A 43,118-nucleotide genomic window follows, 5' to 3' on the forward strand; every position below is an offset into this window, starting at 1 on the left:
GGTCTGTGAAGGGACCCTTCACGGACTCTGAGTCTGTGAAGGGTCCCTTCACAGACCCGAAAACGGTCCGGCGCACGCCACGAGGTGGTCGCACACACACCTCCGCATCGCCCACTGCCGGGCCCCCGACCAACTTTGCCGACACCCTGGACGCTGAGGCTGTGAAGGGTCCCTTCACAGCCTCTCCTGCCGAACAGGCGTAACGGGTCAGTAGATGTTGGACGGACGGACCATGCCCTCGGCGAGGTCACCGAATCCCGGTGCGTGGATCGAACCGGGGTTGACCACGATCTCCTCCACGATCGCGGTCTCCGTGGTGATCAGCAGTGCCGCGATCGAAGCCGCGCTTTCCAAGGCCGAGCGGGTCACCTTCAGCGGATCGATCACGCCCGCGGCGAACAGATCGCGGTACTCGCCGGTCAGTGCGTCGAAGCCCTGGCCGTCGCCGAGACCGGCCACGTGGTCTTTGACCTCGTCCCCGGGGAAGCCTGCGTTGGCCGCGATCCAGTGCAGGGGCTCGCCCAGCGCCCGCCGCACGATGTCCCGCCCGAGGGCCGCGTCGCCGGACAGGTCGAGTTCGACCTGCCGGGCCGCTTGTGCCAGTGCCGAGCCGCCGCCGGCGACCACGCCCTCCTCCAATGCCGCTCGCGCTGCGGCCAGTGAGTCTTCGACGCGCAGCAGTCGTTCCTTGAGCTCCACGCTCGTCGCCGCGCCCACCCGCACCACGGCGACCCGGCCGGTCAGCCGGGCGATCCGCAGCCGCAGGTTGTCCTGATCGTGTTCGATCCGGGCGCGCTCCAGCTGCTTCTCCAGCTGGCCGATCCGCGCACGAACGGCGCTTTCGTCCCCGCACCCGCCGAGGATGGTCGTCGAGTCCTCGGTGATGGTGATGGCCCGGCAGCGGCCCAGATCCCGTTCGGTGACCTCGGCGAGAGTCACGCCGGAGTCCTCGCTGACCACCCGGCCGCCCAGCGCCGCGGCGAGGTCCTCCAGCTCGGCGATCCGCCGGTGCCCGAAGCCGGGCGCACGGACCACCGCGGCGTGGAAGGTGCCGTGCACGTTGCCGCTGACGATCAGCTGCAACGCCGGGCCGTCGACGTTCTCCGCGAGCACGACCAGCGGCCGGTCCGCCCGCCGGGCCGCCTCCACGGTCGGCATCAGGTCCTGCACCAGGCTGATCTTCTTGTTGGTCAGCAGCAGCACCGGATCGGCGAAGGACACCTCCATCCGGTCGGAGTCGGTGACCATGTACGGCGAGGTGTAGCCGTGGTCGAACTCGATCCCGTCGGCCAGCCCGACCTCCAGCCCCGGCCGGTCGGACTCCTCGATCTCCACAACCCCAGCCCGGCCCACCGCGGAAAGCGCCTGCGCGATCACCCGGCCGATCCGCTCGTCGTCCCCGGCCGCCAGCGTCGCGATGCGCTCCAGCTCGGTCTCTCCGGACACCTCGACGGCGGACTTGCGCAGGTGCTCCACGACCGCTTCGACGGTCTCCTCGATCCCCCGGCGCACGCGCATCGGGTTCGCGCCCTCGCCGAGCGCGGCCAGGCCCTCCCGCACCATCGCCTGCGCGAGCACAGTGGCGGTGGTGGTTCCGTCGCCGGCCGCGCCGTTGGTCTTCATCGCGACTTCCTTGACCAGCTGGGCGCCCATGTTCGCGAACGGCTCCGCGAGCTGGATCTCCCGGGCGATGGTCACCCCGTCGTTGGTGATCGTCGGCGGGCCGGTCAGCTTCTCCAGTACCGCGTTGCGCCCCTTCGGGCCCAAGGTCACCTTTACCGCATCGGCCAGGGTGTCGACCCCGAGTTCGAGACGGCGCCGCGCGTCGACACCGAACTGCAGCTGTTTCGCCATGGTGTTCCCGGTCCTTTCGTTGCGGTTTCAGGGAATCAGGATCGCGCGGCCGCGGACCCGGCCGGCGTGGAGATCGTCGAGCGCCCGCTGGAACGAGCCCAGCGGGTAGCGCGCGGTGCGCAGTCGCACCCGGCCCTGCGCGGCGAGCACCATCAAGTCCTGCAGATCGGTGTACGAGCCGACGAGGTTGCCGACGAAGTTGATCTCGGTGGAGATGACGTCGATCGTCGGGATGTCGATGTTCTCGCCGTAGCCGACGACGTAGTAATTGCCCGCGCGGCGCAGCATCCGCACGCCCTCGGCGGTCGCGCCGCCCTCGCCGACGAAGTCCACCACCGCTTCCGCGCCGTGCCCGCCGGTCAGATCCAGCACAGCGTCCACATGGGACCCATCGGCGACGATCGTGACGTCGGCACCGATCTCTTCGGCCAGGGTCAGCGCCGCCGGGTTCCGGTCGAGCACGACAAGCGTCGCCGCGCTCATCGCCTTCAGGCATTGGATGCCGATGTGCCCGAGCCCGCCCGCGCCGATGATCACGCAGACATCCCCGGGCCGCAGCAGTCTCGCCGCCTTCGCCGCCGCGTGCTGGGCGGTGAGCCCGGCGTCGGCGAGCGCGGCCACGTCGGCGGGTTCGAGGCTGTCGGCCAGTTTCACGCACGACCGCGCCGAGGTGCGGAGGTATTCCGCGTACCCACCGTGCGTGTCGATCCCCGGGAAATCCGAACTCTCGCAGTGCACGTCGTCGCCGCGACGGCACGCCCGGCACAGCCCGCAGGTGATCAGCGGGTGGAGGATCACCTTGTCCCCCACCGAGACGTTGGTGACCGCGTCGCCGACGGCGTGCACCCACCCCGCGTTCTCGTGGCCGATCGTATAAGGCAGGACGACGCCGGACTTCTCCGCCCACTGCCCTTCGAGGATGTGCAAGTCGGTACGGCACACCCCGGCCGCGCCGACTTTGACCACCACGTCGAACGGCCCCTGCAGCTTCGGTTCGTCGACGTCGCGCAGTTCGAGATTCCGGTGGTACCCGGTGACCTGGACGGCTTTCACGATCGGCTCCTGGTGTTGACGACGACCGGCGCGGCCCCTGCGGGATCCGCGTACCGGGTGGCGAGCAGCCCGCGGCAGAAATGCGCGTTGCCCTCGATGGAAATGCGCGTCGCGGCGGCCAGCCGCAGCCACAGCGCGGTGTCCGGCGTCCCGGCGGGACGGCCGATGTGGTCCACCAGGACCCGCGCGTGCGAGCCGGTGGGCAGCCCGATCGCCTCCCGGCGCCGCAGCAATGCGCTCTTCAACCGCCCCTCCGGCAGGTCGAACAGCTCCAGCATCGGCAGTTCTTCCAGCGTCCACACGCCGCCTGCCAGCATTGCGCGGCAACACCGTTCCACCGCGGCGAGATGTGCTTTCCGCTGGAACGTCCGGCGGAGTTCGTCAAGATTCTGTTCGGCTTCGACGCCGAACGTGCCGAGGTATCCGGCACCGGCCGCGACGCCGCCGTTGATCTTCGCCGAGTCGTGGTGGTCGTCCAGCAGCACCTGGATCCGGCCCACGTCCGGCAACTCCGCCAGCACCTCGTACGCGTCGGAGACCATGAGGTACGCGAAGTTCGGCGCGCAGAACGAAGTCGGCAGGCGCAGGTGAACCTCCACGCCCTCGTCGTCGATCGTCACCGAACGTACGAAGCCGAGTTCGGTCACCGGCTGGTCCAGCTCGGGATCGAACACGGTCGCCAAGGCCGAGAAGACCTGGGCTTCCCACGACAGGGCGGCGGCGGTCATCGGGCCCCCGCGTCTGCTTCGGCGGGCAGCTGCAGCGTCCGGGGCACTTCGAGGTCGTAGAGCGCGGCGGCGTTCAGACCGAGGATTTTCTTCTTCTGCGCCACCGTGATCTCCGGATACTCCGGCAGGTCCGCGGGGATCCGGAAATCGACGAACCGCTCCACCAGCCATTGCGGCGTCCACAGTGCATAGTCGCTGCCGAAGAGGATCTTGTCCTCCCCCAGCCAATACAGCAGCTCCCCGATGATCTGGGCGAAGTACCGCGGACGGGCGTGGATGAACGGCATCGCGACGGCCAGCCCACCGTACACATTGGACTCCTGGGTGGCGATCCAGCAGAAGTCCTCCAGGCGCGGCAGCCCGACGTGCTCGACGATGAAGTTCAGGTCGAGATAGTCGGTGGCGACGTGGTCGATGTCGGCCACGTCGAACGCGTCGCGGTCCAGCGGCCGGATGGTCGGTCCTTTGTGCACGTGGATGTTCTTGATGCCCAGCTCAAGACACGCTTCGAGATAGCGCCGCGACCACGGGTCGTCGAGCCGGTAGCCGCGGGAGTCGCCGTGCCATTCCGCGGTGTAGAGCTTCACGCCCTTGAGCCCCATCTGCTCGGCATCGCGGCGAAGCTGTTCCAGCCCCTCCTCGCGATCGCGCGGATCGTAGGCGTGGTTGTAGGTGAGCTTGCCGGGATGCTGGCGCACCAGGTCGAGACACTCGCCGGTCTGCCCGAAGCAGCGGTGGTAGAAGTCCCGCAGCAGAGTGGCCTGGAAGATCGCGTGGTCGACGTGGCCGTCACCGAACACGTCCTTCATGAACCGTTCGGGGCCGTAGTAGGTATAGGTGTCGTAGTCCCAGATCACCTCGTCCGGGCTGAGGTTGCGGTGGTAGTCGTAGAAGCAGTCGATGAACTGCTTGCCGTGCACGTTCTTGTGGTTCGACTCCCGCGCGTCCCAGATGTGGACATGCCCGTCGACGACGTAGTACTGCTCGCCATCCTTTTCGTACATCGGAGATCCTCGCCCTTCGGTCGTGGTGGGGGTACGCGGTGGCGGGCGCCCGGCCCGCCACCGCGGGAATCAGCTCTGGGCAGGCAGGTCGAAGCCGATGTACTCGGCGGCGTCCTCCGGGTTGGCGAACAGCAGGGTGCGCTCGTCGAGGTGCACCATGCGGCCGTAGTGGGTGGAGCTGATCTCCTCGAAGATCGAGCCGTCGAAATCCTGGCCGAGCGCGTCGGTCAGCTCGGCGTAGTCGAATTCGAGCAGCCGCGTGCCGTCCACCCGGATCATCGACGGGTACTCGACGAGCCCGACCCCGTCCTTCGCACCCATCACGTCGGCCACCACCCGGCCGATGGGGGTGTTCATCAGGGTGACCCCGCACTTGTTCGACGACCCCACCTGCGAACCGAACTCCATGGCAGCACTCACTTCTCCCACCCTTCCGGAAGGCCGAGCCCGATCTCGTCGAGCAACTGGGCGAACTTCTCCTTGCTCGCGGCGAGCGAGTCGGCGAACGTGCGCGCCTGTTCCGCGGGCTGCGACCAGATCGGCTGCAGCGCCCGTGCGGCGTCCAGGCAGCGCGGCACCCAGGTCGCCAGCCATTCGCCGAACAACGCACGGTTGGCCTCGCCGTGGTCGGCGTCGCGGGCGAGCAGGTGGAACAGCGACCGGGTGTAGGCGAGATCGCGGTGGTAGTCGTGCTCGCCGGTGCCGACGATGGTCGGGGTGATGTAATCGCCGTTGCGCGCCGAGATCTGCATGATCAACTCGGACCGGAAAAGCTGCCCGACCAGCTGCTCGAACACCACATTGGCGCCGAAGAGCAGCTCCGCCCAGTCGCCGGTCGCGGTCAGCTGCTCGACGACCTTCCGCGTCGGCTGCCATTCCCCGGCCGACTGCCAGACCTCCTTGTGCACGTCGCCGTCGAAGATATCCAGCGAATCCGAGAGGTCCAGGTTGTACAGCGCGAGATCCTGCGCGAACCGCATCTTGTGCGCGGCGTTCACGGCCACCGCGTTGTTGACCATGTTCGTCGGGCCGGACCGCTGGATCGAGGTGAACACGTGCAGTGCCATGCCGTTCTCGGCGTGCATCCACGCGCCGAGGTTGCGCGCGATGAACTTCTGCCACGCCGGATTCCAGCCCTGATACGCGCCGGCGCGCTTGGCGTTGTCCAGGCACAGCGAGACCTGGCGCACCACCGCGGAATTGTTGCGGTAGAGCGTCTGTTCCCATTCCTCGTTGGGATCGAGAAACGCGTGCCAATTCGAGGATTTCGCCCGCGTCCACTCGTGCGGGTAGCCGCCCGGGCCGTCGCCGAAGCCGTAGACCCAGCCCTGGGTCAGGTGCCGATCGGGATCGGGCTGCACGTCGACGGTCACGTCCTCGTACACCGTCGCGCGGAGCTTGGCCGGTTTGAAGTAGCTGTAGCTGCGGCTTTTCGAGCTGGGGAACTCCAGCGCCCCGGCCTCGGAGTCGGTGAACTCCACCTTCGGGAAGCTGCGTGTCCCGGTTGGACTGTTCGCCACGTCTGTCTCCTTTACCCGCTCAGTCGCCGACTGCGGTCGTGAACTTGTCGTAGAACACCTGGTCGTCCGGAACGCCTTGCCGTGCCGCGAGAGCGAGCGCGGCGTCCACCATCGGCGGCGGCCCGCACAGATACACCTCGCTGCCATGCAGCTCGGGTTCGCGGGCCTCGACGACGTCGGTGACCAGTCCCGGTTCGGCCACCACCCCGAGGTCGCCGCTGCCGTCCGCCGATTCCGACAGCGCGACGGCGAACCTGAAGTCCGCCAGTCCTTCCCCGAGCGCGCGGATCTCGTCCAGATAGAACAGATCCGCCACCGTGCGCGCGCCGTAGTAGAAGCGGATCCGCCGGGAGTCACCGGTTTCGGCGAGATGCCGGAGCAGGGCGAGCACAGGCGCCATGCCCGCGCCGCCCGCCATCAGCACCAGCGGCAGCACATGCCCCTTCTTGAGCGTGAAATTGCCGTACGGACCGCGCAGCTGCAGGGAATCCCCTGCCACGAGGCCGTCCTCCAGCAGCGCCGAGAACCGCCCGCCCGGGTACTTCTTGATCAGGAACTCGATATGACCGGTCGTGGACGGAGTGCTCGCCATCGAGAAGGAGCGGCACTGCTCGGTGCCGGGAATGGTCAGCTCGGCGTACTGCCCGGCCTTGAACTCCAGCGGCACCGAAGGCCGGAGCGTGAGGCCGGCGATGTCGTGGGTGTGCGCCACGATCTCGACGACCTCGGTGGTGATCTCCTGCAGCGGCGCGGAGTTGAGCAACTCGTCCTCGTCGAAGTTGAGCAGCTCGATCGTGCAGTCGCTGAACGCGTGCGCCCGGCACAGCAGCACGTAGCCCTCCTCGACCTCCGCGTCGTTGCACGCGAACGTCGAATAGCGCTCCATCTGGAGGTCGCCTTCGAGCACATAGGACTTGCAGGCCGAGCACTGGCCCTCGCGGCAGCCGTGCATGAGGTGGATGCCCTGGCCGAAGGCGGCGTCCAGGATCTTCTCGTCCTCGGTGACCTCCAGCTCGATCCCGACCGGCTCGAAACGGATGCAGTGCTTGTCGCCCATGGGTTTCTCCCGATTTCTCGAACGGGGTCCCGCGGCCGGCGCGGTCGCGGGACCCGGCCTCAGGCGACGGGGATGTTCGGGTTCGCGCGGTAGGCCGCGGCCCACTGTTCGCGTTCGGCGTCGGTCATCTTGTTGAGTGCCACGTTCGGGCTGGTGAACGGGATTCCCTTGAGATCGTCGAGGGTCCAGAGCTTTTTCGGGTCGTCGAGATCCAGGTGCGGCTGCGGGATCAGGGTCCGGCCGTCGTCGCGGACGTAGCCGAGGTCCGCGACGATGTCGGCGAGATCGCGGTCGTGGTGCAGGGTCTCCCATTCCCGCTGCCCGGTCAGCCGGCCCATGTTCGGCGTCTCCCGGCCCTGGTATTCCGGCCGGAAGGCGACCTTGTCGGTCCACGCGCAGGTCTCCGAGCAGTAAGTGCGCCACTGGTCGTCGACCTTGTCCACCACCAGGTCCTGGCGCACCAGGCAGGGCACCATGCAGGTCCAGCAGCGGTGCGGGTACTCATAGCCGACGTCCTCGAACGCGATCGGCTTGTTCCGGCCCGGGTAGCGCATCCGGTTGTAGGCTTCCCACCATTTGCCGAACTGCGCGTACCAGCCGGGGTACTTGTCCTCGAACCACTCGAAGTCGGCGTCGGTCATGCCGTCGATCCGCCAGTAGTTCACCGGCCAGCCGGTGGCGAAGAACTGGGCGACGCGGTGCACGTAGAACTTGTTCGTGATCCGGTTCCACGCCTCCTCGACCAGGTCGTGCGGAATGACCAGGCCGTACTTTTCCAACGGCAGCAGATAACTGCGGTAGTAGTCGTCGTAGATCCAGCGGCGCCACATCTCGGCGTAGGACTCGCGGTCCTTGCGGCGGTCCTTGGTGCCGTATTCGATGAAGGTGCCGATCGCGGCGTCGACCACGCAGTGGTTGTTCCACCAGGCGTAGCGCAGGTCGCGCTCCAGCAACGGGCGGTTCCGCTCGTCGGCCAGCGCCATCAACAGGATCGAGTAGCCGTTGCTGATGTGCCGCGATTCGTCGGACTGCACCGAGTGGAACACGGTCGGCAGCAGATAGTCGCCGTTGGCCGCGGCCTCGTCCGGCATCGCGACGAACAACGTGTTGGTGAACGCGGTCTCGGCGACCACGGTCAGGTAGATGTTCGCCGCGGTGATCGCGTCACCGGTGATGAACCCCTCGCCGAACTGACGGCCGATGGTGCCCGCGTAGTTGTTCGCGAACGCCTTCTCGGTGATGTCGAACCCGGCCGGGTCGATGTAGTTGTTCATGTACAGCTTCTTGAGGTTCATCTGGATCGTCGAGTGCCGGACCTCGTCGATCATCTGCACCGCGAGTCCATTGTGGATCTCCGGATTCGGTACCGCGTCGATCGCCATCGGCATCGCCCGGGCCGCGGAGATCTCCGGGAACGGGATGATCGAGAGGAACAGTTTCTGCCATTCCAGCCAGCGCTGCTGCACCTGCCGGAACATGTTCCCGCGGATCGCGCCGTCCATCGCGCCGAAGACCCGGCTGTCCTTTTCCTCTTCCATCGGGAAGTAGGACCGCATGATCTGCTTGAGCGGATCCTTCTTCGGTGCCTTCTCGAAGGTGTAATCCGTGCCGAAGCGCGTCGCCGGTGTCGCGAACGTCGGCTCCCACGAAAGTTCGGTGATCTTGCGGTGTGCTTGGGTGAGACTCTGCCTGCTCAACGTCGGCCTCCTGGAACCCCGCGGTGTGTGCCCGCTGTCCGTCTGACCGATCGAGTGTCGGGCTCCTGCCCGGCGGCTTTTATCTCAATGTGAGACCAGGCTGCGGATCACGACGCGTCGTCGACGATGCCGAAAGCACGGATCTTGCGATAGATCGTGGCACGCGACATGCCCAGATCGAGCGCGGCGCATTTCTTGCTCCCCCGATTGGCGGCCAGGCTGCGCACGATCGCGTCGCGTTCGAGGGTTTCGAGCTTGGTCAGCCTGCGGCGGGTGAAGGCCTGGCATTCGGCGGGCAGATCCGCGGGTTCGAGCGTGCCGCCGTGCACCCCGTGCGCGGCGATGGCGAGCACGGCGTCAAGCTGCCGGACGTTTCCGGGCCACGGCAGGCGCATCAGCCGGCGCAGGCAGGAATCGGAGACGGCGGGCGGGCGGCTGCCCCGGCGGGCCAGCAGATGCGGCACGAGCCGGTGCAGGTCCTCGATCCGGTGGCGCAGCGGTGGAACTTCGACCTTGCGGGTGAAGAAGGCCAGGACCGTGCCGTGCTCGATCGGCTCGCAGCCGAGGGTGGCCACGACCCAGGCGGGCGCCTGCCGCGGCGGGACGTCCTGCCAGGTGGCGAGCAGTTCGGTGAGCGCGGGCAGGCGGCCGTGGGCGAGCGCGTCCACGTGCTGCAGCACCACGACGGGCGGATCGCTGCAGGCCGCTTCGTCGGCGAGCGCGAGAATCCAGGCGTCCTGATCGTCGACGGCGGCGCAGTCCACGATCAGCGGCCGCCTGCCGTGGCGGAGCGCGATGGCCCGGGCCATCGCGGTCTTCCCGGTGCCCTGCTCCCCGCCGAGGGCGAGCCAGTGCCCGCCGCCGAAACTCGCGTCCGCGGCCGCGCACGCCTGCCGCCACTGCGGGCTGGCCCCGGCCAGCCCGGGCAGCTGGAGATCGGTCCGGGTGGTGCTCCGCGGGGACGAGGTCTGGTTCTTCACCCGGAAGACGCCGCCGGCGAGCGTGGTGCCGCTGTAGACGGGCCGGTATTCGAGCCGGGCGCTGATCCCGGACGGGAGATCGGCCAGCACGGTCGCCGGTTTGGCCGAACCGGCCAGGTCCGTCGCGTGCGTGATCAGCGCCGAGCGATCCGTGACGTCGTAGCGTTCCTCGGCCTGGCTGCTGACCATGACGACGTCGTTGTTGACGGCCAGCACCGCTCCCGAGCCACGCCGGCACGCCGCGAGGTACTCCCGGAACAGGCTCAGCTCGCGCGCGCCGGTGCCGGCGAGCATCGCCTCCTCGATCCGCTTCGCCGTGGTGCGGGCCAGGGTCAGCAGGAGCGGCCCGCACGCCTCGTCCCACGACGTGAGGTCCAGGACCCCGGCCAGGTGCCCGCGGATCGGGTGCACGATCGGCGCACCGGCGCACTCGAAGCCGGTCAGCTCGTCGTTGAAGTGCTCGAACCCGGAGACCAGCACGGACTTCTGGCACTCCACCGCGGTGCCGATCCCGTTGGTCCCCACCGATTCCTCGGCGTAGCTGTAGCCCGGCGCGAGCGAGATCTGATCGAGTCCCGCGGTGAGCGTCCGATCGGTGGACAGGCGGTTGACCACCAGCCCGTTCGCGTCGGTCAGCACGATCGCCGTCGGATGGCCGGCCAGCTCTTCGGACAGGTTCGCCAGCACTGGCGCGGCGCTGTGCACGAGCAGGCTTTCCTCATCGCGGTCGGAGACATAGCGCGGCTCCGGCCGCGCCACGGCGACCTGGTGCTCCAGCGCCCGCCGCCACGACGCGGTGATCACGTCCCGTACTCCCGGCGCCTCGGGCGAGTGCCGTGACAGGAACCGTTCCCGCAGGTCACGCATGGTCTCGTTACCCCGAGTCGCCACCACGTCTCCTTCAACGTCCAGTGCCGAGTCCTGCCGACCCACGATCTGTCATCGTGCACCCGTGGCGCGCGTCACCCTGTCTCATCGTGAGACAGGCTCGCGGCACACGGCAAGGGCCACCTCAGCGGTCCTGGACGTGCGGCATGCCGGGCGCTGCCCCCGGGACCCCATGCCGAGCAAGGCTGTGAAGGGACCCTTCACAGCCTGAGAGTCCGTGAAGGGTCCCTTCACAGCATGGGGCCCGGCGCGAGGGGCTGAGGTAGACAAAGCCCGGCTCCCCGCGGACGGAGGACGGCCGCGCTCGATCCGACACCCGAACCCGGATTGGTCCCGGCGGGTGTTCGCGCACCCCTGCCGGGACCGGCGAGGGCGAGGCGAGGAGGACCGCCGTCCACCTCACCGCCGCCCGCCAGACGCTCGCCGGGGGAAGCGGGCCGGGCGCGTCGTGAACGCGTCCGTCCGGACCTTCCGCGGGTACGGCACGACCCCCAAGACATGCCGTGCCCGCTCCCGGTGGGAACCGGGTCCTCCGCGAGCGGTGACTACAGGTCTACCGAGCCTCGATGACAGCTCGATGACAGCGTGCAGAACGCCCTGTCAACCACCCCCGAGCAGGGCATATGTCCGGTAGGGTCCGCAGGCGTAGAGGGGCTGGGACAGCACGAGAACAGGGGATCGGACTGTGGTTTTCGGGGTCCGCGGGACCACGTTGCCGGACCGGGTGGTCCGGACGTTCGCGGTGGACGGCGACCGGTTGCGCGAGGGCGGCTGCGACGAGTTGATCTCGGACGGCGGCTGGCTCCTGCCGGGTCTGGTGGACATGCACACCCATCCGGGGTCGACGGGGCCGGACGACCCGTTCTCCGAGGAGCAGCTGCGCCGCCATCTCGAAGCGCATCGCGACGCCGGGGTGCTGCTGGTGCGGGTGCCGGGCTCGACCGTGCGGCTCCCGGACTGGGCCGGGACCGAAGCGGGGCTGCCCCGGGTCCGCTCGGCAGGGCGCTGGCTCGCCCCGAACGGCTCCTTCTACCCGGGATACGGCCGCGAGATCGGCGACGACGAGCTGGTCCGCGCCGCGGTCGAGGAGGCGGGCGCCGGCGGCTGGTGCAAGATCATCGGAGATTGGGAACCCACCGAGGCCACCGTCGGGCTCGATGTGCTCACCGAGGCGATCGCCGCGGTGCACGAAGCGGGTGGCCGGGTGGCGGTGCACTGCCAGAACGCCGAGGGCGGCCGCAACGCCGTGCTCGCCGGGGCGGACAGCATCGAACACGGGATGCACCTCGAACCGGAGATGCTGGACCGGATGGCCGCGCAGGGCACCGCGCTGGTCCCCACGTTCACCACCTTCGCGGGCATCGCCGAACGGACCCGGGACAAGGCGCCGAGCGCCCTGCGCGACTGGCTGCTCGCGGGCTGGGAAGGGATGCCCTCGATCGTCGGGGCCGCCTATGAGGCAGGCGTCACAGTGCTCGCCGGGACCGACTGCGCGCCCTACGGCAACATCGCCACCGAGGTCGGCTGGCTGCGCAAAGCCGGCTTGCCTGCCGAGGCCGCGCTGGGCGCCGCGTGCTGGACGGCGCGCCACTGGCTCGGCGAGCCTGGCCTTGCCGACGGCGCACCGGCAGACTTGGTGGTCTATGAGGCAGACCCGGTCGCCGATCCCGGTGTGCTCGCCGATCCGAAACGGATCATCCTCGGCGGCCGGGTGATCCGCTGAGCGTTCCGGCCCGAGCAGGTGGGAGGTGAGGCCTTGACCGGAGTCCAGGCGCCCGAGTTCGGGGTGCTCGGGCCGCTGTCCGCGGTCGTCGGCGGGACGGCCGCGCCGCTGGGCTCGGCCAAGACCCGGATCGCGCTCGCGACCCTGCTGCTGCGGGCCAACCACGTGGTGTCGGTCGAGGAGCTGATCGACCGGTTGTGGAACGGCGAGCCGCCGCGCGGCGCCCGGAACGCGGCGCAGGCCTACGTGATGCGGCTGCGTAACGTGCTGGGCGAGGCGGGCGGGCTGATCCGCACCCAGCCCCCGGGGTACCTGCTCGAACTCACGCCGGAGATGCTCGACCTGGGCCGGTTCCGGCTGCGGATCGCCGCCGCGGGGCGGGCGCGGTCGGCGGGCGATCCCGCCGCCGAGGCCCGCGAGCTGCGGGCCGCGCTGGAGATCTGGCGGGGCGTGCCGCTGGCCGACGTGCCCTCGGAGGTGCTCCAGGCCCAGGAGGCCACCCGGCTGTCCGAGGAACGGCTGCAGGCCTGGGAACGGCTGATCGATGTCGAACTCGGTCTGGGCAGGCACGCCGGGCTGATCGGCGAGCTGCACACGCTGACCGAGGAGAACCGGCTCCGCGAGCACTTCTGGGACCAGCTGATGCAGGCCCTGCACCGCTCCGGGCGGCAGGCCGACGCGCTGGCGGTGTACCGCAAGGTGACCACGCTGTTGCGCGAGGAGCTGGGCATCGACCCGGGCGAGGCACTGCGCCAACGGCATCAGGAGGTCCTGCGCAACGACCCCGTGACGAACGGCCCCACGCCACCGTGGACCGCCCCGTTCCAGCTGCCCGCCGACGTGGCCGATTTCGTCGGCCGCGACGGGCTGCTCGCCACCATCCGCGAGCTGACCACCCGGCCCGGCCGCAACCGGCTGGCGGTGCCGGTCGTGGTGCTGTCCGGTCCGCCGGGGGTCGGCAAGACAGCGCTGGCCACGCACGCCGGGCACGCCTTGCGCGCGGATTTCCCGGACGGCGTGCTGCACGTCAACCTGCGCGGCTACTCGACCAGCCCGCCGCTGGCCGCGACGGACGCGCTGGCCCGGTTCCTGCGTGCGCTCGGGGTCGCCCCGGAACGCATCCCGCACGAGATCGACGAGCAGAGTTCGGTGCTGCGTTCGCTGCTGAGCGGGCGGCGGGTGCTGATGATCCTCGACAACGCGGCCAGCCCCGAGCACATCCGGCCGCTGTTGCCGTCCGACCCGTCCTGCGCGGTGCTGATCACCAGCCGGGACAACCTGCAGGGCCTGGTCGCGCTCGACGGGGCACGGCGGCTGCCGGTCGGCGTGGTGTCCGCGCAGGAGGCCGGGGCGATGGTGGGCAACATCGTCGGCGCCGACCGGGTAGCCGCGGAGCCTGCGGCGACCGGTGCGTTCGCCGCCGCGTGCGGGTACCTGCCGCTCGGGCTGCGGATCGCCGCGACCAACCTCGCCGGTTCGGGCGGCCGGTCCATCGCCGAGTACGTCGAGCGGCTGCGTCCCGGCACGAAGCTCGACGCGATGGAGATCGAGGGCGACGACCAGGCGGCCGTGCGGCTGGCCTTCGATCTGTCCTACAGCACGGTGAAACCCGCGCTGTCACAGTTCTTCCGTACGGTGAGCGGCATTCCCGGGCCGGATTTCGAGGTGCTCGCCGCGGCTGCCATGACCGGCACCTCCCCGGCCGAGGCGCAGCGCATGCTCGACCGGCTCACCGCGACCAACCTGATCGGCACCGGCGCGCCCGGACGGCATCATTTCCACGACCTGATCAAGGAATTCGCCGCGGAACGGGCCCGCGAACTGGACCCGCCCGCGGAGCGCGACGCCGCACTCACCCGGCTGTTCGCCCGGTACCGGCAGCGCACCCACACCGCGTGCGAACTACTCTACCCGGACGCGCACCTGCTCGATTCCGCGGCCGCGGAGGACCCGCCGTGGCCCTCCCCCGCCGCCGCGCTGAACTGGCTGGACGCCGAGGCGGAAAACCTGGTCGCGCTGATCTGCGCGCCGCCGCCCGGCGCGCCGGTCTGGGAACTGGCCTACGCTCTGCTTCCCTATCTGCAGCGTGGACGGCAGGATTCGCTTTGGCAGTCCGCGTTCGGCGCCGGGCTGCGGGCCGCCGAACAGGCCGGGGACGCGCGCGGGCAGGCCGCCATCCACCGCGGTCTCAGCCGGATGCTGTTCCACCACGCCGGCTACGACCAGGCCGAAGCGCACATGCGTGAGGCAGCCCGGCTGTTCCGGGAGTCCGGTGATCCCGTCGGCGAGGCCCGCGCGCACACCGGGCTCGGCTCGATCTACGGCGAGCTGGGCAGGCTCGACGAATCGATGGCGCATCTGGAGGAGGCGCTGCGGCTCGGCGGGGACACCGCGGGGCGCAGCACCACGTTGTTCGACCTGGGCATGACGCAGATCCACCTCGGCCGGGTCGCCGAGGCGTCGGAAAACCTCACCGAGGCGCGGCAGCTGGCCCGGCAGCAACAGCTGCGGCATCTGGAGATCCGCTGTGTCGGCGCGTTCGGCTTCCGGGATCTGTGGGCCGGGCGGCTGCGTTCCGCGCTGCTGTCCTTCGGCGAGGCGATGGCGGGGTGGACCGAACTCCAGTTCTCCCCTGGGATCACCGAGATCGCGCGCAACATCGCCAAGACCTGTCTGGAGGCGGGCCGGCCGGACCTCGCCCGCGACCTCGGCAGGCGCGCCCTGGCCTGGGCGCAGGCGGCCGACGTCGCCTGGCTGATCACCGGCTCCCACGTCCTGCTCGGCGACACCGCGCTGGCCGAGCAGGACGTCGGTGCGGCCCGGCAGCACTTCGCCCAGGCCCGCACGCTCGCCCACCACGGCGGCGCGGACTACTGGGTGGCCGCGATCGACCGTGGCCTGGCGAGCGGACACCGCCGTTCCGGCGAACTGATCGAGGCCGCCGACCTGGCGAAGAAAGGCCTCGACGAGGTACTCCCCCGCGACCGCGGCCTGGCGCACGCCGAATTGTCGGCCGTCCGGCTGGCCCAGGGCGAGATCCGCGAAGCGATCGACCACGCCGGGCACGCGGAGGCGATCGCCGAGGAGTACGGCTACCAGCTCGACGGCGTCCGCGCCCGCCGTGCGGCCGCCGCCGCCCGCCGCACCGCGGGCGACGCCGCCGCCGCGGACGACCTGGACCGGCAGGCGGCCACAGCGCTCGACGGCATCCGTGCGGAAGCGGCACCGGTGGTGCCCGACGTCGTCGCCCTCGTACCACCACACGAACCCGGTTGATCACCTCACGACGTCGGCGGCGCTGTGAAGGGTCCCTTCACGGACGCTGAGGCTGTGAAGGGACCCTTCACAGCCCTTCCGCACGGGAGTCTACTGTGGACAGTGCGGTGCTTCAGGCTCCGGTGTGCAGATACTCCGTGTCGAACAAGGTCTTCGGAATCGTCACCTTCACCACAGAGAACTCGTCCGTGGTGCTGAGATCGGCCAGGAGCGGGCCGGTACCGGCGATGTCGCGGACGCGGGCCGACAGCCAGGCGAGTTCGGCGTCGACGTCGGGGAAGGCGCCCGGGCCGGGAGGCGCGTAGTCGGCCCAAGTCAGGCGCGGACCGTCCGGCTCGACGAGGTTCTCGGTGGACAGGCGGACCCGCTGATAGACGGCGGGCAAGTCGTCGCGGCTGCCCGCGATGCCGGTCAACCTGCTCTGCACGGCTTCGGTCAGCGCGCGAGACAGCGCCACATGCGGGTCCAGGTGGGTGCCCCAGCCACCGCAGGCCACCGGGAAGTCCTGGCTCCAGACACGGGCGGCGAAGCAGGGCACGCCGAACCGGCCGTCGACGGTGGTGATCGTGACCGTGGCACCGGCTGCCCGGATGCGGTCGATCAGCGGCGCGCACACGTCGTCGGCGAGCGAACCGGGATCGATGTAGAACCACGGCGCACCCAGCGGGACCCGGCTGAGCGAATCCCGTTCGATGATCTCGTAGATGGCGTGCAGGCCCGCTTCGGAGCGGTTGTTGCCGGAGGCGAGCCCGTTGCTGCTCCACAGGAACCCGGGCGGGGTCCACGGCCGCACCGGCGGGGGCAGGCTCACCAGCGGCCACGGCACCGGCACGGCGGCGCCGCTGCCCGTGTCGAACGCCTCGACCCAGTCGAGCGGGGTCGTCTCGGTGACCAGCGAGCCAGGCCCGGTGACGACCCCGGCGATCCGGTAGGGCAGCCCAAGTTCGGCCGCCGAAGTGGCGTGGTGGCACACCGGGTTCGGCACGTTCTCCGCGTGCCACAGCTCGATCGACTCCATCGCCGCGGAGATCCGGGCGAGCGCCGCGGTCTGTCCTTTGCCCTGGGAGACGGTGAGGCTGCGGGCCAGCGGGCGCACCGCCATCATCACCGGGACGCCCAGCACGTCGAGCCCGGTGACGTCGGCGACGCGGGTGACCCCGTAGCGGGCGAGCAGTGGTTCGATCACCGCCCAGGTCTCTTCCGGGCGGCGGACCCGGTGCGTTCCGGCGAAGAAGACCTTCGCCCCGGTCGGCATCATCACGCACCGTCCCGGGTCAGGAACCGGCTGCGCAGGAAGAACGGCCGCACGGCCTCGGCCGCCTCGGCCACGGTGGCAAAGCCACGGTCACGCGCGGCGGCCAGCAGCGCGGGCTCGTCGCCGGTCCGCCAGACCGAAGCAAGGTGCTCGGTCAGCACGGCGGGCTTGAGCTGGCCGACGTGCTGTCCGCTGGCCCACGACGCGACCTCGGCGTTGACCACCTCGGCCTCGGCCACCGCCCGCCGCGCCGCCGGATCGGCCCCGACGCCGGGCTCGGCCGAGGCGAGGTCACTGGTCGGGCACTGCGGCTGATACGACCGCACCAGGATGCGCAGCAACGCCTCCTTGCCCGGCAGCTCGGCCGCCTCCGCCGGGGTGAGCCAGTACCCGGTCTGCTCCGCGGTGAGCGACTCCGGGCTCAAGCCGTGCCGCGCGGCCACCCGCAACGCGCGGACCTCGCGCTCGTCCTCGGGGCCCGGCCCGGCGAGGTGCCCCAGCACGTAGCGGCGCCAGCGCGCCGGGAAGTCTTCGAGATGGATCTGCTGATAGCGAATCGTGGCGCCGAGCGACACGTCGGTGCCCTCCACCGGGGACACGGAGAACTCGACCTGCCATTCGGTGATGAACCGGTTGCGCCAGTCGTCGTTCGCCGTCCAGTCGCCGGGACCGCCTCTGCCGGGCAGGGTGTCGCGGGTGTCTGCGACGGTGGCGTCCGCCGGGCAATCCTCGTCCGCTGTCCCGTCGCGGGGACCGCTCGTGCCAGGCACCGTGTCGCGGAGGTCCGCGGCCTTGGCGCCCGCGACCCAGCCTTCATCCGTCACCCCGGCGACACTGCCCGCACCGGACACCATGCCACGGGCATCCACGGCCTCAACGCCCGCCACGAAACCCTCATCCGCCACCCCACCCGCACCCGGCACCGTGCCACGGGCATCCGCAGCCTCGACATCCGCCGCACAGCCCTCATCCGCAGCCCCATCACCGACACCGCCCGCACCAGGCAGCACGCCGCGAGCGAGTGCGCGCAGCGTGTTCCGGGTGTCCGCGGCTTTGACGTCCGCCGCTTCCGGGTGTTCGGCCAGGAAATCACGCAGCCGGACGAGATCCTCGCCCGCGGACGCCAGCGACTGCCAGGTGCGTTCGGTGTAGTGCCGGTGTCGCGCGAGTTCGACCACGGACTGCGCCGCCGCTGCGGAGAGCACGCCTGCCCGCCGCGCGGCCTCGGCGGCGTGCCGCACGGCGACCAGCGCCACGGTGAGCTTGCGGTACTCCGGCGCTTCGCCGTGCAGGACCGCGACCTCGTCGTCGCCCTCGAGCAGCTCGTCCCGGTACTGCCCGAAGACCACACCGTGGCCGAGCATTCCGTAGCGATGCAGTTCCGCCGCGCGGATCGCGCCCATGCTGGCGCACCCCACCACCCGCACGCCGGACTGCAGCAGCGCCAGGATCTCCTTGTGCCGCACCGAGGCGCTCTGGTGGTAGAAGCCGTCGACCAGGACCACCACGTCGCCGCGGGTGAAGCCGTGCCGCAGCAGATCGCCGTGCGCCACCGGCGGATGCAGCACCGCGCCGGGCAGGCAGTTCAGCGCCTCCGGCCCCGGCAGGGTGGGGCCGAGGAACACGTGCACCGGCATGGTGCCCTCACGCCCGCCGGATCAGTTGAATTCCCGGCCGCCCAGGATCATCACGACCTCCGACCACGGGTCGAACAGTTCGGCCGCGGTGACGTCGCGACGAGCCGTCTTGATCTGCTCGATGATCTCGTCCATGTTCTTCTCCCCTCCTCGGCGATCGCCGAAACGCGATCACGCGCGGAGCCTACTACAGCACGAGCGGCTGAGCTGCCGGTTTACCCGAAGTCTCGACCGGGACCGGATCCGGCCAAGAGGAATTCCGGCGGTGTACCACGAAGCGCCACAAACCCGTCACGCCCGCTGACCACGAGCACCGGGGAAACCCGCTTCTCCCGCCCGCCACCGGCCGGTAGCGTCGCCGCATGGCTTGCCGGATCACCGAACTCGTCCTCGACTGCGCCGATCCGCAGCGGCTGGCCGGCTTCTGGTGCGAAGTCCTCGGCTACGTCGAACTCGACCGGGAGGGCCCGAACATCGAGATCGGCCCGCCCGGCCGCGGTTTCGGCGGGCCGCAGCCGACCCTGATCCTCAGCCACAGCACCGATCCACGGCGTGGCAAACTGCCCCTGCACCTCGACGTCAACCCGACCGACCGCGACCAGGACGCGGAACTGCGCCGGCTGCTGGCCGCGGGCGCCCGCACCGCCGATGTCGGCCAGCGCGGCGGCGAATCGTGGCACGTGCTCGCCGACCCGGAAGGCAACGAGCCATGCCTGCAATGAACGGTCCGACGGCGGTTACAAACGCTCGGCTCGGCTATTAGGCGGTGGTGATGATGTCGGCGATGTCGGCGCCAGCCCACAGCAGGGCGAGTGTCCGCTTGGCGATCGCATCGATCCGGGATTCCAGGGCCTTGAGTGGGTCGTCGACGTCTTGAAGTTGGCGGATGGAGGTCATCGCGTGCTGAACCTCGGGGATGCGGTAGCCGGCCGCCCTGAGCGCAGCTGTGATCCGGGCCTCGCGGATCGCGCGGACGGGATATCGTCGCGCGGAGCCCGCCCGCAATGTGACTCGTTCCGGGGCGACAAGCCCGACCTTCTCCCAGAAGCGAAGCGCCGAGGTGCGGACGCCGAGAGCGCTGGCGAGCTCGGTGATCGTCATAGAGTCCTCGGCGGTCGGTTCCGCCTCGACCGATGTTTCAGCGCGGATCATCTGGAGTGCTCCTTGCGCAGCGAGAGCGTCGTCTCGTTCTCGCGCGAGCGCCACGTGGAATGAGCTGAGCAGAGAAACCGCCTGATCGCGCGGGACCATGCGCACCTCGCGCAGCGCTTGCCGAGCTCGGACCGGTCCGATTGCGGTGGCAAGGTTGCGGTAAGCGCGTAGACCACGCACGTGTTCGCTGGAGAACTCGCGGTACCCATTCACTGCTCGGGGTGCCGGTGGGATGACTCCCAGAGCTTCGAGGTCTCGGATCTGCTGCACCGAGTACCCCGATGCCGCCGAGACCGCGGCCGTTGTGAGCCGTGCTGCCCGCGCGGTGCTCGTAGCGCCCACGGTCCAACCCTCCACTAGCACTTCAACTTCATACTTCAGGCATGATTATGGAACAGCTCCTCGATGCGATCCGTAACTTCGACGGCGTCCTGGAACTCGCTCCTACCGAAGGCAGCGCGGTTCCTGAGATCGCATGGGGCGACCACTTTTTCTACTTCGCTCCCGACGGGAAGATCCCAGATCGAGTCCAGCCCTACGCCACGATCGTGACCAAGGATTATCCCGGCGACACACAGTCCAACCTTGATCCGGCAGGCCGCTGGAGGGTGAACATCCACGTCGGCAAAGCCAAGGCCACCGAGCTCACAGGCGAGGATCGTCGGCACGCTGCCCCACGCGACTTCAGCGCATCAGATCTAATCCTTCCGCACCCGGTCTATGGAGCACTCGGCTGGATCGCTGTGGTCAACCCAGCGCCCGGACGACATCCACCGTCGTCGCACTGCTGCGTGAAGCGCACGAGCGAGCGAAACAGCGGGCTTCTCGTCGCGCGACAGCTAATGCGTCCGGCGACCAAACAGGAGCAGACGGGTGACGCACGCGAAACCCGATGGCTGCACAAAGATGTCACATGTGAGGTGTTGCGGAAGGCAACGAGTTCTGCCTGCCCCGCCGCCGGGTCGAGCCGGTACCGGACGAGACGACTGCCTGACCGCGGCCGAGACACTTCGCAGCAAGCCTGCCGGGCAGGGACCGGTTTACCCCACACCGGGCGAACGTGGTGACCCGATCGGGTTCGACCGGTCCGGAGAGCAGCAGCGTGGCGCGATCAAGACTTTGTCCGGCGTAGTTCGGTCTGGAGAATTGCCGTACACGTACGCTACTTTTCGCCGGTACATACCCGGCATCCGGCTGGCTACCCTCTGTGCGTGCGGATTCTGGGTGCGCTGTGTGCAGTCCTCGTGACCATCGGTGTCGTCGCGCCGCCACCGGCGAGTGCGGCGGCCGGGAGGGATCCGGCAGGCTGGGTGGCGCCGCTGAGCACGCGCGGCCGGTACATCGTCGACGCCGAGGGCAACCGGTTCAAGCTGAAGGCGGCCAACTGGCACGGCGCGAGCGGCACATGGAACGGTTCCGGTGACCCCGCCGATCCGGCCAGTCACCACGGCGGCGAGATCGCCTACCAGACCCCGCTCGGGCTGGACCGGGCCTCGATCGGCACGGTCATCGACGGGCTGGCCGCGCTGGGCCTCACCAGCGTGCGCCTGCAGTTCTCCAACGCGATGATCCACGACGCGAACCCGGTGCCCGACCTGCCCGCCAACCCGCAACTGCGCGGGCTGACCCCGTTGCAGGTCTACGACCGCGTGGTGGACCGGCTGACCGCGCGCGGTTTCGCGGTCATTCTCAACAATCACACCACCACTTCGCGCTGGTGCTGCGGGCTCGACGGCAACGAGCGCTGGAACACCTCGCAGACCGAGCAGCAGTGGCAGGACGACTGGCTGTTCATGGCCCGCCGGTACGCCGCGAACAAACGCGTCGTCGGCGCGGATCTGTACAACGAGGTCCGCCGCTCCGTGTTCGAGGACCCCGGCTGGGGACAGGGCAACGGCACGGATTGGCAGCGCGCGAGCCGGCAGATCGCCGACCGCATCCTGACCGAGGCGAACCCGGATCTGCTGATGATCGTCGAAGGGATCAACTGGACCGGGCTGCCGGTGGACGGGCTGCCGCACGGCAGGCCCACGCTGGAGCCCGCCCGCACGCTGTCGCACACGCTCGTCGACTCCGGAAAACTGGTCTATTCAGCGCATTTCTACGGCTACACCGGCCCGAACCATTCCGGGGCGACCGGCATCGGCGAGACGCACGATCCGCGCTACCGCGACCTGACCCCGCAACAGCTGCGGGATGTGCTGTACCGGCAGGCATTCTTCGTCTCCGCGGAAACCGACAAGCACTACAGCGCTCCACTGTGGATCAGCGAATTCGGGGAAGGCCGGGGCACCACCGACAAGGCATCGCGCGCCTGGTTCGAGAACTTCCTCGGATACCTCGCCGAAACCGATACCGATTTCGCCTACTGGCCCGCGGTCGGCTTCCGGACCGCCGGCGAGGACGACGGCTGGTCCCTGCTCGCGTGGGACGGCGCGGGCGGGCGCACCGACATCCTCGACGGCACCGACTGGCGCGGCCCGGCCTGGCGCAGGCTGATCGACGCACCGTCGCGGACCGGGCAGATCCCGCCCGCCGAGCACTGGTCGCTGCTCGACCTCGACTACGGGGATTTCCCGGCGTCACGGGCGATGCGCGCGAAGCCGGACTGGGATCCGGGCGCCCGCAAGGCCACCTGCCCCGACGGCCAGCGGCTCACCGGGCTGGCACACAACGGAAACCGGGGCCTCTGCACCGGCACACTGGCCACTCCCGGCGAGTACACCACCGTCACCGATGAGTCCTCTGTGGACACAGACTGGGCGCGGGGCTACACGAAACGGCAATGCCCACCGGATCACGCCGTGGTCGGCTACAGCGTCGAGGGCGCGGCCGTGTCGGCAGTGCTGTGCGGCCGCTCGGCCACTCCCCTGGGCCACCACGGCCGCACGGCCTGGTTCGACCGCGGCGACAACCGTCCCGGCGGCGAGCCCGGTGGCGATTTCGCCTCGGGACACTACAAAGGACAGTGCACATCGGACGAGTACGTCGCCGGTGTCGCCGCCACGACAAGGGTGGGGTCGAACGGGGAGCCGGACGCCCTGCTCTGCCGCTCCTGACCGACGCGCTGCGCGGTCCACAGTGTCCAATGCGCCACCGGACCCGAAGACCGGCAACCGGTCCCGCCGCCATAACCATGCCCTCAGGGGCACTCGTGACCTACGTCACGGACGCCGGAGGCAACCATTCGGCACCTGCTCTCCTGGCTCACTCTGACGCGCTTCGCCCCAGCCGGGTATGACATCCTGATCATCCAGACAGTGAGTCGAACGAGAGGACAGTCGTGGGCATTATCGGCTGGATCGTGCTGGGCCTGGTCGCCGGCGTCATCGCGAAAATACTGATGCCGGGCAAGGACCCGGGCGGCTGCATCATCACCATCCTGCTCGGCATCGGCGGCGCGCTGCTCGGCGGATGGATCGGCAAGACGGTCTTCCATCGCAACCTCGGTACCTTCTTCGACCTGAAGACCTGGGGGCTGGCGATCGCCGGCTCGCTGGTGATCCTGATCATCTACCGGCTGCTCTTCGGCCGCAGCCGCGACCGCCGGGACTGAAACCGTTCGCGGGCCGGGCACCCGTGTCTCCGGTGCCCGGCCCGCGCGCCGGGTCTCGGTAGCGGCTGGGGGCGGACGCTTCGATCCTGCCCCCCGCTCGCCGGGCCGGCCTCCTCGGCGGATGTGGTGCCCGGCCGTGGTTTTCGGATCTTGCAGGCACCCGGCGCGTCCGGCGGGACCCGGATGTCGCCGCTCGTCAGGCCGGGGCTCCTCCGGCGCGCGGGTTGGTCGCGTCCATGACCTACCGGCCGGGCGCCACGACCCGGATCGGTTCCTGGCCGCGCTGCACCTGTTCCCCACGGCTCGCACGGACCAGCCCGCCGCACGATCACCGGTGCGCCCGGCGTTGCCCTCCCGATGCGCGACCCGGCGACCGGAGCGGATCCAGGTAGGCGAGGCGGGGTGGACATCCTGATTCTCGGCGGTGCGCCTTGGGGCGGCGCGGACGTCACGGGCGAAGCCACATTCGTGGTGAGGTCGCCGTTGACCGCTGGACGACCCGGCCGCGGCGGCACGCGAGCCTTGCGCCACCGGGCGCCGGCTCGTTTCCACCTCGTTGGTGGGGATCACCGCCTGCCACTGGACAATCCGGCCGCGGCGGCACGCGAATCCGCGCCGTCGACCACCGGCCCGGCATCGTTTCCCTCGCGCGCCACCGGCCGCCGCGGTTTCGCCTCAGCGGCGAGATTACCGCCTGCCGCTGGACAATCCGGTCATGGCCGCACGCGAATCTGAGCCACCGCCTCCTACGCTGTTTTCCCCGTCGGTGGGACCGCCGTTGGCCGCCGGACAACCCGGCACAGCCACACGCGAGCCCGCGCCATCGGCCGCTGGGCCGTCACAGTTTCCGTCTCCGCGATGGGATCACCGCCTGCCGCCCGACAAACCCGGCCGCTGCCACACGCGAATATGCGCCACCGGCCGCCGGGCCCTCACGGTTCCGCCTCCTCAGTGAGATCACCGCTTACCACCGGACAACCCGGCCATGGCCACACGCAACCGCGCCACCGACCATCAGCCCCGTCACCGTTTTCCCCCTCCGCGGTGAGATCAGCGTCTACCACCGCGCAACCCGGCGGCGGCCGCGCGGACCTGCACCACCGACCACCAGCCCTGTTTCCCTGCGCCACGTCGGCAGGTGCACTCACTCATCCGGTGAACAATCACGCTGAGCGAGCATGCCGAGCGTGACCGGGCTCGCGATCGGGCGGGCGGCCAGGGAGCGCAGTTCTTCGGCGGTGGGCGTCCGGTTCTCGCGAGCGGCGGTCAGGCAGCTGGTCGCGTAGCCGCAGACGCGGCCTTGGCACAGGCCCATGCCCGGTCGTGCGTAGAGCTTGACCGCGCGTGGGTCGGTGGCGCCGAGTTCGGTGGCCGCCGCGGCGATCGTGGCTGCGTCGATCTCTTCGCAGCGGCAGACCACGGTGGCGGGGGTGAGCCGGTCGGTCCAGCCCGGCGGGACCGGGAACGTCCGGTGCATCGCCCGGGCGAAGGAATGCCGCGCCCGACGTTGCCGCAGGAGCCCGCGCAGCTCGCGCGGATCCGGTGCGATGCCGAGAACGTCTTCCACCGCGGCGATTCCGGCGAGATGACCCTCCACAACGGACGCGGCTGCGCCCGCCACCCCGCAGACCTCTCCGGCCAGGTAGACCCGATCGCCGGTACTGCGCTGCCGGTGATCGGCGACGGCGATGAGGCTGCCGTCCTCGTCCAGCCGGGTTTCGCAGCCGAGTTGCAGCGGGATCTCCAGCTGGGGCGTGAACCCGTAGCCGACGGCGAGCGTGTCACAGTCTACTTCGGACTCGCTGCCGGGCACGAGCTTGCCCCGCGGGGTGAGCCGGGCGGTGGTGATTCCGCTCAGCTCGCCCTTCCCATGCGCCGCGAGGACAGTGGTGCGCGAATAGTACGGGATCCGGTGCCGGGCCATCGTGGCGAGGAATCCCGCGCCCTCGGCCAGTTTCGCCGCGTTGACGGCCAGCGCACCGGGGAAACGGGCGAACCCGGCCGGGTGCCCGGCCTCGAACACCCCGGCGACCTCGGCACCGGATTCGGCCAGCCCGGCCGCCACCGCGAGCAGGAACGGCCCGGTCCCGGCGACCGCGATCCGCCGCCCGGCGAGCACGCCGTGTCCTTTGAGGAGAGACTGCACGCCCCCGGCGGTGTACACCCCGGGCAGGGTCCAGCCGGGAAACGGCAACTGCCGGTCGTAAGCACCGGTGGCCACGACGAGCGCGGACACGCGGAGGCAGCGTTCGGTGTGGCCCGTGGGGTGGTCGGGCGTGGCGTCCCCACAAAGCGTGCCCTCGCGCGCGGGCTCATCACACGTGGTGCCCCTGCGCACGGTGTTGTCGCGCACGGTGCCTTCGTACGCGCCGCGCCTGTGCGCGGCGTCGCTGCTGCCACGGTGCGCGCTGCCTTCGTGCACCGTGTGGATCTCCAGCCCGTGTTCGTACCGCCCGACCTGCCACACGGTGTGCCGCGCGAGGTGCTCGACCCGGCCGGGCAGACTGTCGCGCAGGGCCTGGAACGTTCGCCAGTCATGGTGCAGCGCACCGGAATCCGCGGGACCGCGATGCCGCCAGTACTGGCCGCCGGGATGTGCCCCGGCATCGATCAGCACGACGCGGGCACCCGCCGTGGCCGCCCGGACCGCCGCCGCGAGACCGGCGGGCCCGGCACCGAGCACGGCGAGGTCGTAGCCGGGCTCGGCAGCAGACGAGGTCATCGTGGCCGCTCCCTTCCCCGGACCGCCGCAAGCCGGGAATCCAGCACGGCGACGTCATCCTCAAGCACTGCAGGTGAAGTCACGACACCTCCCCGGCCTCAGCATGCAAGATCATCCCGCCCGGTTCCCTCCTGGGTGGTGACCTGGTCGCCGGCGGCCGCCTCGGTCAGGCAGGCGCGCCGGTTCGGGTGGCCGTTCACGGTGACCAGGCAATCGAAGCAGATGCCGATGCCGCAGAACAGGCCGCGCGGGGCGGCGTCGCGGCGGGTGGTGCGCCAGTGGCGCCGTCCGGCGGCGACGAGGGCGGCGCCGACGGTCTGGCCGGGTTCGGCGCGGATCGGCTCCCCGTCGAAGCGGAATTCGATCACGGCGTGGCCTCCTCGAACCGTTCCGGCCGGAAGGCGGCCGGGTCCAGGACCGGGGCGGACCCGGTGATCAGCTGGGCGATCAGCGACCCGGTCGCCGGGGCCAGTCCGATGCCGGCGCCCTCGTGCCCGGTGGCGTGGAACAATCCCGGCGCGCGCGGATCGGCGCCGATCACCGGGAGGTGATCGGGGCAGTACGGCCGGAATCCGAGGTAGGTGCGCAGTAGCGAAACCTCGGCCAGGAAAGGGAAAATCTCGATCGCCTGGGCGGCCAGCCGGCGCACTACCGGGAGGGAGAAGGACCGGTCGAAACCCACGCGTTCCCGGCTGGCGCCGATCAGGACCGTCCCGGCGCCGGTGCCTTCGACGACCACCGAGGTCTCCAGTCCGGCGTCGCTACTGGCGACGTTCGCCACGTATTCGGCGGTGTACACCTTGTGCCGCACCACCCGCGGCAGCGGCTCGGTGACCAGGACGAAACCCTTGCGCGGCAAGACCGGGACCGGCGCGCGGGCCAGCTCGGCGAGCTGTCCGCTCCACGTGCCGGCGGCGTTCACCGTGGCCTCGCCGAGCACCTGCGGCGCGGCGGGCGAGTCGGTGCGCACGCCGAGCACGGCATCGCCGGGACCGCGGACGAAACCGGTCACGGTGGTGCCGGTCAGCACGCGCCCGCCCTGCGCACGTACGTGCTGCAGCAACCGGGCCGCGGAGAGCATCGGCTGGACCTGAGCGTCCTGCGGGTAGTAGGCGCCGCCGACCGCGGACGGGGTGACGTTCGGCTCCAGCTCACGCAATTCGGCCGCGGTCACGTCCTCGGCGTCCACTCCGGACACTCGCTGCGCCGCGGTCAGCTCGGCCAGGCCGACGGCCGTCTCCGCCGAGGTCGCCACGACGACCCCGCCCTTGGCCTGGTATTCGAAGGTCTCGGCGCCGTGCCGCGCGGCCAGCTCCCGCCACAACCGCGACGAGACCAGCGCCAGATCCAGCTCCGGACCGGGCTCCTTGTCCGAAACCAGCAGATTGCCCTCGCACGCGGAGGTCGAGCCACCGCCCGGACTGCCGCGTTCGACCACGGTGACCCGCAGCCCCGCCTCGGCGCAGTAGTACGCGCACGCAGCGCCGACCATCCCGCCGCCGATCACCACGACGTCGGTCATCGACGAACCCTCCGGCGAGGATACTGGCCCATCCCCCGACTGTACAATGTCACACATTACGTTGCATAGACCAGGGGGAACGCCGGTCAAGCGCGGAAGAACTCCCGGAGCGCCCCGGTGACCAGATCCGGCTGTTCCTCCGGGAGGTAGTGATCGCACGGCAGTGCCCGTCCGCGCAAGTCGTCCGCGTAATCGCGCCAGATCCCGGCTACGTCATAGTTACGGCCAACGAAGCTGTGCGCGCCCCACAGCGCGAGGACCGGCGCGGTCACGGTGCGACCGGCGTCCGCCTCGTCGTGGACGAGGTCGATCCCGGCGGCGGCACGGTAGTCCGCGCAGGACGCGGCGATCGCGGCCGGATCGGCGAAGCAGCGCACGTACTCGGCGATCGCGGCCGGGTCGAAGGCGGTGCCGCCGTGGTGGCGGGAGCGCATCCGGGCGGTGATCCAGAATTCCGGGTCGGCGCCGATCAGCCGTTCCGGGATCCCGTTGCCCGCGGCGAGGAAGAACCAGTGGTAGTAGCCGAGCCCGAATTCCTTGTCCGCGTGCGCGAAAGCGTGCCGGGTCGGCACGATGTCCAGCACAGCCAGCGCGGACACCGCCCCAGGTGCGTCCAGGGCGAGCCGATGCCCGACCCGGCCGCCGCGGTCGTGCCCGGCCACGCCGAACCGGGAGAACCCCAACGACGCCATGACCTGCAGCTGGTCCCGCGCCATCGTCCGCTTCGAGTACTCCTCGTCGCCGGGTCCCGGGGCAGGCTTGTCGCTGTCGCCGTAGCCGCGCAGGTCGGCGAGCACGACCGTGTACTCGGCCGCCAGCGCCGGCGCGACATGGTGCCAGATCGCGAGCGTCTGCGGGTAGCCGTGCAGCAGCAGGAGCGGCGGGCCGTCCCCGCCGACCGCGCAGTGGATCCGCACGCCGTCGGCGGAAACCAGATGCCGGGCGAAGGATTCGGGCAGGGGCGGGCTCATGCGTCAGGCCTCCGGTCGGGATCGTTCGGGCCGAGTCTGGGGCCGCGCGGCCCGGGATTCAAGCGCCCGCGACATCGGGGGCTTCCTCACATGAGGGGCCTCCCGTTCGCGGCGGCCGGACCGCCAACACTGGTCGGCGAGCACCAGCGCCCGTGAGGGGTGGCCGGGCCGGCGGGCGGGAAATTCAGGAGGAGGAGATCCCGGAGGGAGAGGGCGTCCGAGGGGTCCGCCGCCCGCACCGCTTTCACAACACTCTCCGGCCCGCCGAGGTACCCAGCTCGCGCACCGCCGTGGTCACCTCGGCCAGCACCGACGGGATCGGCGTGACCCCGAGGCCGGGCCCGGACGGCACCGGCAGGTACCCGTCCACCAGCGTGAACGGCTCGGTCAGGTCGGTCTCGTAGTACCGGCGGGAGGCCGAGACGTCACCCGGGAGGGTGCAGTTCGGCAGCGCCGCGAGCGCGAGGTTCCCGGCGCGGCCGAGCCCGGTCTCCAGCATGCCGCCGCACCACACCGGCACCCCGTGTGCGGCGCACACATCGTGGATCCGGCGGGCTTCGAGGTACCCGCCGACCCGGCCGGGTTTGATGTTCACGATCCGGCAGGCGCCCAGCGTGATCGCCGCGGCGGCCGAACGGGCGGAAACGATCGATTCGTCCAGGCACATCGGGGTGCGCAGCCGCCGGGCGAGTTCGGCGTGCCCGAGCAGGTCCTCCTCGTCGAGCGGCTGCTCGATCAGCAGCAGGCCGAACCCGTCGAGCCGGGCGAGGTGGCGGGCGTCGCCCAGCGCGTACGCCCCGTTCGCGTCGACCTGCAACGACAGGTCCTCGCCGAACCGCTCTCGAACGGCGCGGACCGGCTCGACGTCCCAGCCCGGCTCGATCTTCAGCTTGACCCGCCGGTACCCGGCGTCGAGGTAGCCGCCCACCGTGTCGAGCAGTTCCGGCACCGAATCCATGATGCCCACCGACACCCCACTCGGCACGCGCTCGGCCACCGCGCCGAGGCTCGTCGCGAAGGACATGCCGTAGCTACGGAGTTCCGCGTCCAGCACGGCCGTCTCCAACGCCGCCTTCGCCATCCGATGTCCCTTGACACCGGCGAGCATCGGGGCCACCGATTGCGCGGTCACGTTCCCCGCCGCGAGCAACGGAGGCACCAGATGCCGGGCGAGGACGTCTTCAGCGCCCTCCAAGTACTCCGAGGAGTAGCCGGCGTCCGCGCCCGCGACGCATTCACCCCAGCCCTCACTGTCCGATGTGGTCACGTGCACGAGCAAGGCCGGACGTTCGTACTCGACACCGAGCGAGGTACGGAACGGACGGACCAGCGGCAGCGAGATCCGCCGCAGCACGACGCGGTCGATTTTCACCGCGATTCCCCCGATTCGACCAGATAGGCCTCCGCCGAACGGACGAAGCCGAGCACCCGGGCGCCGTCGGCGAGCAGTCCGCCGAGAACCTCCCGCACGGCCGCCCGCCACTGCCCGGCGAGCACGGGATCGTTCAGCCGCACCGTTTCTATGTCCGAAGGTACCGCGACCATGACCTTTTTTACCTTGACGGAATGGGAAACCGGCCGGCCTTCGACCGCCGACAGAGCATACGGGGCCGGACTGTGGTGATCATCCGGTATTCCTTCGTCACACACCGCGATCACGCGGTCATCGAGCAGATCCCATTGCAGCATCAATCGATCCGTGTCGTCGGTGCCGTTCAGTCCGTCGCTGAGCCGCCCGTAGTAGTCGGGCAGGTACTCCGTTGCCGTGCCACCGAGTTTGCCGAGGTTGAAGTACGCATTGCGAGCCACCAGAGGATCGAAGGTCCAGGTGATCCGCGACACGCCGGCTTCGAGGGCGTGCGCGCGCTGATCCAGTTTGACCGCGAGACCGATCTGCCTGCCCCGCGCGGAGTCCAGCACTCCGGCCAGGTGACTGTGCATTCCGGGCCGGTCCGGCGGGCCCCACAGTCCAATGCAGACCCCCAGCAAGGTGTCCGTGCGTTCGTCGAACGCCCCGGACACATGGCTTCCCGCGTCCGCGATGGCCTTGATCACATCAGCCGCGATCGGCGGACGGGACGGACCGGTCCGCCAGACCGCGCCGAGAAACCGTTCGCACGCAAAACTGTCCGCAGTGGAGTCGAGTGGCCGGAGCACGACCCCGGCGCGGCTCGCGGCGGCCGCCGCGCTTTTCCTTGCTCTGATTGTCGTAATGACTGCGTCCATGACCGCATCATCGGCACCGCAGGCGATCAGGCGACAGCATCCACGCCCACCGTTCAGATCAAGTTCGGGTAGCCGTCGCCTGCCCGCCGCGCACCGGACCGCTGGATTCACTTGGGTGGCCGTATGAATCCGGGCAATCGGGTCTTCTCGGCCCCAGGAGCCCACCGGCTCCCTTTCCCGGCCACAACCGAAGCACCATCGGCGAACGCTGCCGTCCGGGCGCTCGCGGAAGTGGCCCGGCGGCTCGACCGCAACCTCGCGCTGTCGGCGAAAACCGCCGCCGCGCAGGACCATCGGGGCGCGGTGATCACGGTGCACACCCGCACCGTCGCGGACGGTATCGCCGGGCCGGTCGCCCGCGTGCACGTCGAGCGGGGTTGGCTGTGCGCCGAAATCAGTTGCCCACCAGGCGATTCCTGGGAACGCGCGGCGTCGGCGGTCGCGGAGATGCACGGTGAGATCCTCGGTGCCCTGCTCGCCGATCCTGGTCTGGACCTCCACGCCGCGGCAGCGCTGTCCGAGACGACCCGGGCCGCGGTGCTCGGCCCGCTCGCCGGGACGGCCGTGGAGAACGGTCCGTATCGGAGTGTCCCGGAACGGATCCAGGCCACTGCGCTGTCCACTCCGGACGCCATCGCGGTGTATGCCGCGGACGGCACACTGACCTACCGGGAATTCGTCACCCGCGCGAAGGCGCTGGCCACCCGGATCCGCGGCTCCGCATTGGTACCGGTCCTGGTCTCCGACGGTCTCGCGCTACCGGTGTCCTGGGCGGCCGTGATGTTCGCCGGGGCGGGTTACGTACCGATCGATCCGCGTTGGCCCGCGCAGCGCGTCGAACGTGTCCTGGATCTCCTGGACAGCCCACTCGTGGTGTGCACGGATCCGGAGACCGTACCCGCCGCCCACCGCGATCGCGCCGTCTCCGCCCTTGCTCGCGGCGCTGGTGCCCCGCTCGGCACCCTGCCCGGTCCGGACGCGATCTGCTACGGCGTGTACACCTCGGGCACCACCGGAACCCCGCTGTGCGCCTTGAACTTCCACCACAGCCTGGCGAACCGGCTGTCCTTTATGGACCGATGGTTCGGCGCGGCGCCCGGCCGCGAAGTGGTGCTGCAGAACACCCGGCACACCTTCGATTCGGCGTTCTGGCAGCTCTTCTGGCCGCTGACCACCGGCGGTGCGACCGTGGTCCCCGCCGCCGGGGACCACCTCGACCTGCCGCAGCTGGTCGAGGTGATCGAATCGCACGAGGTCACCGTGACCGACTTCGTCCCGGCCGTGCTGAACGCCCTGCTGCGCCTGCTGGAACAGCGCCCGGCCACCGCCACCCGGCTGCGTTCCCTGCGGCACCTCGTGGTCGGTGGCGAGCAGATCAACCCCCGCGACGTGCACCGCCTCCGGGAATTGCTGCCGGGCCTGCGGATCACCAACGCCTACGGGCCGTCCGAGGCCGCGATCGGAATGATCTTCCACGAGGTGCGCGCCGCCGATGGCGACGACATCCCGCTGGGCCGCCCGATCGACAACTGCACCGCGATGATCGTCGACGCCGAAGGCCGTCCCCTGCCGCCCGGCGCGACCGGAGAGATCGTTCTCGGCGGCACCTGCGTCGGCGCCGGGTACCACGGCGAGCCGCAGCGCACCGCGCAACGGTTCGTCACCCGGCCCCCGCTCGGGCGGCAGTACCGCACCGGCGACCTCGGGTATCTCGATCCGGCCGGGCGCTTCCATTTCGCCGGCCGGATCGACCATCAGGTCAAGATCGGCGGCGTCCGGGTGGAACCGGGCGAGCTGGAGAACGTGTCCCTGACCTGCCCCGGCGTCCGGCAAGCGGTCGCGCTCGCGGCCGGGCCCGCGGCGAATCGCGAGCTGGTGCTGGCCGTCACCGGGACGGCCGGTGCCCCGGAAGTGCTCGCCCACCTGCGGGACCGGCTGCCGCGGGGCAGCCTGCCGCAGCGCGTCGAGGTCGTGGACGAGCTTCCGCTGACCGACGCGGGCAAGATCGACCGCCGCCGGCTGGGCAGGCAGCTGGAACCGATTCCGGTCGCGACCGGCGACCCCGTGCTGGCGATCCTGCGGACCGTGCTCCGGCGCCCGCGCCTGGCCGCGGACGAGGATTTCTTCGCCACCGGCGGGAATTCCCTGCAGGCGATCTCCGCGGTCCTGGAACTGAACATCCGGTTCCGGGCAGACCTCGGCGTCCGCGATCTGGTCGAGCATCCGACCGCGACCGCGTTGCACGCCGTGCTCGCGCGCCACCGGCCGCCCACACCGGTGGCCGAGCTGGTCGCCACCGACCTGGCCACGCCCAGCACCCCCGCCGTACGGCCCGGATCCCGCCGGAGCACGGCACGTACCGTTCTGCTGACCGGCGCGTCCGGATTCGTCGGCGCCCGGGTACTGCACGAACTCCTCGCCCGGACCGGCCTCCGGGTGATCTGCCTGGTCCGTGGCCGGGACGACGCCCATGCGCGGCAACGGCTTCTCGCCACGCTCGCCGAGTACCGGCTGGCTCATCCCGATTGCGTCGCCCGGACCACGGTGTACGCCGGTGACCTGGCCCGCCCCGGTTTCGGCCTGAGCCCCGCCCGCTGGCTTTCCCTCGTGCGGGAATGCGATCTGATCGTCCACAGTGGAGCGCTGGTCAATCTCGTCTACGACTACCGTATGCACCGCGAGCCGAACGTGCTGGGCACCGCGGAGATCATCCGCCTCGCCCGGGAAGCCGGGGACATTGCACTGCACCACATTTCGACGCTCGGTGTGCTGTACGACCACGCGGTGGCCCACGGCGGCGCGGTGCCCGAGGACATCGACATCACCGGAGTCACCCCGCCGACGAGCGGGTACAGCCTGTCGAAATGGGTGGCCGAGCGGCTGGTCCGGGCCGCGACGGACCTGCCGTCGACGGTGCTGCGGCTGGGCGAGGTCATGCCCGCCACCGATGTCCCGGTACCCAATCCGAACGCGGTGACCCATCTGCTGCTCACCGCGTTCCGGCGGCTCGGTGCGGTACCCCGGGCCGTGCTCCGGTCCGACTACAGCCCGGTCGACACCGTGGCCGCCGCCATCGTCGCGGGACTCGGCACACCCGATCGCGCCCGCACGCGGCACGTCTATTGCCCGGGGACGGTGCACTTCGACGAGCTGGCCGGGGTCACGCACCGAGTGTCCTGTTTGCACTTCCTCGCCGAACTTCGCACCGCCGCCGCGGCCGGTGACGTCGAGCTGGGCAGGCTGCTGGCGGTCCTCGACCACCGCGGCGGCGACGCGGGCGACGAGGAGAGCGTGCGTGCCGTGCTGGAGAACCTGTTGCAGGACAACCCGGCCTACTTCGGCCGGATGGAAGAACGAGCCGGTGTCTGAGGCGAAAAGACCGGAGCAGGAGAAACGGATGAAGCATCGCACCATGGGCAGGCTCGGCTGGCAAGTCGGCGAAGTCGGGTACGGCATGTGGGGCATCGGCGGCGGACCGGGCGGATTCACCGGCTGGAACTACGACGTCGCGCCCACCGCCCTCGATCTGGCGGCGGACCTGGGCTGCACGTTCTTCGACACCGCCTGGGTCTACGGCCGCGGCAAATCGGAATGCCTGCTCGGCGAGCTGCGCCGCCGCCGTCCGGACGCGGACCTGCGGATCGCCACCAAGATCCCCCCGCTCAACCGCGAATGGCCGCCGCGCCCGCAGGACACGCTCGAAGACGTCTTCCCGGCCGCGCACATCCTGGACTACACCAAGCGCAGTCTCGACAACCTCGGCGTGGCGAAGATCGACCTGCTGCAGTTCCACGTCTGGGAGGACCGCTGGGCCGCCGAACCCGGCTGGCAGGACGCAATCGACCGGCTCAAAGAAGACGGCCTGATCGACGGGTTCGGCATCAGCGTGAACCGGTGGGAACCGGAGAACTGTTTCGCCGCGCTCGACACCGGGCTGATCGACGCGATCCAGGTCATCTACAACATCTTCGACCAGGCACCGGAGGACGAGCTGTTCCCCCGCGCGCTCGAAGAGGACATCGCGATCATCGCGCGAGTCCCGTTCGACGAAGGTTCCCTGACCGGCACCCTCACCGCGGACACGTCTTTCCCGGCCGAAGACTGGCGAGCCGTCTACTTCGGACCGGAGAACCTGCCACCGACCGTCGAACGCGCTGACGCCCTGCGTGCGCTGGTTCCGGACGGAATCACCCTGCCGGAGCTGGCATTGCGGTTCATCCTGCACCACCCGGCCGTTTCCACGGTCATCCCCGGGATGCGCCGTCCCGAGCACGTGCGCGCCAACCTGCGGGTCTCCGATGCGGACCCGTTGCCGCCGGAGCTGCTGGACGCGCTGCGCGCACACCGCTGGGACCGCACGCCCACGCCGTGGTCGATGTGAGAGCCGAGGAGAGCCAGTGACCCGAACCGTTACCCCTCCCTCCACAGTGGACGGCGACGTCTGGTCGTCCGTGGCCACGCGGGCCGCGCTGACCCCTCGCGCGGTGGCGCTGGTGGACGCGGCCGGCGAACTGGACTATGAAACCCTCCTCGACTGTGTCGCCGAGATGGCGCGCCGGCTGGACGAGGCAGGCGTGCGCGCGGGCGACCTCGTCGGCATCCGCCTGCCGCGAGGCCGGGACGCGATCGTGGCCATCCTCGCGACGCTGCGGGCCGGAGCCGGATACGTACCGCTCGACCCGGTCTATCCGGAAGCCCGGCTGGCCATGATGATCGAGGAGACCCGGCCACGGGCGATCGTCACCGAAGACGGCGTGCAGCCGCTGGAGAACAGCGTTGCCCGGGAGAATCCGGCGTACGTCATCTTCACTTCGGGTTCGACCGGGCGACCGAAGGGGGTGCTCGTCGGCCGGCGGTCACTGGCGGACTTCACCGAGGCCTTCGCGGACCGGTTCGGCTTCGCCGAGGGCGACCGGATCCTGCAGTTCGCCTCGCTGAGCTTCGACACGAGCGTCGAGGAGGTCTTCTGCCCGCTGATCCGCGGCGCGACCCTGGTCCTGCGCGACGACGACATGATCAGCCGCCCCGATCTGTTCCTGGCCCGCTGTGCCGCGCTCGGGATCACCGTGCTGGATCTGCCGACCGCGTACTGGCACGAACTCGTCGCCGAGCTGGATCGCGACGGAACGGCGGTGCCCGACAGCATCCGCTGCGTGATCATCGGTGGCGAGACCGCTCGCCCGGACGCCGTGCGGCAGTGGCAGTCCGTGGTGCGTCGCGAAGTACGGCTGTACAACACCTACGGCCCGACCGAGACCACCGTCGGCGCCACCGTCGCGGACGTCACCGAATGGTCCGGCGACGTGGTCCCGATCGGCGTCCCGCACCGGGGTGTGACCTGCCGGATCAGCGATGACGGCGAGCTGCTGATCGGCGGCATCGGCGTGGTCGAAGGCTATCTCAACCGCCCCGAGCTGACTGCCGAACGATTCGTCACGACGCCGGAGCACGGCCGCGAGTACCGCACCGGCGACCGGGTCCGCCGCGCCGTGGATGGGCAGCTGGAGTTCCTCGGCCGGCTCGACGAACAGGTGAAGATCCGTGGCTACCGGGTGGAACCGGCGGAGGTGGAGGCGGCCCTGCGCGAGATCGGCGGCGTGACCGACGCCGTCGTGGTGGCCGACGACCGCACCGGCCGCGCCCGGCTGATCGGGCACGTTGTCACCGACCCCACGATCGACCTCGCCACCGTGCGCGAGCACCTCACCGGGCAGCTGCCCACCCACCTCGTCCCGAGCGCGCTCATCCCGCACACCCGGCTGCCGCTGAACCCGCAGGGCAAGATCGACAAAACCGCCCTGGCCGCCCGGGTTTCCGCCGGAGAGTCCACTTCGGACACTTTGTGGACGGACGCTGAACAGGCCGCCGCAACGTTGTTCGGTACCGTGCTCGGCGTCCCGGTCACCGATCCGGCGGACGACTTCCTCGCGCTCGGCGGCGATTCGCTCGACACGGTAAGGCTGATCGCCGCCCTGCGCCGCGCGCACGGCGCGGAACTCACACTCACGAAGTGGTATGCCGACTCGACTGTCGCCGCGCTGGCCCGGGTGATCGCCGACGCCGCCGGACGTCCGGAGACCTCCGTCGCCACGCTCGCCGAGGCGGTCCCGCAGCGGCTGAACCCGATGCAACGCGACTACTGGATCGCCGAGCAGCTGTGCGCCGATCTCCCGGTGTACACCCTGGGGATCCGCTACCGCTGGACAGTTCCGGTCGACGTACCCGCCCTGACTGGCGCTCTCGCCGAACTCTCGCGTCGGCATCCCTTGCTGCGAGCCCGTTTCCCCGACGACGGGACCGAGCCGAGCCTGCTCATCGAGCCGGACGCGACGATCCCGCTCACCTTCGGCGAGCCGGACCGCGCCGGAATCGACTACCGGCACGGCCCGATCGCGCACGCCTACCTCAACCGCGACGAGCTGGTCCTGATCGTGCACCATCTCGCCTTCGACGGCTGGTCCGCCGGGGTGTTCGGCCAGGAACTCGCGGTGCTCTACCAAACCGGACTCGGCACCGCGACACACTCACTGCCCCCGGCCGGTCCGGTCCCCGATCTCGCCGCGCTGAGCGCCCGCGCCAATGCCGACCCAACACTCGTGACGTACTGGCAGGAAAGGCTTTCCGGCGCGGATCTCGACCTCGAACTGCCCACCGACCGCACCCGGCCGGCCGCGCCTTCCCACGCCGCCGAGCGCGTCGCCCGTCGTCTCGACCCCGCCCTGGTGGAGCGACTGCGCGCCTACGCAGGCGGGCAACGGGCGAGCCTGTTCATGGTGCTGCTGGCCGGACTCCAGGCCGTGCTCCGCCGATACACCGGGCGGACTGATCTGACGGTGCTGTCGCCGGTGGCCGGGCGGCCTACCAGCGAGCTGGCCTCTGTGATCGGGCCTGCGCTGAACGTCCTCCCGTTGCGTGGCGACGTCACCGGCGAGCCGTCGTTCGCCGAACTCGTCGCCCGCGTCCGGACCGCCGTGCTGAACGATCTCGACCACCAGAACCTGGCCCTGCCGGACCTGGTGGCCGCGCTGGCCCGGTCCGGCGCGGGCAAGCGGCTGAGCCCGGTGATGCTGACCGTGCACAACACCCCGGCACCCGGCGACGTCGTCCGCTATGCGGGCGAACTCGCTCCGGCCGCCAGCATGGTCGATCTCTCCCTCGCCCTCGATTTCCCGGACGACGGCGCGGTTCTGCACGCCGACTACGCCACCGAACTCTTCGACAGCAGGCGTATCGAAGCGTTGCTGGACCACTTGGTGACCTTCCTCGACGCGGCCACCACCGACGCCCGAACCCCGATCACGCGGCTGCCATTGCTCACCGAAGCCGAGCACCACCGCATCCTGCACGAATGGAACGACACCGCCGCCCCGGTGCCGGACACGACCACCGTGCACGAACTGCTCGAACGCCGCGTTGCAGCGGCGCCGGACGCCCCCGCGCTGACCGTCGGCGACACCACGCTCAGCTACGCCGATCTCGACCGCCGCGCCAACCAGCTCGCCCGGCGGCTGCGTACCGAAGGCGTACGACCTGGCCACCGGGTCGCGATCAACCTGGACCGCGGCGTCGACCTGTTCATCGCGATGTGGGCGGTGCTCAAGTCAGGCGGCGCCTACGTCCCGCTGGACCCGGCCTATCCGCCGGATCGGCTGGCCTACATGCTCGCCGACAGCGACCCCGCAGCGGTGATCGACGAGTCCTATCTGGCCACCGGTCTGTCCGAAGACGACAGTGCGCTGCCCGTCGTCAACACGGGAGACGATCCGGCGTACGTCATCTACACCTCCGGCTCCACCGGGCGGCCCAAGGGGGTCGTCGTCACGCACCGGAATCTGGTGCACGCGGCCGGGATGTGGCATCAGGCCTACCGGCTCCGTCCGGAGTGGACATACCTGCAGGCGGCGAGCTTCTCGTTCGACATGTTCGTCGGCGAGACCCTGCGCGCCCATCTCAGCGGCGGCCGCCTGGTCGTGGCCCCACGGGAAACCCTGCTCGACCCGGCCGGCCTGTACGAGCTGATGCGGGCCGAACAGGTGAACTGCACCGAACTCGTGCCCGCGGTCCTCCGGGCACTGCTCGACCATGCCGACCGCACCGGTACCGACCTGTCCTTTGTGGACCTTCTGATCGGCGGCGGCGAGAAGTGGCACGTGCGGGAGTACGAACTCGCCCGCCGGCTGGCCGGTCCGGGCAACCGGGTGGTGAACTCCTACGGCGTCACCGAAGTCACCGTGGACAACGTCCGCTTCGAAGGCCCGGCCGGGCATCTCGCCGCCGACGCCCCGCTGCCGATCGGCAGGCCGTTTCCGAACAACCGGGTCTACGTACTGGATTCCGGCCGCCGGCCGGTGCCCGCGGGCGTGGTCGGTGAGCTGTATCTCGGTGGCCTCGGCGTCTCCCCCGGCTACCACAACCGGCCCGACCTGACCGCGGAACGCTTCGTACCGGATCCGTTCGCAAGCACTCCGGACGCGCGGATGTACCGGACCGGCGACTCGGCGAGGTACCACTTCGACGGCACGGTCGACTTCCTCGGCAGGCTCGACGATCAGGTCAAGGTCAACGGATACCGCGTCGAACTCGGCGAGATCGAAGCCGCGCTCGGCACGCTGCCCCAGGTCACCGCGTCCGCCGCGGGCATCCGTCAACGGCCGGACGGACTCGCCCAGCTGATCGGCTACGTCGTTACCCGCGACGGCAGCGACGAGGCCGCTCTCCGCGACGGGCTCGCGGACAGCCTGCCGGGCCATCTGATCCCGGCCCGGATCCTCACCCTCGAAGCCCTTCCCCTGACCCCCAACGGAAAACTGGACCGGCGCGCACTACCGGCACCGTCCGATGAGGACACCGCCGGAGTAAAAGCCCGTACCGAGACCGAATGCCGTATTGCCGCCGCGTGGTCGGCAGTGCTCGGCGTCGAAGAACCCGGGATCGACGACAGCTTCTTCGCACTCGGCGGGGATTCGTTCGCCGCACTCAAGGTCGTCCGCCGCATCGACCCTTCGCCCAGCCTGGTCGAGTTCTACCGGCACGCCACCATCCGCCGGCTCGCCGCCCACCTCGACGAGCGCGCCACGGCCGGGCCTGGCGACGATCGTCTGCTCCACCGGCTGACCACGGGCGACGCGACCACGAACGGTCACACCGTCGTGGCGATTCCCTATTCCGGCGGCAGCGCCGTCGCCTACCAGCCGCTCGCGGATGCATTGCCCGGCGGCTGGGCGCTGCGGGCGGTGGAACTGCCCGGCCACGACCGTTCCCGGCCCGGCGAGGCATTGCAACCGGCCTCCGTGGTCGCCGATCGGATTGTCGGCGAGATAAGGGAAATCGACGGACCGATACTCCTTTATGGACACTGCCTCGGCGTCGCGCTGACCGTGGAGGTCGCGCGGCGAGCCGAAGCGGCCGGGGTGAGGCTGGCCGGGGTCGCACTCGGCGCGGGATTCCCGACCGCGCGATTGCCGGGGAAGGTCTTCGACTGGATCTACCGGCACCTGCCGGTCGACCGGTTCACCTCGGACCGCGAGTACCTCGCCTACCTGCGCGCCCGCGGCGGGTTCACCGACGTCGACGACGAGGACCAGCGGGCGTTCGTGCTCCGCAACGTCCGGCACGACGCCCGCGACGCCGAGGAGTACTTCACCGCCGCCTACCGCGGATCGTTCGAGCGGGTGAAGGCGCCGATCCTCGCGGTCGTCGGCGCCCGCGACCGGGTGACCGAGCATTACCAGGAACGCCAGGCGGAATGGCGGCACTTCACCGACGGCGGAGTCGGCCTCGCCGTGCTCCCCCAGGCCGGGCACTTCTTCCTCAAGACCCACGCGGAACCCCTCGCCGCGGCGCTGACCCGGTTCGTCACCGGCGGCCCGTCCGCCGGCCCGGCCCCGGTGTCCTCGGCCGCGCCGAATTTGCGCAAGTTCGCACTGGTCGCGTTCGGGCAGTTCCTGTCCATGATCGGCAGCGGGCTGAGCACCCTGGTGCTGAGCATCTGGGTGTTCCGGCATACCGGGTCGACCACCGATTTCGCGCTGGTCAACGCGGTCGGCCTGCTGCCCGGCATCCTCGCCGGGCCACTCGCCGGCGCGGTCGCCGACCGATGGGACCGGCGCCGGGTGATGCTGGCCAGCGACAGCGCGGCCGGGCTTTCGATGGCCGCGCTGGCCACCCTGATGCTCAGCGACGGCCTGCACCTGTGGCACGTCTACCTCGCGGTGATCGTCACTTCGGTGGCCAGCGCGTTCCAACGACCGGCCTACCTCGCGGCGGTCGCCCAGCTCGTGCCGAAGCGGTATCTCGGGCACGCCAGCGGGATCGGGCAGCTCGGTCTCGGCGTCGGCCAGGTCTTCTCCCCCATGCTCGGCGCAGCGCTGCTCGGCCCGCTCGGCGTGGGCGGCGTGCTGCTTGTCGACATGGCCACCTTCGCGGTCGGCGCGGTCACGCTCCTGTTCACACGGTTTCCGAACCTGCTGTTCCGCCGCCGTGAAGAGAACTTCCGCACCGAGATCCGCCACGGCTGGCGCTACATCATGCGTCGGCCCGGGTTGCGGGCCGCGCTCCGGTTCTTCGTCATCGACCACGTCTTCTACACGCTGGGCTTCGCGGTGATCACACCGATGCTGCTGCTCGACCAGCCCGAGTCGGTGATGGGGGTGGCGCTGGGCGCGGGTGGCGTCGGCGGCCTCGCCGGCAGTGTCGTGATGGGCATCTGGGGCGGGACGAAGCGGCGCACGCACGGCATGCTGATCTCGATGGCCCTCGGCAGCGTGGCCATGGTGCTCGTCGGCGTCAGCACCGTACCGGCGCTGATCGTGCTCGGCATGTTCCTGGTCGGCTTCGGCGAATCGCTGGCCGACGGCCACTGGATCGCGATCGTGCAGGGGAAAGTCGGTCTCGAACTGCAGGGCCGGGTGCTCGCGCTGTTCATCTCCCTGATGATGCTCACCATGCCGCTGGGCTACCTGGTGGTCGGCCCGCTGGCGGAACGCTATGTGCAGCCGCTGTTCGGCGATCCCGGCCGCGGGCTCGCCCTGCTGATCGTGCTCGGTGGCGTGCTCCAGCTGGCCTGGGCGTTCCTCGGCTGGCGCAACGCCCGGCTCCGGCTGCTCGAGGACGAGCTGCCGGACGCGGTTCCCCCGGACACCATCGGCACCCGCGACGACCTGCAGCGCGAGGCCGACGAACTACTCGCTGCCCACCGACGCTGAAGAGGAGGTTTCCGTGCTGTCCCAGACCCGTCCCGTCCCCGCTTCGGCGGAGCTGGTGGACGACCTCGTGCCCGGCGTCCGCGTGCTCCTGCTCGACGAAACCCGATACACTTCCGGCAGCCACAAGGAACCCGCGGCCCGCGCCGTAGTCGCCAAGGCCCGCGCGGACGGGCACGACCGGGTCATCGTCGGCTCCTGCGGCAGTTACGGCCGGGCCATGGCCACCGCCTGCGCCGCCGCGGGCCTGCACTGCACCGTGGTCCTGCCCGCAGACTGGGGCGACGGCGGCTCGTTCGCCGAAACCGCCGGCGCCGACGTCCGGTTCGTCAGCGGCGGCTACGAGGACGCCGTCGAAGAATCCCACCGGCTGGCGCTGGCCGAAGAAGCCGCCGACGGCAACGTCGACGGCCCGTACCAGGAATCAGTCCTCAGTGGACACGGCGAGATCGTGTCCACTGTGTACCGTATGCTCGGCGGAGCCGACGCCGCACTGTGGATCCCGGCCGGCAACGGCACCACCATCGTCGCCGCCGGCCGGCAACTCGCCGCGCTGGACTGGCCCGTGCCGGTGCACGGCGTCGGCTCACCCGGCAACAACCCGATCGTGACCAGCTGGCCCGGCCCGTACCGGACACTGCCCGCGGACCAGGTGGTCACCACCGTCCACAATGAACCATTGGTCAACTGGGACGCCCTGCACGGCCCCGGCGCACTGACCGTGATCACCGCATCCGGCGGCGCCGTCCACGCTGCCACCGACGACGATCTCCTTGCCGCACAGTCATTGCTGGCCCGCCACCGGCGGTACGCCAGCCCGTCCGGCGCCGCCGGGCTCGCCGGACTGCTCGCGCACGCCCGGTTCGCCCGGTCGGCCGGTGTGCAGATCGTGCTGCTCACCGGCCGGTAAGCAGCCCGAGCGAGTACCGCCGCAGCGATCCGTGAAGGCCACCTTCACGGACTCCAGGTCCAGGGCCCCGGCAAAGTTGGTCGGGGGCCCGGCAGTGGGCGATGCGGAGGTGTGTGCGACCACCTCGTGGCGTGCGCCGGACCGGTTTCGGGTCCGTGAAGGGACCCTTCACGGACTCTGAGTCTG

General features: G+C 70.2%; 28 protein-coding genes. 10 read left to right on the forward strand and 18 right to left on the reverse strand.

What is annotated here, in order from left to right; genetic code table 11:
* Positions 1–207: 207 nt before the first annotated feature.
* The 9 genes from groL to D5S19_RS22785 form a co-directional block, all read right to left on the reverse strand.
* Positions 208–1,854, reverse strand: coding sequence for a chaperonin GroEL (gene groL / locus D5S19_RS22745; protein WP_120025435.1), 1,647 nt, complete (start codon positions 1,852–1,854; stop codon positions 208–210).
* 27 nt (positions 1,855–1,881) lie between these two features.
* Positions 1,882–2,907, reverse strand: a complete 1,026-nt coding sequence (locus tag D5S19_RS22750; protein WP_120025436.1) for an NAD(P)-dependent alcohol dehydrogenase — start codon at positions 2,905–2,907, stop codon at positions 1,882–1,884.
* Positions 2,904–3,635, reverse strand: coding sequence for an iron-sulfur cluster assembly protein (locus tag D5S19_RS22755; RefSeq protein WP_120025437.1), 732 nt, complete (start codon positions 3,633–3,635; stop codon positions 2,904–2,906). The genes D5S19_RS22750 and D5S19_RS22755 overlap by 4 nt, the downstream gene beginning before the upstream one ends.
* Positions 3,632–4,639, reverse strand: coding sequence for an amidohydrolase family protein (locus D5S19_RS22760; protein ID WP_120025438.1), 1,008 nt, complete (start codon positions 4,637–4,639; stop codon positions 3,632–3,634). The genes D5S19_RS22755 and D5S19_RS22760 overlap by 4 nt, the downstream gene beginning before the upstream one ends.
* A gap of 69 nt (positions 4,640–4,708) precedes the next feature.
* Positions 4,709–5,059: a propane 2-monooxygenase effector subunit MimD gene (gene mimD / locus D5S19_RS22765; RefSeq protein ID WP_233574094.1), complete on the reverse strand. Its 351-nt coding sequence runs from the start codon at positions 5,057–5,059 to the stop codon at positions 4,709–4,711.
* Positions 5,056–6,159, reverse strand: coding sequence for a ferritin family protein (locus D5S19_RS22770; protein WP_120025440.1), 1,104 nt, complete (start codon positions 6,157–6,159; stop codon positions 5,056–5,058). The genes mimD and D5S19_RS22770 overlap by 4 nt, the downstream gene beginning before the upstream one ends.
* Positions 6,160–6,178: 19 nt before the next feature.
* Positions 6,179–7,216: an FAD-binding oxidoreductase gene (locus tag D5S19_RS22775; RefSeq protein ID WP_120025441.1), complete on the reverse strand. Its 1,038-nt coding sequence runs from the start codon at positions 7,214–7,216 to the stop codon at positions 6,179–6,181.
* A 59-nt stretch (positions 7,217–7,275) separates the two neighbouring features.
* Complete coding sequence (locus D5S19_RS22780; RefSeq protein WP_120025442.1) at positions 7,276–8,913, reverse strand: ferritin family protein; 1,638 nt, start codon at positions 8,911–8,913, stop codon at positions 7,276–7,278.
* Positions 8,914–9,020: 107 nt separating this feature from the next.
* Complete coding sequence (locus D5S19_RS22785; protein WP_120025460.1) at positions 9,021–10,784, reverse strand: sigma-54-dependent Fis family transcriptional regulator; 1,764 nt, start codon at positions 10,782–10,784, stop codon at positions 9,021–9,023.
* A gap of 682 nt (positions 10,785–11,466) precedes the next feature.
* On the opposite strand from D5S19_RS22785, the gene D5S19_RS22790 reads away from it, so the two are divergent.
* Positions 11,467–12,504: an amidohydrolase family protein gene (locus D5S19_RS22790; RefSeq protein ID WP_120025443.1), complete on the forward strand. Its 1,038-nt coding sequence runs from the start codon at positions 11,467–11,469 to the stop codon at positions 12,502–12,504.
* Between the two features lie 33 nt (positions 12,505–12,537).
* Positions 12,538–15,780, forward strand: a complete 3,243-nt coding sequence (locus tag D5S19_RS22795; protein WP_158605612.1) for an AfsR/SARP family transcriptional regulator — start codon at positions 12,538–12,540, stop codon at positions 15,778–15,780.
* Positions 15,781–15,892: 112 nt separating this feature from the next.
* Here the strand turns inward: D5S19_RS22795 and D5S19_RS22800 are convergent, their stop codons facing one another.
* The gene (locus D5S19_RS22800) at positions 15,893–17,038 is read right to left on the reverse strand and encodes a YcaO-like family protein (RefSeq protein ID WP_120025445.1); all 1,146 of its coding nucleotides are present in this window, start codon (positions 17,036–17,038) and stop codon (positions 15,893–15,895) included.
* Complete coding sequence (locus D5S19_RS22805) at positions 17,038–18,672, reverse strand: TfuA-like protein (protein WP_120025446.1); 1,635 nt, start codon at positions 18,670–18,672, stop codon at positions 17,038–17,040. The genes D5S19_RS22800 and D5S19_RS22805 overlap by 1 nt, the downstream gene beginning before the upstream one ends.
* Positions 18,673–19,034: 362 nt before the next feature.
* Between D5S19_RS22805 and D5S19_RS22810 the strand changes: the two genes are divergently transcribed.
* Complete coding sequence (locus tag D5S19_RS22810) at positions 19,035–19,394, forward strand: VOC family protein (protein WP_120025447.1); 360 nt, start codon at positions 19,035–19,037, stop codon at positions 19,392–19,394.
* A 37-nt stretch (positions 19,395–19,431) separates the two neighbouring features.
* Here D5S19_RS22810 and D5S19_RS22815 read toward each other — a convergent pair whose 3' ends face one another.
* A complete protein-coding gene (locus D5S19_RS22815; protein WP_233574095.1) occupies positions 19,432–19,923 on the reverse strand; it encodes a MerR family transcriptional regulator in 492 nt (163 codons plus the stop codon).
* Positions 19,924–20,207: 284 nt separating this feature from the next.
* On the opposite strand from D5S19_RS22815, the gene D5S19_RS22820 reads away from it, so the two are divergent.
* The 3 genes from D5S19_RS22820 (at position 20,208) to D5S19_RS22830 (ending at position 23,380) form a co-directional block, all read left to right on the forward strand.
* A complete protein-coding gene (locus D5S19_RS22820; protein WP_199730643.1) occupies positions 20,208–20,891 on the forward strand; it encodes a DUF6194 family protein in 684 nt (227 codons plus the stop codon).
* Positions 20,892–21,035: 144 nt separating this feature from the next.
* Positions 21,036–22,883, forward strand: a complete 1,848-nt coding sequence (locus D5S19_RS22825; RefSeq protein ID WP_120025449.1) for a glycoside hydrolase family 5 protein — start codon at positions 21,036–21,038, stop codon at positions 22,881–22,883.
* Positions 22,884–23,107: 224 nt separating this feature from the next.
* Positions 23,108–23,380, forward strand: coding sequence for a GlsB/YeaQ/YmgE family stress response membrane protein (locus tag D5S19_RS22830; protein WP_120025450.1), 273 nt, complete (start codon positions 23,108–23,110; stop codon positions 23,378–23,380).
* A 1,144-nt stretch (positions 23,381–24,524) separates the two neighbouring features.
* Here D5S19_RS22830 and D5S19_RS22835 read toward each other — a convergent pair.
* The 6 genes from D5S19_RS22835 to D5S19_RS22860 all read right to left on the reverse strand — a co-directional run bounded on the left by D5S19_RS22835 (position 24,525) and on the right by D5S19_RS22860 (position 30,821).
* On the reverse strand, positions 24,525–26,102 hold the full coding sequence (locus D5S19_RS22835) for an NAD(P)/FAD-dependent oxidoreductase (RefSeq protein ID WP_120025451.1): 1,578 nt from the start codon (positions 26,100–26,102) through the stop codon (positions 24,525–24,527).
* Between the two features lie 98 nt (positions 26,103–26,200).
* The gene (locus D5S19_RS22840; RefSeq protein WP_407641777.1) at positions 26,201–26,467 is read right to left on the reverse strand and encodes a (2Fe-2S)-binding protein; all 267 of its coding nucleotides are present in this window, start codon (positions 26,465–26,467) and stop codon (positions 26,201–26,203) included.
* Entirely contained in the window at positions 26,467–27,624 is a 1,158-nt protein-coding gene (locus D5S19_RS22845; protein WP_120025453.1) for an NAD(P)/FAD-dependent oxidoreductase, read from the reverse strand. Before D5S19_RS22845 ends, D5S19_RS22840 begins: the two co-directional genes overlap by 1 nt.
* Positions 27,625–27,710: 86 nt before the next feature.
* Complete coding sequence (locus D5S19_RS22850; RefSeq protein ID WP_120025454.1) at positions 27,711–28,595, reverse strand: alpha/beta fold hydrolase; 885 nt, start codon at positions 28,593–28,595, stop codon at positions 27,711–27,713.
* 244 nt (positions 28,596–28,839) lie between these two features.
* The gene (gene menC, locus D5S19_RS22855; RefSeq protein ID WP_120025455.1) at positions 28,840–29,967 is read right to left on the reverse strand and encodes an o-succinylbenzoate synthase; all 1,128 of its coding nucleotides are present in this window, start codon (positions 29,965–29,967) and stop codon (positions 28,840–28,842) included.
* Positions 29,964–30,821 (reverse strand): hypothetical protein, encoded by an 858-nt coding sequence (locus tag D5S19_RS22860; protein ID WP_120025456.1) that lies wholly within the window; start codon positions 30,819–30,821, stop codon positions 29,964–29,966. Before D5S19_RS22860 ends, menC begins: the two co-directional genes overlap by 4 nt.
* A 231-nt stretch (positions 30,822–31,052) precedes the next feature.
* Here D5S19_RS22860 and D5S19_RS22865 point away from each other — a divergent pair, with 231 nt between their 5' ends.
* From D5S19_RS22865 to D5S19_RS22880, 4 genes are read left to right on the forward strand one after another with little or no spacing between them, the layout of a single operon-like run.
* A complete protein-coding gene (locus D5S19_RS22865) occupies positions 31,053–34,190 on the forward strand; it encodes a non-ribosomal peptide synthetase (RefSeq protein WP_233574096.1) in 3,138 nt (1,045 codons plus the stop codon).
* 28 nt (positions 34,191–34,218) lie between these two features.
* A complete protein-coding gene (locus D5S19_RS22870) occupies positions 34,219–35,202 on the forward strand; it encodes an aldo/keto reductase (RefSeq protein ID WP_120025458.1) in 984 nt (327 codons plus the stop codon).
* A gap of 16 nt (positions 35,203–35,218) precedes the next feature.
* Positions 35,219–42,025 carry a non-ribosomal peptide synthetase/MFS transporter gene (locus tag D5S19_RS22875; RefSeq protein ID WP_120025459.1) on the forward strand — a complete coding sequence of 2,269 codons (6,807 nt, stop codon included), beginning with the start codon at positions 35,219–35,221 and terminating at the stop codon, positions 42,023–42,025.
* Positions 42,026–42,038: 13 nt separating this feature from the next.
* Positions 42,039–42,932, forward strand: coding sequence for a pyridoxal-phosphate dependent enzyme (locus tag D5S19_RS22880; RefSeq protein ID WP_233574097.1), 894 nt, complete (start codon positions 42,039–42,041; stop codon positions 42,930–42,932).
* The last annotated feature ends 186 nt before the right edge of the window (positions 42,933–43,118 follow it).

This window comes from Amycolatopsis panacis, assembly GCF_003600245.1.
Lineage (GTDB): Bacteria > Actinomycetota > Actinomycetes > Mycobacteriales > Pseudonocardiaceae > Amycolatopsis > Amycolatopsis sulphurea.

Coding starts and splice junctions, on each gene's coding strand:
- groL (WP_120025435.1), bottom strand. CDS start 1,854: ATGGCGAAACAGCTGCAGTTCGGTGTCGACGCGCGGCGCCGTCTCGAA.
- D5S19_RS22755 (WP_120025437.1), bottom strand. CDS start 3,635: ATGACCGCCGCCGCCCTGTCGTGGGAAGCCCAGGTCTTCTCGGCCTTG.
- D5S19_RS22760 (WP_120025438.1), bottom strand. CDS start 4,639: ATGTACGAAAAGGATGGCGAGCAGTACTACGTCGTCGACGGGCATGTC.
- D5S19_RS22775 (WP_120025441.1), bottom strand. CDS start 7,216: ATGGGCGACAAGCACTGCATCCGTTTCGAGCCGGTCGGGATCGAGCTG.
- D5S19_RS22800 (WP_120025445.1), bottom strand. CDS start 17,038: ATGATGCCGACCGGGGCGAAGGTCTTCTTCGCCGGAACGCACCGGGTC.
- D5S19_RS22805 (WP_120025446.1), bottom strand. CDS start 18,672: ATGCCGGTGCACGTGTTCCTCGGCCCCACCCTGCCGGGGCCGGAGGCG.
- D5S19_RS22810 (WP_120025447.1), top strand. CDS start 19,035: ATGGCTTGCCGGATCACCGAACTCGTCCTCGACTGCGCCGATCCGCAG.
- D5S19_RS22815 (WP_233574095.1), bottom strand. CDS start 19,923: ATGGTCCCGCGCGATCAGGCGGTTTCTCTGCTCAGCTCATTCCACGTG.
- D5S19_RS22820 (WP_199730643.1), top strand. CDS start 20,208: ATGATTATGGAACAGCTCCTCGATGCGATCCGTAACTTCGACGGCGTC.
- D5S19_RS22835 (WP_120025451.1), bottom strand. CDS start 26,102: ATGACCTCGTCTGCTGCCGAGCCCGGCTACGACCTCGCCGTGCTCGGT.
- D5S19_RS22845 (WP_120025453.1), bottom strand. CDS start 27,624: ATGACCGACGTCGTGGTGATCGGCGGCGGGATGGTCGGCGCTGCGTGC.
- D5S19_RS22850 (WP_120025454.1), bottom strand. CDS start 28,595: ATGAGCCCGCCCCTGCCCGAATCCTTCGCCCGGCATCTGGTTTCCGCC.
- D5S19_RS22860 (WP_120025456.1), bottom strand. CDS start 30,821: ATGGACGCAGTCATTACGACAATCAGAGCAAGGAAAAGCGCGGCGGCC.
- D5S19_RS22870 (WP_120025458.1), top strand. CDS start 34,219: ATGAAGCATCGCACCATGGGCAGGCTCGGCTGGCAAGTCGGCGAAGTC.